Origin of the sequence: Staphylococcus sp. HMSC13A10 (genome assembly GCF_001808005.1) — a bacterium.
Classification (GTDB): domain Bacteria; phylum Bacillota; class Bacilli; order Staphylococcales; family Staphylococcaceae; genus Staphylococcus; species Staphylococcus pasteuri.
In genome coordinates, this window is sequence record NZ_KV791823.1 from 57,672 (window position 1) to 115,342 (window position 57,671).

The 57,671-nt window shown below is 30.3% G+C and carries 55 protein-coding genes and 1 pseudogene (2 of these 56 cut by a window edge); 14 read left to right on the plus strand and 42 right to left on the minus strand.

All coding sequences use genetic code 11. The features are described 5' to 3' along the window. Positions 1 to 263 carry the 3' portion of a prephenate dehydrogenase gene (locus tag HMPREF3125_RS00280; protein ID WP_070451230.1) on the plus strand. The gene continues 829 nt to the left of window position 1, outside the view, so 263 of the gene's 1,092 nt are visible here — the last part of the coding sequence; its start codon lies off the left edge, out of view; its stop codon occupies positions 261 to 263. Positions 264 to 364: 101 nt separating this feature from the next. On the opposite strand, the gene HMPREF3125_RS00285 is transcribed toward HMPREF3125_RS00280, so the two are convergent. After that, positions 365 to 1,627: a Y-family DNA polymerase gene (locus HMPREF3125_RS00285; RefSeq protein WP_070451232.1), complete on the minus strand. Its 1,263-nt coding sequence runs from the start codon at positions 1,625 to 1,627 to the stop codon at positions 365 to 367. A gap of 150 nt (positions 1,628 to 1,777) precedes the next feature. Here HMPREF3125_RS00285 and HMPREF3125_RS00290 point away from each other — a divergent pair, with 150 nt between their 5' ends. Next, positions 1,778 to 1,963, plus strand: coding sequence for a 2-hydroxymuconate tautomerase (locus tag HMPREF3125_RS00290; protein WP_017636418.1), 186 nt, complete (start codon positions 1,778 to 1,780; stop codon positions 1,961 to 1,963). A gap of 56 nt (positions 1,964 to 2,019) precedes the next feature. Here the strand turns inward: HMPREF3125_RS00290 and HMPREF3125_RS00295 are convergent, their stop codons facing one another. After that, complete coding sequence (locus HMPREF3125_RS00295; protein ID WP_017636419.1) at positions 2,020 to 3,024, minus strand: LCP family protein; 1,005 nt, start codon at positions 3,022 to 3,024, stop codon at positions 2,020 to 2,022. A 136-nt stretch (positions 3,025 to 3,160) separates the two neighbouring features. Between HMPREF3125_RS00295 and msrA the strand changes: the two genes are divergently transcribed. Continuing rightward, complete coding sequence (gene msrA / locus HMPREF3125_RS00300; RefSeq protein ID WP_029055389.1) at positions 3,161 to 3,667, plus strand: peptide-methionine (S)-S-oxide reductase MsrA; 507 nt, start codon at positions 3,161 to 3,163, stop codon at positions 3,665 to 3,667. An 83-nt stretch (positions 3,668 to 3,750) separates the two neighbouring features. Here the strand turns inward: msrA and mprF are convergent, their stop codons facing one another. The 6 genes from mprF to parE form a co-directional block, all read right to left on the minus strand. Continuing rightward, complete coding sequence (gene mprF / locus HMPREF3125_RS00305) at positions 3,751 to 6,273, minus strand: bifunctional lysylphosphatidylglycerol flippase/synthetase MprF (protein ID WP_070451233.1); 2,523 nt, start codon at positions 6,271 to 6,273, stop codon at positions 3,751 to 3,753. A 261-nt stretch (positions 6,274 to 6,534) separates the two neighbouring features. Next, entirely contained in the window at positions 6,535 to 7,743 is a 1,209-nt protein-coding gene (locus tag HMPREF3125_RS00310) for an AI-2E family transporter (protein ID WP_176745265.1), read from the minus strand. Between the two features lie 175 nt (positions 7,744 to 7,918). Further along, on the minus strand, positions 7,919 to 8,767 hold the full coding sequence (glcT, locus tag HMPREF3125_RS00315; RefSeq protein WP_017638431.1) for a glucose PTS transporter transcription antiterminator GlcT: 849 nt from the start codon (positions 8,765 to 8,767) through the stop codon (positions 7,919 to 7,921). A gap of 205 nt (positions 8,768 to 8,972) precedes the next feature. Next, a complete protein-coding gene (locus tag HMPREF3125_RS00320; protein WP_017638430.1) occupies positions 8,973 to 10,439 on the minus strand; it encodes a glutamine transporter AlsT in 1,467 nt (488 codons plus the stop codon). A gap of 203 nt (positions 10,440 to 10,642) precedes the next feature. After that, positions 10,643 to 13,048, minus strand: a complete 2,406-nt coding sequence (gene parC / locus HMPREF3125_RS00325; RefSeq protein ID WP_070451235.1) for a DNA topoisomerase IV subunit A — start codon at positions 13,046 to 13,048, stop codon at positions 10,643 to 10,645. Then, positions 13,045 to 15,039, minus strand: coding sequence for a DNA topoisomerase IV subunit B (parE, locus tag HMPREF3125_RS00330; protein WP_070451427.1), 1,995 nt, complete (start codon positions 15,037 to 15,039; stop codon positions 13,045 to 13,047). Before parE ends, parC begins: the two co-directional genes overlap by 4 nt. A 208-nt stretch (positions 15,040 to 15,247) precedes the next feature. Here parE and plsY point away from each other — a divergent pair, with 208 nt between their 5' ends. Continuing rightward, positions 15,248 to 15,856 carry a glycerol-3-phosphate 1-O-acyltransferase PlsY gene (gene plsY / locus HMPREF3125_RS00335; RefSeq protein ID WP_017638427.1) on the plus strand — a complete coding sequence of 203 codons (609 nt, stop codon included), beginning with the start codon at positions 15,248 to 15,250 and terminating at the stop codon, positions 15,854 to 15,856. 283 nt (positions 15,857 to 16,139) lie between these two features. Beyond that, a complete protein-coding gene (locus HMPREF3125_RS00340; protein WP_070451237.1) occupies positions 16,140 to 16,436 on the plus strand; it encodes a HesB/YadR/YfhF family protein in 297 nt (98 codons plus the stop codon). A gap of 72 nt (positions 16,437 to 16,508) precedes the next feature. Here the strand turns inward: HMPREF3125_RS00340 and menI are convergent, their stop codons facing one another. The 3 genes from menI to HMPREF3125_RS00355 form a co-directional block, all read right to left on the minus strand. After that, a complete protein-coding gene (gene menI, locus HMPREF3125_RS00345) occupies positions 16,509 to 16,976 on the minus strand; it encodes a 1,4-dihydroxy-2-naphthoyl-CoA hydrolase MenI (protein ID WP_070451240.1) in 468 nt (155 codons plus the stop codon). A gap of 92 nt (positions 16,977 to 17,068) precedes the next feature. Then, positions 17,069 to 19,774: an aconitate hydratase AcnA gene (gene acnA, locus HMPREF3125_RS00350; RefSeq protein WP_029055394.1), complete on the minus strand. Its 2,706-nt coding sequence runs from the start codon at positions 19,772 to 19,774 to the stop codon at positions 17,069 to 17,071. 298 nt (positions 19,775 to 20,072) lie between these two features. Then, positions 20,073 to 21,713 (minus strand): BCCT family transporter, encoded by a 1,641-nt coding sequence (locus tag HMPREF3125_RS00355; protein ID WP_029055395.1) that lies wholly within the window; start codon positions 21,711 to 21,713, stop codon positions 20,073 to 20,075. Between the two features lie 208 nt (positions 21,714 to 21,921). Here HMPREF3125_RS00355 and mscL point away from each other — a divergent pair, with 208 nt between their 5' ends. After that, positions 21,922 to 22,278: a large conductance mechanosensitive channel protein MscL gene (gene mscL / locus HMPREF3125_RS00360; protein ID WP_017638422.1), complete on the plus strand. Its 357-nt coding sequence runs from the start codon at positions 21,922 to 21,924 to the stop codon at positions 22,276 to 22,278. A gap of 75 nt (positions 22,279 to 22,353) precedes the next feature. On the opposite strand, the gene sbcC is transcribed toward mscL, so the two are convergent. From sbcC to sosA, 7 genes are all read right to left on the minus strand, one after another. Continuing rightward, a complete protein-coding gene (gene sbcC / locus HMPREF3125_RS00365; protein ID WP_070451241.1) occupies positions 22,354 to 25,383 on the minus strand; it encodes an exonuclease subunit SbcC in 3,030 nt (1,009 codons plus the stop codon). Between the two features lie 5 nt (positions 25,384 to 25,388). Further along, positions 25,389 to 26,513: an exonuclease subunit SbcD gene (sbcD, locus tag HMPREF3125_RS00370; protein ID WP_070451243.1), complete on the minus strand. Its 1,125-nt coding sequence runs from the start codon at positions 26,511 to 26,513 to the stop codon at positions 25,389 to 25,391. 106 nt (positions 26,514 to 26,619) lie between these two features. Further along, positions 26,620 to 27,087, minus strand: a complete 468-nt coding sequence (locus tag HMPREF3125_RS00375) for a CcdC family protein (RefSeq protein WP_029055398.1) — start codon at positions 27,085 to 27,087, stop codon at positions 26,620 to 26,622. A gap of 196 nt (positions 27,088 to 27,283) precedes the next feature. Next, positions 27,284 to 27,526 (minus strand): YneF family protein, encoded by a 243-nt coding sequence (locus tag HMPREF3125_RS00380; RefSeq protein WP_029055399.1) that lies wholly within the window; start codon positions 27,524 to 27,526, stop codon positions 27,284 to 27,286. 213 nt (positions 27,527 to 27,739) lie between these two features. Further along, positions 27,740 to 29,728, minus strand: a complete 1,989-nt coding sequence (gene tkt / locus HMPREF3125_RS00385) for a transketolase (protein ID WP_070451245.1) — start codon at positions 29,726 to 29,728, stop codon at positions 27,740 to 27,742. Positions 29,729 to 29,861: 133 nt separating this feature from the next. Next, entirely contained in the window at positions 29,862 to 30,095 is a 234-nt protein-coding gene (locus HMPREF3125_RS00390) for a DUF896 domain-containing protein (protein ID WP_029055401.1), read from the minus strand. A 178-nt stretch (positions 30,096 to 30,273) separates the two neighbouring features. After that, complete coding sequence (sosA, locus tag HMPREF3125_RS00395; protein WP_017637359.1) at positions 30,274 to 30,507, minus strand: DNA damage-induced cell division inhibitor SosA; 234 nt, start codon at positions 30,505 to 30,507, stop codon at positions 30,274 to 30,276. 143 nt (positions 30,508 to 30,650) lie between these two features. Here sosA and lexA point away from each other — a divergent pair, with 143 nt between their 5' ends. Then, positions 30,651 to 31,274: a transcriptional repressor LexA gene (gene lexA, locus HMPREF3125_RS00400; protein WP_017637358.1), complete on the plus strand. Its 624-nt coding sequence runs from the start codon at positions 30,651 to 30,653 to the stop codon at positions 31,272 to 31,274. 191 nt (positions 31,275 to 31,465) lie between these two features. Here the strand turns inward: lexA and HMPREF3125_RS00405 are convergent, their stop codons facing one another. From HMPREF3125_RS00405 to HMPREF3125_RS00420, 5 genes are all read right to left on the minus strand, one after another. After that, the gene (locus tag HMPREF3125_RS00405) at positions 31,466 to 32,491 is read right to left on the minus strand and encodes a CAP domain-containing protein (protein ID WP_096807799.1); all 1,026 of its coding nucleotides are present in this window, start codon (positions 32,489 to 32,491) and stop codon (positions 31,466 to 31,468) included. Between the two features lie 13 nt (positions 32,492 to 32,504). Next, positions 32,505 to 33,482 carry a GMP reductase gene (guaC, locus tag HMPREF3125_RS00410; protein WP_017637356.1) on the minus strand — a complete coding sequence of 326 codons (978 nt, stop codon included), beginning with the start codon at positions 33,480 to 33,482 and terminating at the stop codon, positions 32,505 to 32,507. 157 nt (positions 33,483 to 33,639) lie between these two features. Then, a complete protein-coding gene (rpsN, locus tag HMPREF3125_RS00415; RefSeq protein WP_017637355.1) occupies positions 33,640 to 33,909 on the minus strand; it encodes a 30S ribosomal protein S14 in 270 nt (89 codons plus the stop codon). A 198-nt stretch (positions 33,910 to 34,107) separates the two neighbouring features. Continuing rightward, complete coding sequence (gene rpmG, locus HMPREF3125_RS12355; protein ID WP_001831295.1) at positions 34,108 to 34,257, minus strand: 50S ribosomal protein L33; 150 nt, start codon at positions 34,255 to 34,257, stop codon at positions 34,108 to 34,110. 78 nt (positions 34,258 to 34,335) lie between these two features. Continuing rightward, positions 34,336 to 35,853 carry a catalase gene (locus HMPREF3125_RS00420; protein WP_017637354.1) on the minus strand — a complete coding sequence of 506 codons (1,518 nt, stop codon included), beginning with the start codon at positions 35,851 to 35,853 and terminating at the stop codon, positions 34,336 to 34,338. Between the two features lie 210 nt (positions 35,854 to 36,063). Here HMPREF3125_RS00420 and HMPREF3125_RS00425 point away from each other — a divergent pair, with 210 nt between their 5' ends. Together HMPREF3125_RS00425 and HMPREF3125_RS00430 are read left to right on the plus strand one after the other, a co-directional pair. Continuing rightward, the gene (locus HMPREF3125_RS00425) at positions 36,064 to 37,515 is read left to right on the plus strand and encodes an amino acid permease (protein WP_070451247.1); all 1,452 of its coding nucleotides are present in this window, start codon (positions 36,064 to 36,066) and stop codon (positions 37,513 to 37,515) included. A 197-nt stretch (positions 37,516 to 37,712) separates the two neighbouring features. After that, positions 37,713 to 38,027, plus strand: coding sequence for a hypothetical protein (locus HMPREF3125_RS00430; protein ID WP_017637352.1), 315 nt, complete (start codon positions 37,713 to 37,715; stop codon positions 38,025 to 38,027). Positions 38,028 to 38,138: 111 nt separating this feature from the next. Here HMPREF3125_RS00430 and HMPREF3125_RS00435 read toward each other — a convergent pair whose 3' ends face one another. Genes HMPREF3125_RS00435 through HMPREF3125_RS00450 form a run of 4 tightly spaced genes read right to left on the minus strand, consistent with a single transcriptional unit; the run spans position 38,139 to position 42,259 of the window. After that, positions 38,139 to 38,942: a Cof-type HAD-IIB family hydrolase gene (locus tag HMPREF3125_RS00435; RefSeq protein WP_046466637.1), complete on the minus strand. Its 804-nt coding sequence runs from the start codon at positions 38,940 to 38,942 to the stop codon at positions 38,139 to 38,141. A gap of 53 nt (positions 38,943 to 38,995) precedes the next feature. Beyond that, on the minus strand, positions 38,996 to 39,910 hold the full coding sequence (thrB, locus tag HMPREF3125_RS00440; protein ID WP_070451249.1) for a homoserine kinase: 915 nt from the start codon (positions 39,908 to 39,910) through the stop codon (positions 38,996 to 38,998). A gap of 1 nt (position 39,911) precedes the next feature. Continuing rightward, entirely contained in the window at positions 39,912 to 40,973 is a 1,062-nt protein-coding gene (thrC, locus tag HMPREF3125_RS00445; protein ID WP_070451251.1) for a threonine synthase, read from the minus strand. A 5-nt stretch (positions 40,974 to 40,978) separates the two neighbouring features. Continuing rightward, on the minus strand, positions 40,979 to 42,259 hold the full coding sequence (locus HMPREF3125_RS00450) for a homoserine dehydrogenase (RefSeq protein ID WP_046466634.1): 1,281 nt from the start codon (positions 42,257 to 42,259) through the stop codon (positions 40,979 to 40,981). Between the two features lie 188 nt (positions 42,260 to 42,447). Between HMPREF3125_RS00450 and HMPREF3125_RS00455 the strand changes: the two are divergent. Further along, a pseudogene (locus tag HMPREF3125_RS00455) lies at positions 42,448 to 43,813 on the plus strand (aspartate kinase). 60 nt (positions 43,814 to 43,873) lie between these two features. On the opposite strand, the gene HMPREF3125_RS00460 reads toward HMPREF3125_RS00455, so the two are convergent. Beyond that, a complete protein-coding gene (locus HMPREF3125_RS00460) occupies positions 43,874 to 44,467 on the minus strand; it encodes a hypothetical protein (protein ID WP_029055411.1) in 594 nt (197 codons plus the stop codon). 395 nt (positions 44,468 to 44,862) lie between these two features. Here HMPREF3125_RS00460 and HMPREF3125_RS00465 point away from each other — a divergent pair, with 395 nt between their 5' ends. Next, complete coding sequence (locus tag HMPREF3125_RS00465) at positions 44,863 to 45,723, plus strand: hypothetical protein (RefSeq protein WP_037555472.1); 861 nt, start codon at positions 44,863 to 44,865, stop codon at positions 45,721 to 45,723. Between the two features lie 74 nt (positions 45,724 to 45,797). Here the strand turns inward: HMPREF3125_RS00465 and HMPREF3125_RS00470 are convergent, their stop codons facing one another. Continuing rightward, entirely contained in the window at positions 45,798 to 46,328 is a 531-nt protein-coding gene (locus HMPREF3125_RS00470; RefSeq protein WP_017636439.1) for a thermonuclease NucI, read from the minus strand. Positions 46,329 to 46,461: 133 nt separating this feature from the next. Here HMPREF3125_RS00470 and HMPREF3125_RS00475 point away from each other — a divergent pair, with 133 nt between their 5' ends. Next, the gene (locus HMPREF3125_RS00475; RefSeq protein ID WP_017636440.1) at positions 46,462 to 46,644 is read left to right on the plus strand and encodes a hypothetical protein; all 183 of its coding nucleotides are present in this window, start codon (positions 46,462 to 46,464) and stop codon (positions 46,642 to 46,644) included. A gap of 203 nt (positions 46,645 to 46,847) precedes the next feature. After that, on the plus strand, positions 46,848 to 47,036 hold the full coding sequence (locus HMPREF3125_RS00480) for a hypothetical protein (protein WP_070451253.1): 189 nt from the start codon (positions 46,848 to 46,850) through the stop codon (positions 47,034 to 47,036). Here HMPREF3125_RS00480 and HMPREF3125_RS00485 read toward each other — a convergent pair. From HMPREF3125_RS00485 to HMPREF3125_RS00510, 6 genes are all read right to left on the minus strand, one after another. Continuing rightward, positions 47,014 to 47,616: a response regulator transcription factor gene (locus tag HMPREF3125_RS00485; RefSeq protein ID WP_017636442.1), complete on the minus strand. Its 603-nt coding sequence runs from the start codon at positions 47,614 to 47,616 to the stop codon at positions 47,014 to 47,016. The genes HMPREF3125_RS00480 and HMPREF3125_RS00485 overlap by 23 nt on opposite strands. After that, the gene (locus HMPREF3125_RS00490) at positions 47,613 to 48,713 is read right to left on the minus strand and encodes a sensor histidine kinase (RefSeq protein ID WP_070451255.1); all 1,101 of its coding nucleotides are present in this window, start codon (positions 48,711 to 48,713) and stop codon (positions 47,613 to 47,615) included. Before HMPREF3125_RS00490 ends, HMPREF3125_RS00485 begins: the two co-directional genes overlap by 4 nt. A 1-nt stretch (position 48,714) precedes the next feature. Beyond that, positions 48,715 to 49,446: an ABC transporter permease gene (locus tag HMPREF3125_RS00495; RefSeq protein ID WP_070451257.1), complete on the minus strand. Its 732-nt coding sequence runs from the start codon at positions 49,444 to 49,446 to the stop codon at positions 48,715 to 48,717. Beyond that, the gene (locus HMPREF3125_RS00500; protein ID WP_017637902.1) at positions 49,446 to 50,309 is read right to left on the minus strand and encodes an ABC transporter ATP-binding protein; all 864 of its coding nucleotides are present in this window, start codon (positions 50,307 to 50,309) and stop codon (positions 49,446 to 49,448) included. The genes HMPREF3125_RS00495 and HMPREF3125_RS00500 overlap by 1 nt, the downstream gene beginning before the upstream one ends. A 160-nt stretch (positions 50,310 to 50,469) precedes the next feature. Then, entirely contained in the window at positions 50,470 to 51,951 is a 1,482-nt protein-coding gene (gene cls / locus HMPREF3125_RS00505; protein ID WP_070451259.1) for a cardiolipin synthase, read from the minus strand. 30 nt (positions 51,952 to 51,981) lie between these two features. After that, positions 51,982 to 52,185: a hypothetical protein gene (locus tag HMPREF3125_RS00510; protein ID WP_029055415.1), complete on the minus strand. Its 204-nt coding sequence runs from the start codon at positions 52,183 to 52,185 to the stop codon at positions 51,982 to 51,984. Positions 52,186 to 52,414: 229 nt separating this feature from the next. Here HMPREF3125_RS00510 and HMPREF3125_RS00515 point away from each other — a divergent pair, with 229 nt between their 5' ends. Next, the gene (locus HMPREF3125_RS00515; RefSeq protein ID WP_070451261.1) at positions 52,415 to 53,440 is read left to right on the plus strand and encodes a threonine aldolase family protein; all 1,026 of its coding nucleotides are present in this window, start codon (positions 52,415 to 52,417) and stop codon (positions 53,438 to 53,440) included. Between the two features lie 367 nt (positions 53,441 to 53,807). On the opposite strand, the gene HMPREF3125_RS00520 is transcribed toward HMPREF3125_RS00515, so the two are convergent. From HMPREF3125_RS00520 to HMPREF3125_RS00540, 7 genes are all read right to left on the minus strand, one after another. After that, positions 53,808 to 54,005: a hypothetical protein gene (locus HMPREF3125_RS00520; protein ID WP_017637898.1), complete on the minus strand. Its 198-nt coding sequence runs from the start codon at positions 54,003 to 54,005 to the stop codon at positions 53,808 to 53,810. A gap of 176 nt (positions 54,006 to 54,181) precedes the next feature. Further along, complete coding sequence (locus HMPREF3125_RS00525) at positions 54,182 to 54,433, minus strand: hypothetical protein (protein ID WP_029055417.1); 252 nt, start codon at positions 54,431 to 54,433, stop codon at positions 54,182 to 54,184. Between the two features lie 54 nt (positions 54,434 to 54,487). Beyond that, a complete protein-coding gene (locus HMPREF3125_RS00530; RefSeq protein ID WP_029055418.1) occupies positions 54,488 to 54,736 on the minus strand; it encodes a hypothetical protein in 249 nt (82 codons plus the stop codon). A 69-nt stretch (positions 54,737 to 54,805) separates the two neighbouring features. After that, entirely contained in the window at positions 54,806 to 54,964 is a 159-nt protein-coding gene (locus HMPREF3125_RS12745; protein WP_155979877.1) for a hypothetical protein, read from the minus strand. A gap of 368 nt (positions 54,965 to 55,332) precedes the next feature. Continuing rightward, the gene (locus tag HMPREF3125_RS12595; RefSeq protein WP_072324149.1) at positions 55,333 to 55,470 is read right to left on the minus strand and encodes a hypothetical protein; all 138 of its coding nucleotides are present in this window, start codon (positions 55,468 to 55,470) and stop codon (positions 55,333 to 55,335) included. Next, positions 55,467 to 56,993: a minor capsid protein gene (locus HMPREF3125_RS00535; RefSeq protein WP_070451263.1), complete on the minus strand. Its 1,527-nt coding sequence runs from the start codon at positions 56,991 to 56,993 to the stop codon at positions 55,467 to 55,469. The genes HMPREF3125_RS12595 and HMPREF3125_RS00535 overlap by 4 nt, the downstream gene beginning before the upstream one ends. Continuing rightward, a protein-coding gene (locus HMPREF3125_RS00540; RefSeq protein ID WP_070451264.1) for a phage portal protein crosses the window boundary here: on the minus strand, positions 56,983 to 57,671 show its final stretch. It continues 760 nt past the right edge of the window; only the last 689 of its 1,449 coding nucleotides appear in the window; its start codon lies beyond the right edge, outside the window; its stop codon occupies positions 56,983 to 56,985. The genes HMPREF3125_RS00535 and HMPREF3125_RS00540 overlap by 11 nt, the downstream gene beginning before the upstream one ends.

Consider the following 57,671-nt stretch of genomic DNA (forward strand, 5'->3'; position numbering starts at 1 on the left):
AAGATTACAGAGATCAACTACCCGCTAAACAACGAGGTGCGCTATCTACGGCGTATGATCTATTTGTTGATATTCCGGATAAACCGGGTATGATTAGCAAAGTTACTCACATTCTAGGTTTACATAATATTTCTATAAGCAACCTTAAAATTTTAGAAGTCCGTGAAGATATTTATGGTGCCTTACAAATTAGTTTTAAAACTCCTGAAGATCGGGAAAGTGCTATTCAAGCACTAAGTCAATTTGATACTTATATTGAATAATATTTATGATTCAATGATTTTAACCTGAGACTTTAATTAATACGTCTCAGGTTAAAATATGCTTATTACGTTTTAAAAATAATATTTCTATTAGCGTTTTATTACATTTTATGACCTGCCATAAGTCCTAGTCGTCCATGTTTCGTACCAGCTTCTGTATATGATGTTGCCTTGGAAACAATACCTTTTCCATATTTCAAATGTAAATGGTCAATCGTTTTTGCTAATTTTTCGTCTCGTTTCCGTTCATATTCGTCAATAAACAAGTTCATTTGTCTTTCATTCTCATTTATAAATTGTGTTAGTGACACACTTAATGTCCGGTACAATGCTTGTTTATCACACAATTTGTTCGCAAAATAGTTAACTACCTTGAAAATATCTTTTTCTAAATTAGTTCCTTCTTCCAAGGTATATTGCTTATGTACGCCACCTTCATCACTATAACCAAATGAGAAGTGTATGGTACGTGCCAATTGTTTTCTTGCTCGAACCCTACTTGCTACATCCTCAATTAACTCTTGCATAACAACTTTGGCTTCTTCAAATTCATAATCTCTCATCAATATCTGACTTTTACATATTGATGGATTATTGACTTTATATTTTTCTCTCATTTTACTTTGATCAATACCATTAGCATGAAGATGCATATCCACACCTAATATCCCAAAATCCCTTTTTAAATATTGATACGGATATTGAGCTAAATCACCTATAGTAAAAATTCCTCTTTTATTTAATTTAGCTTCTGTCTTTCTATTTATTCCCCAAAATTCTCTTAATGGTTGAATTGGCCATAACTTTTCTGGTACATGCTGATAACGCCATTCAGCAATACCGTTTTTTGTATGCTTGGCTTCAATATCCATTGCTACCTTACTTAGTAACATATTGGAACCTATACCAATAGTACATCTAATACCTGTTTCTTCATGAATTTCTTTCTGTAATCTTTCACAAAATGCTTGAACGGTTGAATTAAATCTATGGTAACTATCAGTCACATCCATAAAAAATTCGTCAATACTATACTGATGTAAATCTTCTGGTGGCACATAACGTAAAGCAATCTTAGATATAGTTACTGAAACGTTAAGATACTTTCGCATACTTGGATTAATAATATATATATCGTTGCGATGTGGTATTTCAAATAACCTTGATCCCGTTTTAACACCTAGTTCTTTAAGTTTAGGTGTCGCAGCTAATACGACTGAGCCTTGTCTTTTAGTATCAGCAACTACTGCTAATTTTGTTGTTAAAGGATCCAATCCCTTTTCTATACATGACACACTTGCGAAAAAGCTCTTTTGATCAATACATAGTACATCTCTATCTTCTAATAAATGATAGTCATACATCATTACCCCTCCCTAATACATTTTCATTATATACGAACAAATGTTCTTATTCAAGTATATAACGAACAAATGTTCTAAAAGGAAAATGTTTTTTTATTAACTATTCATGCTATACTAAGAGTGTAATAAATATCATTGGAGGAATGACATATGCCAATCGTAAACGTTAAATTATTAGAAGGTCGTTCAGATGAACAACTTAAAGACTTAGTTACAGAAGTAACATCAGCGGTAGAAAGAACAACAGGTGCTAATAGAGAGGCTATCCATGTAGTCATTGAAGAAATGAAGAAAAATCATTATGGTGTTGCAGGAGTTAGAAAATCAGATCAATAAGTTGATAAATAAAATAAAGCCACGCACTTAACAACTTGTGCGTGGCTTTATTCGTATTATTTTTTATCATTTTTGTCATCAAAAAAGTCTTGAATTGCTTTTTTGTTTTTTGCTTTATCAATTTGCAATGCACTACCATCGTTATTAGTAGTAATATCTTGATAAGAATTTTTAATAGGAACAGTTAATGAATCAACATTTTTGTCTCCTCGAATACCAAAGCTTATTCCAGTTTGGAACATAGCTGAATCAGGCATATCTGTATTCACATATCCTCGAAGAATACCAGCTACTTTAGGTAGCTTAGCAACTGTACCAAAATTCACTAATTCAGATTTAAGTGTTTGCATCACCTGTTGCTGACGACGTACACGTCCGAAATCGCCTTCTGCATCATGACGAAATCTTGCGTAACCAAGTAACTCTTTACCATTTAAACGATGATGACCTTTTTTCAATGATACTCCAATATTTTCAGACATATCTTTTTCTACATCTATAGGAACACCATTAGGTTCTAATTCATCTATCATTTTTTCAAAACCAGTAAAATCAACCACTGCGTAATATTCAGGATTAATTCCTAAATTTTTATTTAATGTTTTTCTTAGTAATTCTGGACCACCAAGAGAATAAGCAGCATTAATTTTATATTTATCATATCCAGGTATGTCTGCATATATATCACGCATGACTGACATCATTTTCATTTTTTTATGAATGTAATCATATTGTACAACCATAATGGAGTCTGTACGTGATTTACCACCCTGAGCTTTATCTGCGCCTAAAACCAATACAGAAATTTTACCGTCGTTTTTCACTGGACCGTTAAATTGATGTACTTTAATGTCTTTAGCATGCTTTTCAGCATACTTCACACCACTATTATATCCATGAACAATATAAGCAATAATAATGATGAAGATAATTAAAATTAATAAAATAATAAAAGGTAATTTGCGCACTCTTTTTTTCTTTCGTCGCCTAGAAGGTGTAGTTGATGTACCTGCTTGTCGTTTATACTCAGTTTCTTCTCTGTTATCCTTCTCGTCTCTCATATTTACCTACCTTATACCTTTAAAATTATAATACTATCATCTATAATTAATATGTATTAACGTTATAGAAAAAATATTCAAAAAGCAAGGATTTTTTTAATAAATGGTACTAAGGTCCAATGAAAGGGTGTCATAAATGAATATAAATACTGCATATTTTGCGGGTGGGTGCTTTTGGTGTATGACGAAACCTTTTGATACATTTGATGGAATAGAAAAAGTTACATCAGGATATATGGGTGGAGACATTGCTAATCCTACATACGAGCAGGTTAAAAGTGGCACTACTGGACACTATGAAACTGTAAAAGTAGAATATGATGTCGCATTATTCTCATACAATAAATTATTAGAAATCTTTTTTTCTGTAATTGATCCTTTAGATGATGAAGGACAATTTCAAGATAGAGGTTCTCAATATCAAACGGCGATTTTCTATTCCAATGAACATCAAAAGAAACTAGCCGAAGACTATATCAAGGCAATGCAAAATACAATCAACGCTGATAAAGCGATTGCTACTAAAATTTTACCTGCAACGACGTTTTATGAAGCAGAAGCATATCATCAAGATTTTTATAAGAAACAACCTGAAAGATATGCTAAAGAAGAACAAGATCGTAAAAATTATAAAAAAGACTAACTGTTAATTCAGAGAAAGTTGTATAAACATACAAAAATAGCGATTGATGAAATCATTTATTTTCATCAATCGCTTTTATTATATTATTTGTGACGTATAACTCTCATTACTTTAATCATAGATTGCCATAACGAGGCATCTTTTCTATAAACTAAAAATCTTGGCTCCCATTGTGGACCATACTTTTCTTTATAACGTCTTAAACCTTGGAAACGATATAATCCATTAAAATGTTCAAATACTCTTCCAGCTAATCGTTCTCTAAGATATGAATAATGTAGTTGTCCTACATTAGATAGCGTCGCCATACCTAAGTTAAATGATTGATATCCTTTTTCTTTACTCCACGATAGCATGTGTAAATACAATCCATCCATTAATGGTAAATCTAATTCCGGCAACCAACGAATTAAATCAACCGAAATAGCATCATTAAAATATGTTGGCATTAGAGTACAGAACGCTATAATTTTTCCTTCTTCATTTCGCATAATACCAATCGGCGCTTTAGATAAATAATCTTCACTAAATTGACCTACTGAAAAATGCATTTCACTTCTACCTTCTAACCATTGATCACTCACATTTTTTAATGTTTCGAACATATCTTGTGAAAATGGCGGCTCAATTATTTCAAATTTGATATTTAAATCTTCAAATTTATTTAAAGTTGCTCTAAAACCACGACGCTTTTTACCAGAAGTAGTAAATGTAGTTAAATCAATAATTGCTTCTTCCCCAAGTTTAAAGAATTGATTACCAAAATTATGATAAAGTGGCATGAATCTATCACTTACTTGATAAAAAATAATATCATAGCCATAATATTCAGCGTATTCATAAAATGCTTCTAATAAAGATTCGAACGATGCAGTATCCCCAACTGGATCACCTAATACTACTAAAGCATTAGATTTATATCGATACATCAAAAAGGCTGATTCGTTTTCATGAATAAAATAATTTTTATCTCCACTATAAATAAGATGCGTTAAATAATTACCACCATATTGTTGAATAATTTGTTCACAAACAGCTAAATTTTTATTTTGACTTGATTTAATAAATCGATAATCAAATAGCCATGCAATAAGTGCAACAATAATAGTAATTAGAGCTATCGTTATCCAGAAATAATATCTAAGCACTGTCGTATCTACTTCAATATTATAAACATCGAGTGCATATAACGTGCTAGAGATAATAACATGATTAATATAAAGTACGATGATACTTATTAATATGAATAAGAAGGCATTTTTTAATCTTAATGGTCTCTTAAGTACTTTTGATCGACGATAAGCAATAAACAAGAGTACTAACATAACCAACAGCCATGTTAAAAGTATGAATGACGCATACGTATAAACTGTTGCCGCAAAAATTAATAAAATCGAAATAATAGCAAAAATAATTGCACGTCGACTTTGCTTAAATATTCCTTTTACATTTAACATTAATAATAAACAAGCACTTGTATGAATAGATAATGTTAAATAGTAAGCTAAATGATTATCATCATATAATCCGTCATATATGATTGTTAAATTATTAATAAAGAAAATAACACTTGTTAAAAATACTAAAATAGCTAATGAAAAAGATGGAATTTTAGATAAAATATCCTTTTGATATGACATCAAAAATGACGTAACATCTTTTGCAGGAACAAAGTATTTAGATTCTTCGATATATTTTTTAGCTGTATTACCAAATTCAAATGTAGATAATACTAATGCAATGGCTACAGGTACGAAATAATAAGCAAAACGATATAGTAATAAAGCTAATAAAATGTTTTCCTCATTTATACCAAGTGATTTAAGACCGAGTAGTACTACTAAATCAAATGCACCAAAGCCTCCTGGAATAAAACTAACTAATCCAGACAATGCTGCAATAATGAAAATACCAATAAAATTCATAAAGGAAATATCAATACCTACAATTAATGCAGAAAAATATAAAACAACTGCAGCAGCTAACCATTCAACACAAGAAACTAACGTACAATATACGCCCATATATCGGTTATTTGTATCCGCAGGTTTCACAATCGTATAAATAATAAATACTGGTAAAAATAAAGCAACAATATATAAAACCCAACGTACCCATGATATTTTATCTAACATATCAGATGCGTTAAACACATGAAGAACAACTAAAATCGATAACAAGCTCAAACCTGTTAACATCGAAATGAGTATGATAGATATATAGTGAACGAGTTTCTTATTATCTTGGGTATAATTTTTATAAATAAATGCTCTTAAACCTGCTCCGATAAACCCACCAAAGCCTACAATGGCATTTAAAGCATTAATAATATAACTCACTCTTAATACTTTTATTAAAGGAATTTTTAACTTAAGTGATTTAACAAGAATGACATCATATAAAGATAAAATTAATAAAGACGCTCCCCCGCTAATAAACAATAATACAATCCATAAACGATTGATTTTACCAAATTGCATTAAAGTATTTTTGAAATTAATGGAAGATAATTCTCGATATAACGTGAAAACTACAAACGTAAATAGTGCAGCAGCAAACACAAATTTTAATATAGATAATAATTTACTTTTATTTTCCTGGGTCATTTTTTCACTTCAATTCTATTTAATTCTTCTATCTAGAAAAATATATCATAAGAATAAGATAAATAGAATATAAATAAAGTCAATTATGCATAACATTATTGTCATACTCAATGTAATGTGCAAATCTTTTGTAGATAAAAAGATTGTATATCTTTAAAAACAAAAAAGGATATCTTAGAAATTAAGTATCCATGTGCCACAAATTGATGGCATAAAAGCTACTTGAAATAATTTCTAAAGATATCCTTGTACAAAGATAGATTATTCTTGTTCTTTATTTAACTTATAATTTCCTGCATCTTCTCCATAATATCTATTATATCTACGCTTGAATAATAAGAACATATGAGAAACTAAAACTTTCAACACTGCATAACCAGGAATACCTAATATAACCCCGACTATACCTAACAAATTACCTGCACTTAGTAAGATAAAGATAATTGTTAGCGGGTGAATTTGTAATGTTTTGCCCATGATATTTGGAGAAATGAAGTGTCCTTCAAAGAATTGAACTAAAGTCCATACAATCGCTAATTTGAGTAACATTATTGGAGACGTAATTAAAGCAATAATGATAGCTGGTGAAATCGCTATTGTAGGTCCTAAATAAGGTACCACACTTGTTACAGCAGCTATACAAGCTAATATTAAACTATATTTCAATCCAATAATAGAATAACCAATAAATAGTAAAACACCTATACAGAATGACACAATGATTTGTCCTTGTATGTAAGAACCTACTTGAACACTCATTTTTTCAAGTAAATCATGAAAATCTTTTCTAAATTTAGGTGGCATAATATTAGTAGTGAAATCTTTGAACTTATGACCATCTTTTAACATAAAGAATAAAACAAATGGTGTAGTCACAATGACTACTCCAACATTAGCTACTGCTTCAACGAATGATGCTAATTTTGAACCAAAGCCATCAAAATAATCTGAAAGCATAGATGGTATCTTTTTAGTTAATGAGTTCAATTGATCATTAATTTGATCATAATAACCAGCAAAAATTGAATTACTTGTTACTTTATTAATTGTATTAGTTAACTTTTTAAAATATTGAGGAGAGTTATTAATGAAACTTCCTAATTGTGAACTAATTAGAGGAATTAATAAATTAACAATCAACACGATTATGCCTACAATCGCAACATAAATAATCAAAACCCCTACTAATCTTGGAATTCGATAACGTTCCATCAAATTAACAAGAGGGTTAAATAAATAAAATATAATCAATGAAACTATAATTGGTGCAGCAATAGTATTGAATACTATAATAAATGGTTGAAACACGTATGATACTTTATCAAAGATAAATATAACTATCCCTAAAAGCACAAGTGCTAACAAAGCATAAATTAAATCATTGCCGCCTAAAAATTTCATGAATCTTGTTTCAGACATACTGAAAATCGTTTTAAACTTTCTAGATGTCTTCTTTTCGGAAGATTTCATTTCATTCGACATTCGACATCACCATACTTTCATGTTACCTCGCTTTATAAAAATCATAAAAATGAGTTACTAAAAATTTCTAACACTAATCATAACATAATTTTACAAAACTAAGGAATATTAAAAACTAGTCTATATAAAAATTAAAAGTACTTATGAGAGCGCATAAGTACTTTTAATCCAACTTCATTTGGGCTTCAAAATGATGGATATGTAATGTTAAATAAATGATTTCAACATCATTAACAGTAATATCAAATTCCATCTGAATCATTTTTAATATTTTAAAAGCTGTAGAATAGCAACTAGGATATTGATTTTTAACCATATCAACAAAATCATTTTGAGCATGTAATGTTTCATTATTTCTTAAACGACGAATGAGAAATTGTACATGTCTAATAAAACGTTGATATTGTATTGAGGATTGATCAACTTGATGTTGTAAATCCGTTTCAATAATAGTGATACTTTTATTGATTAATTGATTAATTAACGCCATTTCTCTCATAGATAATTCTTCAGAGTTCGAAGCAATATGTAATGCGATAAAACCAATTTCATCTTCTGGAAAATCAACATCTAACTGTTCATTTAGTCTATCAATTACTTTTTCAGCTATTTGATAAGCATCTCGATATAAGTATTTTGTTTCCATGGCAAAAGGGTTGCTAATTATTTGATTTTGTTTTAAACGTTTATACGCAAAAATAATATGATCTGTTAGCGCAACAACTAGATTTTCATCATTAACATCTAGAGTCGTATTTGTAATTAAATTAACAGCTTCAATCACTGCTTGTAGAACATGGTCATCAGCCATCTCAACTAATGTCTTATAGTGTTCTTTATGCTTATCTAGATCAAGTTTATAAACTTTTTCAATGGAAGCTGATTCATCTAACGTATAGCCTTGCTTTTTATTAAAACCTATACCTTTTCCAATTAAAACAACTTCCTGGTTTTTATTCGTGCATATGATAACGTTATTATTGAGAATTTTACTAATTTTATACTTCCCCATCATTATCACCTTTCTTACTCCATTATTAAAATTATAAGGCTTAATGATATAAATGAAAAGAAAATAACTTATTAAATACTTTCATGAGTAAAATTAATTTTTAGTATATTAAACAATTTTCTACCTCTTTATAATAAATAATAGATATAATTATAAATTTCAAATTAAAAAGCTTGAGTATCCTTACGACACTCAAGCTAATCATTTATTTTAAATCTTTATTTGATTTGTTTGCATTAATTCCCCAAGATTCAATACCAAATAAATTAATTTCAAGATTCTCTGGTTTGAATACAGGCTTTTTACCTGCTTTACGTTGTACTTGGTAATCTTTCATTACTGCAAATGCAATATTGGAAAGTCCAATAATGGAGACAATATTCACTATGGCCATTAAGCCCATGAATAAATCGGCTGTACTCCAAACTGTTTCAGTTTTAGCAACCGCACCAATAAATACAAGCACAACTACTAAACATCTAAAGATGAAAATAATTGTTTTGTTATTAGATAAATACTCAATGTTAGATTGTCCATAATAGTAGTTACCTACAACTGAAGAAAATGCGAATAATGTTATTGCCACTGTTAAGAAAATACCACCAGCTGAACCTAAATGTTCATTTAAAGCTGATTGAGTAACTGCAACACCTTGAGGAGCGTTTTCTCCAAATTTTAAACCTGAATATAATAAAATCATTATTGCTGTAGCTGTACATACTAGCATTGTATCAAAGAAAACACCTAATGATTGAATTAAACCTTGTTTTACTGGATGAGGGACTGCTGCTGTTGCAGCTGCGTTAGGTGCTGAACCCATACCTGCTTCGTTTGAGAATAAACCACGTTTAATCCCTTGTAAAATAGCAGCACCAACTGCACCACCAGTTACTTGTTCAAAACCAAAAGCACTTTTAATAATTGTACCAATCATTGGAACAATTTGGTCTAAGTTTAATAACAAGATAACTAAAACCATACCAATATATATGATAGCCATAATTGGAACAATTAATGATGATAAAGTAGCAATACTTCTAACCCCACCAAAAATAATAATGGCTGTTACAACTGCTAATACTATTCCTGTAATCACTGGACTAATATGATATTGAGTATTTAATGATTCCGCAATCGTATTAGATTGCACTGTATTAAATACAAATGCGAAGGTAACTGTAATTAATATCGCAAACACAATACCAAGCCATTTTTGGTTTAAACCTTTAGTTATGTAATAAGCTGGTCCACCACGGAAACCACCATCTTTATCATGAACTTTATAAACCTGAGCTAAAGTAGCTTCCATAAAAGCACTTGCCGCACCTATAAATGCAATAATCCACATCCAAAATACCGCACCAGGACCACCAAGTACAATTGCTGTAGCAACACCGGCAATATTTCCAGTACCTACTCTTGAACCTGCACTAATCGCAAATGCTTGGAACGGTGAAATACCTTTTTTACCACTTTCTAATGTTTCTGGTTTCTCGACCAACGCTCTAAACATTTCTGGTAACATTCGTAGTTGTACAAACTTAGAACTGATAGTGAAAAAGAATCCTGCTGTAAGTAACAATCCAATTAGATACTGAGACCAAATTAAGTCGTTACCTACTTGTACAAAATCTTTAAACCAACCAGGAATTAAACTATCAAAATCTTTCAAATAAATCCCTCTCATCTATAAATAAAATTCATATCTTAAAAATATCAAGAGATTCATATTGGCATATGAAAGTCTAATTAAGCAATGTATCAAATAACAAATACTAAAATAGACAGTTCAATTGAGAATATAAACCTCTTGAATGATTTAATTGTGATTATTATATTTTATTTTATCATCTTATGCATGTGTTGCATATACTTTTATTGTAAGTACATTCCTTCAACTTCTCCGAAATCATCTACATCTACTATAAATGAACCATTAGTATATTGTTCTGATTTATGAATTGAAGCAATATCTCCTGTTTCTTGGTCTTTAGCTGAATATAAAGTATATGTTGTATTGTCAGAACGAACAACATCTGCTGCCACGATACGATGTGGTGCTTTTTTCAATTCTTTAAGTAAGGTAATACCTCGTTGTGCTCGTTTCGCTTCTTGTAATACTTTAAATCCAATATGTTTAACAGCACCACGTTGTGTAGCCATAAGGATAGATTCTTTATTAGTGATTGTTTGCGTCATAATAACGTAGTCTTCATCTTTTAAGTTAATAGATTTCACACCAGCCGCACGTAAGCCTGTATCAGATAATTCGTTTGTAGAGTATGTTAATGACATTCCTTTATGTGTAATAACAGTAATAAGTTGATCTTCTTCAACACGTAATACATTAATTACCTCATCTTGATCTTTTACTTTCATGGCAATTAATGGTTTATTATATCGTGTTGTTTTAAACAACGGTACAGTACTTTTCTTAATCATACCGTTACGAGTAGCCATAATATAGAATGCTTGTTGTTCTTTGAAGTCTTTTTCATTAAATACGTCAATAACTAGTTCATCTTCATCAATAGAAACAATTTGAGATACGTGTTGACCTAATTCTTTCCATCGGATATCAGCTAGTTTATGAACTGGAATAAACAAGTATCTACCTTTATTCGTAAATACAAGCGCTGTATCTTGTGTATTTACATCAAGGTATTTTAATAAACTATCGCCATCTTTCAAACCGACTTCAGAAACGCCGCTAGCATTAAAGCTACGTGTAGATGTACGTTTAATATAACCATGTCTAGTTAAACTTAATACTACATCTTCACTAGGCACCATCACTTCTTTATCAATTTTAATTTCAGAAATTTCCGCTTCAATTGTTGATAAACGATCAGTTTTAAAATTCTTTCTAATTTCTGTTAATTCATTTTTGATAACATTCAATAATGCATCGTGATCATCTAAAATATGACGTAAATCTTTAATTAAATTAGATAACTCATCGTGCTCTTGTTCTAAAGCAACGATATCTGTGTTAGTTAAACGATAAAGTTGTAACATAACGATGGCTTCTGCCTGAGCTTCAGTAAAGTCATATTCAGCAACTAAATTATCTTTAGCATCTTTTTTATTTTTAGAATTACGAATTAAGGCAATCACTTCATCTAAAATAGATAAAGCTTTCATTAAACCTTCAACGATATGCATACGTTTTTCAGCATGTTCTAAATCAAACTTAGTTCTGTTAGCCACGACTTCTATTTGATGGTTAATATAACTATCAATGATTTGTTTAATACCCATTAATTTAGGTCTACCATCACTGATTGCAACCATATTAAAGTTATAAGATATTTGAAGGTCTGAATTTTTGAATAGGAAATTTTTAATTGCTTCACTATTCACGTCTTTTTTAAGTTCTATTGCAATACGTAAACCAGTTCTATCAGTCTCATCTCTAACTTCAACAATACCATCAACTTTTTTATCAGCACGTAATTCATCAATACGTTTAACGAGATTACTTTTATTCACCTCATATGGTATTTCAGTCACGATAAGTTCTTTACGTCCATTACGTAATGTTTCTTCATCTACTTTGGAACGTACAACAACTTTACCTTTACCAGTTTCGTATGCTTTTTTAATACCATCAATACCTTGAATAATACCACCTGTTGGGAAGTCTGGACCCTTCATGTATTTCATCAATTGACTCACAGTAATATCTGGATTATCAATATATTTTAATGTTGCTTGAATCACTTCACCTAAATTATGTGGTGGGATATCAGTAGCATAACCTGCTGAAATACCTGTAGAACCATTAATTAATAAATTAGGAAATCTTGCAGGTAATACCATAGGTTCAAGTGTTGTATCATCATAGTTTGGTATAAAAGAAACTGTTTCTTTATTAATATCTCTTAATAGTTCTTCAGATAATTGACTTAATTTTGCTTCTGTATAACGCATTGCTGCAGGAGGGTCATTATCGATACTACCGTTATTACCATGCATTTCTATTAAAACATGTCTTAATTTCCAATCTTGGCTTAAACGAACCATGGCATCATATACTGAAGAATCACCATGAGGATGATACTGTCCGATGACATCCCCGACAGTTTTGGCACTTTTACGGAAATTTTTATCGAATGTATTACCACTTGAATACATCGCATATAAAATACGACGCTGTACTGGTTTTAGTCCGTCTCGAACGTCAGGCAAAGCACGTTCCTGGATAATATATTTACTATATCTTCCAAAACGGTCTCCAATTACATCTTCAAGTGATAGATCTTGAATTATCTCACTCAAATCGTTTCATCCTCCTCATAGTTTTCACTTTCTAATATCTGAACTTCTGTATTATCTAAAATGCTTGAATCTTCCTGCATACCAAACTCAACATGACTTTCAATCCATTCTCTACGTGGTGCTACTTTATCACCCATTAACGTTGTAACACGTTTTGAAGAACGCACTTCATCTTCAACTTGAACACGTATTAAAGTACGAGTATCAGGATTCATAGTTGTTTCCCATAATTGTTCAGGATTCATTTCACCTAAACCTTTATATCTTTGTAATGTGAAACCTTTACCAAGTTGCTTTTGTAATTTATCTAATTCATCATCTGTCCAAGCATATTCCACTTTTTTAGATTTACCTTTACCTTTTTCTAATTTGTAAAGTGGTGGTAATGCGATAAATACTCGACCTGCTTGTACTAATGGTTTCATATATTTAAAGAAGAAAGTTAGTAACAGTACTTGAATATGTGCACCATCTGTATCAGCATCGGTCATAATAATAATTCGACTATAATTACTGTCTTCAATTTTAAATTCATTACCGACACCTGCACCTATAGTATGAATAATCGTATTAATTTCTTCGTTTTTGAAAATGTCTTCTAAACGAGCCTTTTCAGTATTAATAACTTTACCTCGTAATGGCAGAATCGCTTGGAACTTACGATCACGTCCAAGTTTAGCTGAACCACCTGCTGAATCACCCTCAACAAGATAAAGTTCATTTTTTTCTGTGTTTTTACTTTGAGCAGGTGTTAATTTACCAGATAAAAGTGTATCTTTTCGTTTATTCTTTTTACCAGAACGTGCATCTTCTCGTGCTTTACGAGCTGCTTCTCTAGCCTGTTGTGCTTTAATTGCTTTTTTAACAAGTGACTTAGATAATTGACCTTTTTCTTCAAGGTAAAATGGTAATTTCTCGGATACAACTGAATCTACAGCACTTCTAGCTTCTGACGTTCCTAATTTAGATTTAGTTTGACCTTCAAACTGTAGTAACTCTTCAGGAATTCTTACAGATACTATAGCTGTTAATCCTTCACGTATGTCATTACCGTCTAAGTTTTTATCTTTTTCTTTTAATTCATTAATGCGTCTAGCGTAATCATTGAACACACGTGTCATCGCTGTTTTAAAACCAACTTCATGTGTACCACCATCTTTAGTACGTACATTATTTACAAAACTTAATATACTTTCTGAATATTGGTCATTATATTGAAATGCAACATCTACTTCTATACCGTTAGATGTTCCTGTAAAAGTCGTAACATCATGAAGTACTTCTTTACCTTCATTGACATAACTTACAAATTCTTTAATCCCTTCTTCATAGTGGTAAAATTCTTCTCTTTCTTTACCACGACGTAAATCGATTAATTTAATCTTTAAGTTCTTTAATAGAAAAGCAGATTCTTGTAATCGCTCACTTAGAACATCAAAATTAAATGATGTTGTTGCTTTGAAAATTTCAGGATCTGGTTTAAATGTAACCTTAGTACCTGTTTTCTTTGTCTTTCCTTCTTTTAGTAAACCTGTTGCTGGCACGCCGCCATCTTTAAATCTTTGTTTATAAATATTTCCGTCTCTATGAATCTCAACTTCTAACCATTCACTAAGTGCATTTACTACTGAGGCACCAACACCATGTAATCCACCAGATGTTTTATAGCCACCTTGGCCGAACTTACCTCCAGCATGTAAAATCGTAAAAATAACTTGCACAGTTGGTTTTCCTGATGCATGGATACCAGTAGGCATTCCACGACCGTTATCTTCTATAGAAATACTATCATCTTGGTTAAGGATAACTGTTATTTCATCCCCATAACCATTTAATACTTCATCGACGGAGTTATCGACAACTTCATATACTAGATGATGCAATCCACGTTTATCAGTTGATCCTATATACATCCCCGGTCTTTTTCTAACTGCTTCAAGACCTTCTAAAACTTGAATAGAATCATCTGAATAATGATTTTGTTTATTCATTGCCAATGATTTCGCCCTCCTACAAACGTACGTTCGTTTTTAAAACTATACAATAGTTATTCTTATATAAATCAGAATAAATTGCAAGTGTCATCTTGATAAAACAGTTTATTTTACTGATTATTCATATTCAAAATGTAATTTTTATTGTTCTAATATGAGATGGATATGGTAAAATAGTGCTAAGTTATTAAAGGATGTGTATTTTATGATGATTGTCGTCATGTTAATACTAAGTTATCTTATAGGAGCTTTTCCAAGTGGTTTAGTTATTGGAAAGTTATTCTTTAAAAAGGATATAAGACAATTTGGTAGTGGCAACACTGGAGCAACAAACAGTTTCAGAGTATTAGGAAGACCAGCAGGTTTTGTAGTTACATTCTTAGATATCTTTAAAGGATTCATAACTGTTTTCTTCCCTATATGGTTACCTGTACATGCAGATGGACCTATAAGTACATTCTTTACCCATGGCCTGATCGTAGGATTATTTGCTATTGTGGGTCATGTATATCCAATTTATTTAGGATTCAAAGGTGGTAAAGCTGTTGCAACAAGTGCTGGGGTAGTTTTAGGCGTTAATCCTATTCTTTTATTAATTTTAGCAGTTATTTTCTTCGCTGTATTAAAATTATTTAAATATGTGTCCTTATCAAGCATCATAGCAGCTATTTGTTGTGTTATTGGTTCGCTCATTATTCAGGACTATATATTACTAGCAGTAGGCGCAATCGTTGCCATTATATTAATCATACGTCATAAAACAAATATTGTTAGAATCTTTAAAGGTGAAGAACCTAAGATAACGTGGATGTAAATAAAAAATCTAAAACTTAATAATCAATACAAAGCATTTAGTATGATATATGAAATTTATATCACACTGAGTGCTTTTTATTTTGTTAAATGTTTTGATTTATGATGATGTTATTGGTGAGTTTTATATAGTTTGATATACCTTTAGTCTTTGATAGTGGCTTATAACTCATTAAGTTAAAATAATTATATTAGGATATTAAGCTATGCTATAATTCTACTATCAATAAAATTCACAATTTAACCCCTAAAAAATATGGATAATTAATATGGAGGAACTATTTATGAAAATCGAGCTTACCCAACCAGCAGTTCAGTGGTTTAAAGATGAGTTTGACTTACCTCAAGATGACAAAGTATTACACTTTTTTGTACGTTATGGTGGAGAATTCCAATTAAAACAAGGGTTTAGCCCTGCATTTAATGTTGAAAATAAAGCCGATGTAGAAGTGGCATATGAAGAAGAATTTGACGGACTCACTTTAGTCATCGCTGAGAAAGATTTATGGTATTTTGAAGATGATCATATTGTAGTAGATGCAGTTGATCATGAAGATGAAATTTATTACAGTAAAAAGTAATTTAAAAACAGCCTAACAATGCCACTAAAGTGAGCAATGTTAGGCTATTTTCATTTTCTGATGCTAATTTAATTACAAATGATCGATACCATTTGTTACTTCTTCATCTATACCTTCTTTATTTAAATCTTCAACTTTACTATATACTTCGTGCCAATCAGCAAAATAACGATCCAATCTAATAGGTTTAAATGTATCAGCTTTCATACAAATCAATTCAGTGTAACCTGTTGTAGCTAGTTCACCTTGTTCGTTAAATAATTCATAACGATATATTGAACGTAACCTTGAGTACTTTTCTACCCATGTCTTAATCGTTACTTTTTCAGGATAAAAAATAGATTTTTTATATTTAATATTTAAGTCGGTAACTGGAGAAATGATTCCTTGCTTTTCCATATCAGCATAATTAAATCCTAATTTCCCAATATAATCTGTACGGGCAACTTCAAACCATGTTGCGTAATTACCGTGATAAATCACACCCATTTTATCTGTTTCTTGATATCTTGGTTCAATTTCAGTCAAACTATAAATCATTGAATTCCAATCCTTCCTTAACTTATACATTACATATGTATTTTAGCATAAAAAAACTGTGCTAACCTAAACGTTAGCACAGTTGATTTTTATTATTGAGCTAATTTATTTCTTAATACCATTTGTAAGATACCACCATGACGATAGTAGTCTAATTCAACTAATGAATCAAAACGAACCATTGCTTCGAAATCAACAACTTCTCCGTTTTCTTTTTTAGCATGAACTGTAACTAAATCATGAGGTTTTACATTTTCATCGATATCTACTGAAATTTCTTCTTTACCTTCTAAACCAAGAGAATCAGCTGATTCACCTTGTTTAAATTGTAATGGAAGTACACCCATCATAACTAAGTTTGAACGGTGAATACGTTCATAACTTTGCGCGATAACTGTTTTAACTCCTAATAAGTTTGTACCTTTAGCAGCCCAGTCACGTGAAGATCCCATACCATAGTCGTTACCAGCTAATACAGCTAAGCCAGTGCCATTTTCTTTATATTTCATAGCAGCATCATAAATAGGCATAACTTCGTCTGTAGGCCAATAAGTTGTAAAGCCACCTTCAGTACCTGGAGCTAATTGGTTTTTAATACGGATATTAGCGAATGTACCACGTACCATTACTTCGTGGTTACCACGTCTAGAACCGTATGAGTTGAATTCTCTAATTGGAACATTGTGGTCAATTAAATACTTACCTGCTGGTGTATCTTTACCGATTGCACCTGCTGGAGAAATATGGTCAGTTGTTACTGAATCTCCAAATTTACCCATAATACGTAAGTCTTTTAATGGTTCAATTGTTCCTGGTTCTTTAGATAATCCTTGGAAGAATGATGGATTTTGAATATATGTTGAATTTGGATCGAAATCATATAGTGGTGCATCTGTTACATCGATTTCATTCCACATTTCATTATTTTCATAAACATTTGCATATTCTTCTAAGAATAATTCTGGTGTTACTACACTATCAACTGTGTCAGCAACTTCTTTAATACTTGGCCAGATATCTTTAAGGTAAACATCTTCGCCATCTTTACCTTTACCAATAGCTTCATTTTCTAAGTCAATATCTACAGTTCCAGCTAAAGCATAAGCAACAACCAATTGTGGTGAAGCTAAGTAGTTAGCTTTAACTAATGGATGGATACGACCTTCAAAGTTACGGTTACCTGAAAGTACAGATGTTACTAATAAATCTTCGTCAGCAACAGCTTTTTCGATTTCTGGTAATAATGGACCAGAGTTACCGATACATGTTGTACAACCATAACCAACTAAGTTGAAACCTAAATCATCAAGATATTCTTGTAATCCAGAATCTCTTAAATAACCTGTAACAACTTTAGAACCTGGAGCTAATGATGTTTTAACATATTCAGGTACTTTTAAGCCTTTTTCGATAGCTTTTTTAGCTACAAGACCTGCACCTAACATAACGTAAGGGTTTGAAGTGTTTGTACATGAAGTGATAGCTGCAATTGCTATATCACCAGTTTTCATAGTAGCTGTTCTACCATCGTTGAAACTGATATTAGCTTGTTTATCAAATTCACTTTCATCTAGACCATGACCTTGGTTGCCAGCTGGTGCTGTAACTGATTTTTCAAATTCAGTTTTCATGTCACTTAAGAAAATTAAATCTTGTGGACGTTTTGGACCAGATAATGAAGCTTGTACTGTAGATAAGTCTAAGTCAATTACTTCAGTATATTCTGGGTCTTCATTTTCAACTTGGAAGAACATATTATTTTGTTGTAAATATTCTTTAACAAGTTCAATATGATCAGCTTTACGGCCAGTTAATTTCATATATTTAAGTGATTCTTCGTCAACTGGGAAGAAACCACATGTTGCACCGTATTCTGGCGCCATGTTAGCGATTGTAGCACGGTCAGCTAATGGTAAGTTTGTTACACCAGGACCGAAGAACTCTACGAATTTACCTACTACACCGCGTTTACGCAACTCTTCAGTTACACGTAAAGCTAAGTCAGTTGCAGTAGAACCTTGAGGTAATTCATTACTTAATCTAACACCAATTACTTCTGGAATTGGGAAGTAAGAAGGTTGTCCTAACATACCTGCTTCGGCTTCAATACCGCCGACACCCCAACCTAATACACCAATACCGTTAATCATTGTTGTATGAGAGTCAGTACCAACTAATGTATCAGGGAAAGCAGTTTGTTCACCTTCAACGTCACGGACATGAACAACATTTGCTAAATATTCTAAGTTTACTTGGTGAACGATACCAGTTGCAGGTGGTACAGCATTATAATTGTCAAATGCTTTAGTTGCCCAGTTTAAGAATTGATAACGTTCATAGTTTCTTTCGAATTCTAATTTCATATTACGTTCTAATGCGTCTGGGTTAGCGTAGCTATCTACTTGTACAGAGTGGTCAATAACTAAATCTACTGGTACTTCTGGGTTGATTTTGTTAATATCTCCACCAACATCATTCATTGCTTTACGTAAAGACGCTAAGTCAACTACTGCTGGTACACCAGTGAAGTCTTGTAAAATAACACGAGATGGTTTGAAAGGTACTTCACCTTCATTATCTTTTTTACCGAATTCTGCTAACTTTTTAATGTGATCGTCAGTGATTACAAAATCATCTTCCTGACGTAATACAGATTCTAATAATACACGAATTGAATAAGGTAATTTAGAAATTTTAGTTAAACCTTGTTCTTCTAATGATTTCAAATCATAGTATGTGTATGATTGGCCATTTAAATCAAATTGTTTCTTTGCTGTTTCTTTAAAATTAGAAGCCATTTGATATCCCCCTTGAAAATCTTTATATTTTATATGCCTTATTTAAATTGTATTATTATATGTTTTCGAAAACAACTATATAAGAGTAGAAAGACGTCGATTTTCATTTCGCATTTTTAATCAGGTAGTATAATCAAAACTTATCATAAGACGTTAGTGCAATAAGTAAATTTTATTAATTGAGAATGGTTATCAATCGCAAGTATTAGTTTTCATTTTTTATAGATAAAAAAATACTACCAGCCCTATATAGAGCCGGTAGTATCTTCACTCATTTCTAAAAGAATTAATTATTGAATTATTCTTCTCTTTCACGGTTTCTTCTTGATTCACGTTTTTCTAAAATATCAGATTCATAATCTTCTTGTTGATATTTAACGTACTCTTCTAATCTGTGTTTATTAGGCGTTAATGTTAAGCCTAAGAATTTACGTTCTTTGTTGGCATCTTTGTAAAAGCTTATCATCATCAGTATGACGACAAAGGAGAATGGGAACGCACTAATAATGGCGGCACTCTGAATCGCGTTGAGTGCTTTTGTTCCATCTCCGCCACCAGCTAATAATAGAACGAATGCAATAAGTGCTTGAGCAATTCCCCAAGTTACTTTAACTGCACTGTTTGGATTTAATGAACCAAATGTTGTCTGCATACCTAAAACGAATGTTGCAGAGTCAGCTGATGTGATAAAGAATGAAGCAATTAAAATAAGTGCTATGAATGATAACACTATACCTAACGGAACGTGGTGGAATACACCAAATAATTGTGTTTCTGGAGTCATATCAAATAATTTTGGATGTTTTTTACCTGTTTCAATACCAAGAACACCGAATACACTAAACCAGATGAAACTTACAATTGCTGGTACTAATAGTACACCTGAAATAAATTCTCTGATTGAGCGTCCTTTTGAAACTCTGGCAATAAATACACCAACGAATGGGCTCCAACTTAACCACCAGCCCCAATAGTATAATGTCCATGTTGACATCCATTCACGTTTTTGACCATTTAATGCTGCAGTGTCAAAGCTATTGAATAAGAATGTATTTAACAAGCTACCTGTTGAACTTGTCATCATATTAAGGATTAATACAGTTGGTCCAATGATTAATGTAATAATCATTAATATGGCACCTAAACCAATATTTAAATTACTTAAATACTGAATACCTTTACTTAAACCTGACCAAGCACTAGCGATAAATAATATCGTTACAACAACGATAATAATTGCTTGAACCCAAGTTGTATTTGGAATTCCGAATAAGTAACTTAAACCACCATTAATTTGTAATGCACCCATACCTAGTGATACAGCTACACCTACTAAAGTAGCAAATACAGATAAAACATCAATAAATGTTCCAATAGGTCCTTCTACTTTATCTCCTAAAAGTGGTCTTAGCGTTCTTGAAAGTAAACCAGGTTCACCTTTACGGAATTGAGAATATGCAAGTGCTAATGCTACTACACCATATACTGCCCATGCGTGGAATCCCCAATGGAAGAATGTAGAACGTAACGCTTCTGTATATGCTTCAGTAGTCTTTGGATCAGCATCAGGTGGTGAAGCAAAGTGTGACATAGGTTCAGCTGCACCATAGAAAACTAAACCAATACCCATTCCTGCACTGAATAACATTGCAAACCAAGAAATTGTATTAAATTCTGGTTTATCATTTGGTTTACCTAACTTAAGTTTCCCTATAGGGCTAAAGATTAGGAAAATACAGAAGAAAACAATAACTGTAGTTAATATTAGGTAATACCAACCTAGTTTATCAGTAATCCACATTTTGACTTCATTAGTAACCGTGTCAAATTGAGATGGGAAAATGGCACCAATTAACACAACAATTGCTGCGACAATGGCACTGTAGATAAACACCGGAGAAATCTTCTTACCATTTTTTTCTTCAGAAGAAGAATTCATAATTAATTACTCCCTTCTTATTATTAAATTTTCAAACTAGTAAAATTAAATTATTATTTTTTTATCTTAAAACAATTAACTTTACTAAAACACTACTATAGGATAACAAAGCTCCATATTAGAATCAAATTTGATTAAAATTAATATTTTCTAAATTAATTATATGATGTATAATGACGATTATATTGTTATGAAAGGATTTTTTTATATGCTTAAAGAGTTTAAAGAGTTTGCATTAAAAGGCAATGTATTAGATTTAGCTGTAGCTGTAGTTATGGGCGCTGCATTTAATAAAATAATCACTGCATTAGTCCAATACATTATTATGCCATTAATTGGTAAAATATTTGGTTCTGTCAATTTCGCAGAGGACTGGGCTTTCTGGGGAATTAAATATGGTTTATTCATACAATCAATAATTGATTTTATAATCATAGCTTTTGCATTATTTATCTTTGTGAAAATCGCAAATACATTAATGAGAAAAGAAGAACCAGAAGAAGAATTAGAAGCAAACACTGTTCTTTTAACAGAAATCAGAGATTTATTACGAGAAAAAAATTAATAATTATTAATTAAAACGATTTATCAACCTAATTTATAGAAGTTGATAAATCGTTTTTTTATAATTTTATGATTATTAATTCCATTTAAATTGTGTTGTGCTTTGGTATTGATTAGATGTCACTTCTAAAATGAGTGGTATTCGTTGTTTCAATTCACTTACATGAGATATGATTCCTACCATTCTACCTGTAGATTTCAAATTAACTAATGTATCTAGTGCTGTTTCAAGTGTTTCTTGATCTAAAGTACCGAATCCTTCATCAATAAACATAGATTGTAATGAAATTCCTCCAGATTCTTGTTGTACAATCTCACTTAAACCTAATGCTAAAGCTAATGACGCTTGGAACGTTTCCCCTCCTGATAACGAACTTATATGTCTAGATTTATTTGAGTAAAAATCAAATACGTCAATTTCAAGACCACTAAACCCTTGTGATAAAGCTGCTCTTCTTTGTAACTGATATCTTTGACCGCTCATAGTTGCAAGACGAATATTAGCTTGAGCGATGATTTTTTCTAAATAATATACAAGAACGTAATTTTCTAAGGTTAACTTTTGACTATTTTTACCTGACAAAATTTCAGACAGATTAAAGATATCTTGTTGTTCTTTTAACTCTTTATTCAAGTAATTTATATTAGATTCAACTTCATTTCCTTTTTGTTCATTTAATTTGATTTGATACTCTAGCGTTGCTATCTCATTATTTAATTGATTCAATTGTTCTTTTGTCTTTGATAGATTTTCTTGTTTTTTATCGATATCTTCCAAATTTCTATCTGAAACTAGCTTCGTTAGCCTATTTATTTCTACTTCATACATATGCAATTGTTTATTAAAATCATTAATTTCTTTCTCGATTGATTCCTTTTCATTAACGATTTCTATAATGCTTTGGATTTGTTCTATTGAAGATAAACTTAATCTATTCATTTCATTTTCAATTTCTTTTTGAGTTCGTTTAAGTTCATCTTGGCTTTCATTTAATGAAGTGGTATGATGCTTAACATTGTTTTCTTCAATACTTAGTTTTTGAGAAGTATCACTCATGGCATGTTTATACTTCTCGGTTAGTTGTTCATATTCAGTAACATTATTTTTTAATTGTTCATAGTACAATTTAAACTCTTTAATGTTAGTAAATTGAGATGTCGTTTCAAAATCATTAATTCTAATTTCACATTGTTCAATTTTTGCATTTGTATCTTTTATTTCATTTTCTATTTCATATATTTCTTGTTTTTTTTGTTCAATTTTTTTATTTGTTGATAAGATACGGTCATTTTCTTTTTGATGTCTTACTTTTTCTTCCTGTTTTTCTCTAAGTTGAGTATTAAGTTTATCTATATTGAGAATTGATTTTTCATCTACATTAATATTTTTTAATTGTTCAGTAAGGTGATTAATTGAATTTTCAAATTTAGCTTTGTTTATTTTATGCTCATTTAATTCTTCTTGTAACGACTTTAATAACCTTTGCTTTTCATTAATGCTTTCGAAGTCAATATGTTGATCTAAAGAAGTGATTTCATTACCACAAACTGGGCAAGTATCTCCTATTGAAACAACTTGCTGTAATTGTTCTACTAACGTTTCTTTATTGTTTAAATTAATTTCATTTTGATTGATATCAGCTATCGCATTGGTTAATTTTTCAATTTCATTGTCCGTTTTCTCATTAGAATCTTTTATTTCATTAATTCTGGAATTTAGATTTTCTTTGGTTTTTACTTCTTCCAATTGCTTTTCAGTTGTTTGAATATTTTTTTCTATTTTGAAAATATCTTGAGATAATTGTTCAACTACATCGTAGTCAACGTCTTTCGAATCAATAGAATCTTTTAATTGATAGAATTCTTTTTCAACTTGCTCTTTCTTTTCTTTTAATTTTTCCAATTTAGATGAAAGTTTTTCCTTATCTTTATAACTTGAATCATATTTAGATAAATTAACATAGAAAGTATGTGTTTTTTCTAAATATGCTTTTTCTTTGTTTATTGATGCTTCACTTTCAGTTAATTTTTTTAATTGGTATTGATAGTCCTCTTGTTCTTGATTTAACTGTTTAATTGATTGTTTAGATGTTTCAACAGAATTTTCTATTTGTTTTAATTTTTTGTTTGTTTCATTTTTTCTATCAAGCAATTGTGATAAAGGTTTAATTTCGTTGATTTTATTTAGCTTTTCCTTTTGTTTATTGATGCTTTCTTCTTGTTCTTTTAATTGATTAAATTGATTTTTGTTTTTCTCTAATTCTTTTAAATTTGATTCCAGCTCTTTATTTTCATTCAAATTATGTTCAATCTTTGAAATCTTGTTCTCTAAAATATTTTTATCTTCATATTTACTTTGAGCCAATTTTTTACCGAATTCATTGAATTTTGGCAATGCATCTATTAATTTTTCAGTTTGCTGAACATTAATCGTTTTTAATTCTTCAAGGCTTTCACTGTCAAAGGTGTTGATATCATTCCATAATCTTTCAATATTCTTATATCTATCTTCAATTTGTTTTTTTTCATTTTTAACATCTTCACTCAAAGCTTTTTCAATTTGTTCAAATCTTTCACTATTAAAAAGAGTTCTTAATATACCTTGCTTTTCTTTACTATTAGATAATAAGAATTTTTTAAATTCACCTTGTGGTAATATAAATAATTGTCTAAATTGTTCAGCGTTAACGCCAATTAAATCAATAATAAATTGATTTCCAGCACTCACCATACTTTCACGTAAATCAAATTCATTATCATTGTATTCAAAAACATTTAGCTTTGCTGGTGTTTTAGTTGTATTTCCTTCTTTAATATAAGGTCCAGTTCGAACTATTTTAAAGATTTTGTTATTTAGTTCAAATTCAAAAGTAACTTGCATGGCTGAATTACCATCAGCAAAATGACTTCTTAAATCACTTTCTTTTCTATTTTTAGTTGAAGCTTCCCCATATAACGCATATACTATGGCATCAAATATCATTGTTTTACCAGAACCGGTCTTACCACTTATCAAAAATAATTGATTTTGATCTATTTTATGAAAATCTATTGTTTCATTTAAGAAAGGTCCAAAATTAGTTAAAGTTAACTTAGCAGGTTTCAATTTAATTAATCTTCCTTTCTCATCAAATTATTAATAATTTGATTAATTTTCTTTTCTTGAATATCACTCAGTTGTTCATTGGTTATGTTTTCATAAAATTTATTTATAATCGAAATATCACTTTCCTGTTTTATTTCAATTTGGTCGATTGCATCATAATATTCAAATGTCTCATTAGTTAATGCCAGTGTATTGGGATAAATTTGTTTCAAATTGATAATTGGATCTGATATATGAGACATATTTTTCAATCTAAAATGTATGTAATTATTTTTATTAGTAATATCTACCTTTTCTTGAATAACATCTTCGTAATCTCCAACTACTATTTCTAACTTTCTCATTGGTTCTATTGGAACGAAATAATCATTTATATTTTCTTTATTATTAAATTTAACAACACGATAACCTTTAGGTTGTCCAACTTCAGAAAATGAATATTGCAAAAGTGAACCACTGTATTTAATTCTATCTTCATTAATACTAAATGGATGATGTAGGTGACCTAATAGTACAAAATCAAATATATCAAACGATCTTTTTTCCACTGTCTCTACAGTTCCAATAGTTAATGGTCTTTCAGAATCTGATGTTTTGCCACCTTGGACAGTTAAATGACCAATTAAAACATTAATGCTACTCTTATCTAGCGTTTTTGACATATACATTATACATTTATCAAGTGCTTGTTGATGTGTTTGAATTGTTTCATCTTTAAAAAAGTGTTGCACTTCTGTTACTGTCGCAAATGGTAATGTATAAAAATTAACTCCTTTAATATTTATAGGCTCAATCATACTTTCTAATTTTGTTCTAATATATAAGTTACTATGTTCAAACCAATTTGCCCCGTAATTCAAACGTTCTTTTCCATCATGGTTTCCACTTATCATAAATACTGGTATTTTCATTTCAATATTAAGTTGTGAAATTGTTTCTTCAAATAGTTTTATCGTTTCTTTACCTGGATAAGTAGTATCATATAAATCTCCTGCAATAACGATGACATCAGGTTCTTCATCTTTCATTTTCTTTATAAACTGTTCTAATACATACCTTTGGTCCTCTAACAATTGCTTACCATTCAAAATTCGCCCTAAATGCCAATCTGCTGTATGAATTATTTTCATTTTTTACCTCCAAATAGAACGTTTGTTCGTAACTATTTTATAATTTTTTAATCTATATATCAAGTAAAAAACCACTCATCTCTAAAGATAAGTGGCTATAATATATTTAATGAACAATTGATTTTTTTACTTTTTTATACTGATAATACATTGCTAATCTCCATGGTACTATCATACAAAATGCTAATAAGAAAAACATACCCGCTATCTCACCTGGATCGATTTCGTTACTAATAAAGATTTTTAGAACAGTACGGATAACTAATAGAGAAATTAAGATAATCGGAAACGCTTTTGAACGTTTCATATAAATTTCACTACCTTTAACTTCAAATCTAGATGTCCAAATTAACACTGTTGAGAAAAGTACACCTAAAATAAGGGACTCTAAAATCTCGGTACCAGTCAATCTAAAATATGGTACTACATACATTAGAGCACCTGTTGCCATAAAAAATGGAGGCAATATAATTTTCTTTTCATTAACTGGGAATTTTTGTGCCTTCATTCGAATCACAATAACAATTGCACCCATAAAGAATGCAACTACTATAGAAAATACTAAATATGCCACGCTTACACCTTCTCATATATTCTAAACTTTAATACTCTTTTTAATCACGTGTTAGTATATCATTAAATCAAGTCATTTTCATAGTTTTTAAATTAATAAATTCTGGCTATTTTATAAATTAACTTATTTTCTTTTATTCCATAAAAAAGGGATTAAATCAACGTTAACATTGACTTAATCCCCACTTATATTTATCTTATTTCTTTTGACCTTTCATGCCTTGGTCCATATTTTTGTTCATCATAGTCATCATTTGATTGATTTTCTTTTGAGAAGGTTTTTGACCCATTTGCATCATCATCATACGTAGCATTTCTTCATTAATAGGTGGGTTTTTTTTCAAATAATCCATCATATATTTTCTTGCTAAGAAGAAACCACCAGCTAAACCTGCGATTAATGCTATTATAATTAAAATAATTGCTAACCAAATTGCCATTGTTTCACCCACTTTCTTTATCCTAATGAATTTTACTAGATTCAAATATTTATTTCAAGACAAATTTGTATATTAAAATAACGCACATCAAAAATAATAACAAATTTTCAATATATATTAAATGTACTTTTGAATATTAAAGTTAACATTTAAAAACTGCTAGTTTCGCATAAGCTTAACTAGCAGTTTATTTGAGTTTAAATTATTGATTAACTAAAATTCACGAATTTGGTTTAAAACATTTTCTTTAGTAAATCCATATTTTTCAACTACTAAATCGCCAGGAGCACTTGCACCGAAGCCATCGATACCAATAACTTTACCTTGTGTTCCAACGTATTTATGCCAACCAAGTGGTGAAGCCATTTCAATAGCAACACGTTTAGTAATATTTGAAGGAATAACAGACTCTTTATATTCTTCAGATTGTTGTTCGAAAGCGAACCAGTTTGGCATAGAAACAACTCTAACACCTTTACCTTGAGCATCTAAGTCTTTTGCAGCCTCTACTGCTAAGCTTACTTCAGAACCAGTTGCTAATAATAGATATTCAGGAGTTTCTTTAGATTCATATACAATATATGCACCTTTACGTACACCTTCTTCGACAGTTTCTTCAGAAACATCTAAAGTAGGTAAATTTTGACGTGTAAGTACTAATGATGTTGGCGTGCCTTCTGATTCTAAAGCAACTTCCCAAGCAACTCTAGTTTCATTACCATCAGCAGGACGAATCACATTCATATTTGGAATTGCACGTAATCCAGCTAATTGTTCAATTGGTTCGTGTGTTGGACCATCTTCACCAACTGCGATGGAATCATGTGTAAATACAAATGTTGAATTTAATCCCATAATTGCAGATAAACGTAAAGCTGGTTTTAGGTAGTCACTGAATACGAAGAATGTTGCACCATATGGATGTAAACCTCCATGTGCAGCCATACCATTAACAGCAGCGCCCATTCCAAATTCACGAACACCAAACCAAATGTTTTTACCGTCACGATTATTTTTATCATAATCTTTAGCTTCTTTAACATTTGATTTATTTGAACTAGCTAAGTCAGCTGAACCACCAAAGAATGAAGGTACATGTTTACTTAACGCTTGAATAACTTCACCAGAATCTGCACGTGAAGCTGCATTATGATCTGCATCAAATTTAGGTAAAGCTTCTCTGTAATCTTGAGGTAATTTACCACTTACAGCTAATTTAAATTCTTCCGCTAATTCAGGATAAGCTTTACTATACTCTTCAACTTTATTTTTCCAATTTTCTTCATTTTCATTAGCACGTTTTAACATTGTTGAATTGAAAATGTCGTAAACTTCTTGTGGTACATTAAATCTCTTTTCAGGGTCTAATCCATAAGCTTCTAAAGTTAATTTACGTTCTTCGTCGCCTAGAGGAGCACCATGAACGCCATTTGTACCTGATTTATTAGGCGCGCCATAACCAATTACAGTTTTAACTTCAATGATTGTTGGACCTTGCTGAGATTTAGCTTTATTAATTGCATTATCAATTTCTTCTAAATCATTACCATCTTTAACAAAAATGTAGTTCCAACCATATGATTCGAAACGAGATTTAGTATTTTCAGAGAATGCTTTATCTAAATCTCCATCTAATGAAATATCATTTGAATCATATAATACGATTAATTTATCTAATTGATTATGACCTGCAAATGATGCAGCCTCATGAGAAATACCTTCCATTAAATCCCCATCAGAAGCTAGAACATAAGTATAATGATCTACAACATTATAGTTATCTTTGTTAAATTTACCAGCTAAATGACTTTCAGCTAAAGCCATTCCGACTGACATTGCAAATCCTTGACCAAGAGGTCCTGTTGTCACTTCTACACCATCAGTGTGTCTGAATTCAGGGTGACCTGGAGTTTTAGAATCCCATTGTCTAAATTGTTTTAGTTCATCCATTTCTAAACTACCAGAAACGTGTAATAAACTATATAATAAAGCAGAACCATGACCTGCAGATAATACAAATCTGTCTCTATTGAAATAGTCTTTAGATTGTGGGTTGAAATTTAGGTGTCTTGTCCATAGTGTGTAAGCCATTGGTGCTGCTCCCATTGGTAAACCTGGGTGACCTGAATTGGCCTTTTCTATTGTATCGATACTTAATGCACGAATTGTATCGATTGCTAATTGATCTTCTTTATTGAACATTATATATTCTTCCCTTCTAATAATAATACTTAATGCCAATTATAACTTATTTTAATATAAATTCATAAAGAAAAATCTGAAAAATTTTTAATTTTCCATATTAATCTATATTTAAAATTCAGTAATTAGCATTCTATTTTTCTTTATTTTGTCGTTGAATTTGTTTTAATTTCTCAGGAGTAACATCATTTCCCTCAGGATCAATGACCTTAGTACTTTCAAGTTGTTGTTTGAACCCTTTTCTAAATGAATCAAGATACTGTTTTCTTAATTTAGATTGTTCTTTTGCTTCTTCATTGGTCAAACCTTTTTCTTTTTTCTTTTTAGCTAATTCATTAATTCTATCAATATTTAAATTATTAGACATTTTAGCTCCTACTTTCGTTTGTTAATCGTTTAAATTGATAATTTGTTAGAAAATAACCTACTACATATTATTTCAATAAGTAAAATGGATTTATTCTGTGTATATACCTTTTGTAAAATATAACAAAAAAAGGAGCGTAACCAAATCGTTACGCTCACATAAACTATTAAATGTGATATTAGTTAATTGATGCGAACACTGATCCTGAATTTTGTTCGCTATCATCTTGTTTATTTAAAGATTGATTAGTATTATGATTAACGTTTTGATGTATTTCATGGTCTGTCATTTCGTACGTTTGTTCTGAATGCTCATTTTGGTTAACGCTTAAGAAAAATACTAGAAAAATAAGACAAGATATTAAAAATACTGATATATAAGTTAAAAATGTTTTTGTTTGTTTTGTTAACATTGCATCTCACTCCTAGAACGTTTGTTTGTATTATTAATTTAACAGAACAGATGTTCCATGTCAACACTTTAACGAACAAACGTTTGTTTTTTGTTTATGTAGATGCTATAATATAATCAAATAAAATTAGGGAGTGCCTATATATGAGAGAGTTAACGAAAAGACAAAGTGAAATATATGATTACATTAAACATATTGTTCAATCAAAAGGGTATCCACCGAGTGTTCGAGAAATCGGAGAGGCTGTAGGATTAGCTTCGAGTTCGACTGTTCATGGTCATTTATCAAGATTAGAAGAAAAAGGTTACATTAGACGAGACCCTACTAAACCAAGAGCAATTGAAATTGTTAGCGAACAATTAGGCGACAATATTAATATGGAAGAAACGATTCACGTTCCTGTTATAGGTAAAGTAACGGCCGGAATTCCAATTACAGCAGTCGAAAATATTGAAGAGTATTTCCCACTACCCGAACATTTAACATCTACACATAACAGTGATATTTTCATATTAAATGTTGTAGGTGATAGTATGATTGAAGCAGGTATTCTAGATGGAGATAAAGTAATTGTTCGTAGTCAAACAATTGCTGAAAATGGAGATATTATTGTTGCTATGACAGAAGATGATGAGGCTACAGTTAAACGATTCTACAAAGAAAAAAATCGTTATAGATTGCAACCTGAAAATAGCACAATGGATCCAATTTATTTAGACAATGTCATAGTAGTTGGTAAAGTTATCGGTTTATATAGAGAAATGTAATCATATTTTATGCTCATAACCCCCTATAAATAATAAAAGGATTAGGCGATTGCCTAATCCTTTTTATTTTGATTCTTTTTTAAAACTTCTTTTACTTTATCTAAGATATCAGGTTGTTGTTTTGATTTAGTTGACATTCTATCTACTTCCTTACAACTAATTATTACCCAAAGATGATTAACTCTAAACGATTAACCAGTATAATTTTCTGTCCAATACGGTTGTCGACGATCATTAAAATCAACACCTACGCCTAAAGTAGAAAAGCTATCATTTAAAATATTTTTTCGATGACCTAATGAATTCATTAATCCTTCATGTGCAAATATACTACTTTGTTGTCCATACGCTAAATTTTCACCAGCAGAACTAAAATCATGATGATCATCTTTCAAACGATCAAAAGGTGATTTTCCTTTTAAATCTGTATGATCAAAGTAGTTATTGTCCGCCATATCTTGACTATGCTTTCTAGCAGTATTAGAAACTGAAGCTGAATATTTTAAAGTTGGTAATTGATGTTGTTTACGTTCAGCATTTACGATGTCAAAATTTTGTAATTCAAAACTCTTTTCTAATGATTTGGAAGGTGCACCATATTGTTCTTGTAATCTATTTTCCATAGCTTCACTCACTTGATATAAAGCTGTTACGCCATTTTTTTCATGTTTATCGTAAAATACTGTTGTGTAAATGTGATTTTTATGGAAAATATCGTACTCGTCATTTTTAACTTCAAAACGTTTGTTACCTTTACTTATTTCTTCTATAGGTTTACCTAAACGATCTCGAACTGCCTTTTTAGGTGTAGCATATTTAATTTTAGACTGTGAAGATATTAAATTTTGATTCGTATACATGCCATTGACACGATTTTTAATATAACTAATCATTATGAATTGATTATAATCATTATCATAATACGTATACCAATGTGTACCGTATTCATTGGAAGTTATGCGTTTTTCTTTACCTAATTTATCCTCAACGTCTTTTTTTGTCATATTCATTTGAATATTATTAATCGCAAATTCTTGTTTGTCAGGAACATCTAAGCTTAAGTCTTCTTCATTTGAATTACCATATGCCCATTGATCAACTTGCTCTCTAACTTCTTGTTGTAAATGCTCTGTAAATTTGAACTCATTTAATGGTAAGAAAATAACGAGACACAAGAAGAATATAAAAAATACTAGAAATCTTTTAATTTTAGCCACCTACCGTATGATATTAATCTCTATCCCCATTAAAAATTGAATTTCTAACAATGACATAATCCACTGTTCGAAGAGATTTCAAATCTTTGCCACCTGCATAAGAAATAGAACTTTGTAAATCTTGTTGCATCTCTTTTAAAGTGTCTTTTAATGAACCTTTATGTTCAACAAACATTTTTTTACCTTCAACATTTTTATGTTCACCTTTTTGGAATTCTGACGCACTACCAAAATATTCTTTATATCGCTTACCTTCTAATTCAACAGTTTCTCCAGGAGATTCTTCATGTGCTGCAAATAGTGATCCTATCATTACCATAGAAGCACCAAATCGAATAGACTTAGCGATATCACCGTGTGTACGTAATCCGCCATCTGCTATGATAGGTTTTCTAGCTGCTTTACTACATAAATTAAGTGCAGATAATTGCCAACCACCTGTACCAAATCCAGTTTTTATTTTTGTAATACATACACGTCCCGGACCGATACCAACTTTTGTAGCATCAGCACCAGCATTTTCTAATTCTCTTACGCCTTCAGGTGTTCCTACGTTTCCTGCTATAACAAAAGAATTAGGTAGGTTCGTTTTGATGTGTTTAATCATATTAATTACCGAATCTGAATGACCATGAGCGATATCAATAGTAATATACTCGGGTGTTAAATTTTCATTTGATAATTGCTCAATAAAGTCAAATTCTGATTTCTTTACGCCAACTGATATGGATGCAAATAGATTATTTTGTTGCATTTTATTGATAAACGGAATTCTAGCTGCTTCATTAAAACGGTGCATGATATAAAAATAATCATTTTCAGCAAACCATTGAGCTAATTCTTCATTCATTACTGTTTGCATATTAGCTGGTACTACTGGAAGTTTAAAGGTACGAGGACCAAATTTTATCGATGTATCGCATTCTGATCTACTTTCAACAATACATTTGTTTGGTATTAGTTGTATGTCTTCATAATCAAATATTTTCATATTAATTAAATAGCCCCTTTTTAAAAAGAATAATATTAGGATAAATAGCTAAAATCCGAATAATCATAGTTTTATCAGTTGTTTTATTCAAAAATTCATTATCCTTATTAACTGTACATTGTTTTATTGTTCTTGTAAATGGACTTTAGGACTAGTTTTACCAACTAGATTTTTTAACACCTGGTATTTGACCTTTATGTGCGTGTTCTCTAAAAGCAATTCGTGACATTTCAAATTTACGTAATACGCCTCTTGGTCTTCCTGTCACTTTACATCTGCGAGTTAAACGTGTTGGTGAAGAATCACGTGGTAATTTTTTTAATGCTTCATAATCACCTTTAGCTTTCAATTCTTTTCTTAATTCAAAATATTTATCTACTAGTTCTTGTCTTTTTTGTTCTTTTGCAATCTTAGATTTTTTAGCCATTTCCATTACCTCTCTTTTTATAAATCGTAATAATTACGTTTTATATATTAACACGATTATCTCAATTTGCAAATCTAGAAGTTCTATAACAAACATATTTCTGTTTAAAAATGACATTTACTCGTAAAAAAAGAGACCTTTTCCTAAAGAAAAAGGTCCCTTAAGCCATTTCAAATTGTCGTATTTGAAAGATAAGATTTATTTAGTTTCACGATGTAACGTATATTTATTTAATCTAGGGCAGTATTTTTTCATTTCAATACGCTCAGGATTATTTCTTTTATTTTTTGTAGTGATATAGTTACGATCGCCACACTCTGTGCATGCTAATGTGATATTTACGCGCACGTTAAACACCCTTTCTAATTAGGAATACTTACGATTTAAAATTTTATCATAACTTTGTTTTGTGCGCAATCTTCAATTTTATTTATTAAAATTTTCGTAAGTTTCGTCTTGTTCGCCTTCTAAATCAACTGTATTTATATCAATGCCTAATGCTTTCGCTACACCTTTACCATAATCAGGGTCAGCTTTATAACAATGACGGATATGACGACGTTTCACATCTTCAGTTACACCATCCATAGCGTTCGCTGTATTTGTAAAGATACGCTCTTTCGCTTCATCAGATTGTAATCTAAATAATTTACCAGGTTGTTCGAAGTAATTATCATCATCTTGTCTTTGATTATATTCATAACCATCACCGTCTACAGGGAAAGCAGGCTTTTTGAATTCTGGTTGAGAATCATATACGCCTTGATTATTTGGATAGTAGTGAGGTCCACCACCTTGGTTATCGTCTAAGATACGCATTTGACCGTCACGACTAAATGGACATAAGTTTTCAATGCCTACACCTTTAGGTTGGTTAACAGGAATTTGCCAATGGTTTACGCCTAATCTATAGCGTTGAGCATCTCCATAAGAGAATAAACGTCCTTGTAACATTTTATCTGGCGAGAAGTCTAAACCAGGTACAATGTTAGTTGGCGCAAATGCAGCTTGTTCTACATCTTGGAAATAGTTATTAGGATTACGGTTAAGTTCAAATTCTCCAACTTCGATTAAAGGATAATCGCCGTGGTACCAAACTTTAGTTAAATCGAATGGATTATCTTTATGATTTTTAGCTTGTTCTTCAGTCATCACTTGGATATACATTTTCCATTTAGGATAGTCTCCATTTTCAATGGCATTAAATAAATCACGTTGAGATGAATCACGATCTGTAGCAATTATGTTAGCCGCTTCATCATCAGATAAGTTTTCAATACCTTGTTGACTTCTGAAGTGATATTTAACCCATACACGTTCGCCTTTATCGTTATACATTGAATAAGTATGAGAACCGAAACCATGCATATGACGTAAATCTTTTGGAATACCTCTATCAGACATTAAAATTGTAACTTGATGTAATGATTCAGGTAATCCTGTCCAAAAGTCCCAGTTATTTTGTGCACTTCTCATATTTGTTCTAGGATCTCTTTTAACTGCTCTGTTTAAACTTACAAATAATTTAGGATCTCTAAAGAAGAATACAGGTGTATTGTTCCCTACTAGATCCCAGTTACCTTCTTCAGTGTAGAATTTTAAAGCAAATCCACGAATATCACGTTCAGCATCTGCTGCGCCTCTTTCTCCTGAAACTGTAGAAAATCTTGCGAACATTTCAGTTTGTTTACCTACTTCTGAGAAGATTTTAGCACTTGTGTATTTAGTAATATCATTCGTTACAGTAAAAGTACCAAATGCGCCTGATCCTTTTGCATGCATACGTCTTTCTGGAATAACTTCACGATCAAAGTGAGACATTTGTTCTAAAAAGTATATATCTTGCATCATTAATGGTCCACGTGGGCCAGCTGTCATGCTATTTTCTCTATCTGATACAGGTGCTCCAAATAAACCTGTTAATTTTCCATCTTGTTTGGACATGTGTATATCCCCTCCACATAAATTAGAATAATTATAATTTAATATCTATTATAAAGTATTCCCTCAAAAAAAGAAACTAAAACTACTCATTTTATTTAGAATTATCAGAAAATTTGTTGTTTTTTCACTTTAAAGTGCTAATTAGTATTGAATACTAGGTTCAAAAGACTTAAAATGATGGATATATTTAAAATAGATGGGAGACAGTATATGGAAGATAATAATATGAAAAGAGGTTTAACCTCCAGACACATAACCATGATTGCTATCGGTGGCGCCATTGGAACAGGATTATTCGTCGCTACTGGTAGTGTCATTTCTGAAGCAGGACCTGGTGGTGCTATACTAGCCTACTTATTAATTGGGATTATGCTTTATTTCTTAATGTCATCAATTGGAGAATTAGCTACCTTCTACCCGGTATCTGGTTCTTTTAGTTCTTATTCATCTAGATTTATTGATCCGTCACTAGGTTTTACCATGGGATGGTTATACTGGGGAATGTGGACACTCGTAACTAGTGTAGATGTTATTGTAGCTTCTAATGTTTTAAAATTTTGGGATGTTTTCAATTTCTTTAGCCCATTAACTTGGAGCCTAATTTTTATAACGCTACTCTTACTTTTAAATATCTTTTCAGTAAAAGCTTTTGGTGAAACTGAATTTTGGTTATCTCTCATCAAAGTAGTTACTATTATTGTATTTATTATATTGGGATTATTAATGATTTTTGGTATTTTAGGTGGCCATACATATGGCTTTGAAAATTATACTAAAGGACAAGCACCTTTTGTTGGTGGTATTTCTGGTATTTTATGTGTTTTATTAGTTGCTGGCTTTTCTGTTGGTGGGACTGAAGTGGTCGCAGTTACTGCTGGAGAATCTAGTGATCCTAGTAAATCCATGCCTAAAGCAATTAAGCAAGTATTTTGGAGAATTTTATTATTCTATGTATTATCTATAGCAGTTATTGCCGCTATAATCCCATATACTGATCCATTGCTATTAAACGAAAGCCAATCTGTAACACAAAGTCCATTTACGATTGTATTTGATAAAATTGGTATCGCCTTTGCAGCTTCAGTTATTAATGCTGTAATACTAACGTCACTACTATCAGCAGCAAATTCAGGTATTTATACTACAAGTCGAATGCTTTATTCGTTAAGTGTAGATAAACAAGCACCTCAATTCTTTAAAACATTAAATAAAACAACGAAATTACCAATTAGAGCCATTTTAACTACTTATATTTTAGTTGTAGCAGTAGTTATATATGCTAATTTTAATTCGAATGCGGTATTCAATTTATTAAATATTATTGGCTCAATGGTCATCGTCGTTTGGGGATCAAGTATCTGGGCACAAATTAGAGTACGCAGTGCAATTAAAAAGCAAGGTAAAAACATTAATGAGTTGTTACCTTATAAAGCTCCATTTTATCCATTTGGCCCAATTATAGTTATAGCAACTTTACTATTTTTATTATTTGGTAGTTCATTTGGAAGTATTGTTTCAGGAGATTGGGTAAGTGTTATTCGAAACTTTACACCACTCATTATTTTGGCAATTATTTTCATTGTCCATAAACTCATTAAGAAAACTAAATTTGTAAAACTTGAAAATATGGATTTAAGTTCTCATATCTTTAAAAATGAATAGTTAATATATCTATAGTTTAAATATTTTATACCTTTCAATTCAAGCCGATTTATAGGTTTTTAATTGGAAGGTATATTTATTTAAGTTTTCTATACAATAATCAATAAATTACAATTAATTCCTAGTTAATCTTTATTTTCTGAGCGCTCGTAATCATGTATAATAAAATTAAGAAATAAGGCTTAGAGGTGGTTAAAATGATTGGTCAAACAAATTTGTTCGATGATGTGATTAAAAGTGATGAACGTTTCGTAATTGTTGTTCAAGCTTTAGAGGAAAAGAATGGTCAATTAGTAAAAAATACATTAAGAGAATATCCAAGTTTAAATCATGACCAAATGAGTAACTTGTTCACTCATCTTAAAGAAGTATATTTAGAGGAAAAATTTCAAGATAACCAATCAGCTTTTACTATAACTGTATATACTAACCTTGACTATGCAGCAGATCAAGTTTATGCACATGTTAAGCGCTATAGAGGAAAAAAAGATTGGACTCACACAGCTAAATAAATTCAATAGACAAAAATAGACTTAGGTATCTTTACTTGGAATAGGTTGATAGCATTCATTATTTAATGCTATTTAATTATCCTTAAAAATACCTAAGTCTATTTATTTACATTATAATAGTTTTTTTAGAGTATGTGGTATACCATTCGAATCATTATCTAATGTGACTTCATCCGCTTTTTCTTTTAACTCGTCACTTGCATTACCCATTGCAACAGCATATCCTACAACATCTAACATAGATTGGTCATTTAAACTGTCGCCAAATGCGATAACTTCCTCAAGTGATATATTTAATTTTTCACATAAAGCAGTAATTGCGTTCCCTTTTGAAACGTCTCTTGCCATAAATTCTAAGAAGAATGGTTTACTAGTTGTAACGTCAATTTCTTCATTAAAATAACCATTTAAATCAATACGTGCTTCAGTAATATTACCAACATAATCAACACCCATTACTTTTGGTACACCATGTGTAATGTATGATTTAATATCATCAACACGTTTCATAGGCAGTCCAGTAAGTTCAGATTCAATATTCATATATTCATGTTCACCATCATAAATAATATGTCCATCATCATAAGTTAATACTAAAAACCCTTTTTCTCTACAGTAATCGACAATTTCATCGAAGTTCTCTTTCGAAACGGTTTTACTTACTTCTACCTTTTCAGAAATCATGTTAATTGTTTTACCGCCATTATAACTAATAATATAACTTTCATGTTCATTTAATTTTAAAGTTCTCGCAACGGGAATCATACCTTCTGTTGGTCGTCCGGAAGCTAATACAACTTTGTAACCTTTGTCTTGAATGTCGATAAGATAAGATTGTGTTTCTGGAGATACCTTATTCTCACTATTCATTAGTGTGTCATCCATATCCATAACAACTACTTTATATTTGCTCATATTATTCCGAATCTCCTTTCAATGACTTATCTATATTTTACATCAAAACGAGCTTATTGGTACACTACTTCTTCAATTACACCAACCTCATTTATCGTTACTAATTCTGAAATACAATGCGACATTTCATTCTTTAACGTTCTTACTATTTCACCACTATGTTCCCTAGGGCTCAAAGTTAGTACAGTCGGTCCAGCTCCACTTATTACGGTTGCATATGCATGGTGTGCTTTAGAAATATTTCTAATCTTTTCAAATTCTGGAATTAAATGCTGTCTATATGGTTCATGAAAACCATCTTGTTCCATCATTTTTCCAGCTAATTCATATTTATGTTGTATCAATGCACAAATCATTGTATTACTTATCGCGCTATTTTTGACAGCATTAGCATGGGAAAATGTATCTGGTAATGCCTTACGTGATTCTTCAGTTTTAAGTTCATAAGGAGGAATCGTTAATATATCATCTACCTTAGGTACATCTATTCGAGCAACATCAGTTACTTTTGATTCTGAGTTGTAATAACCAGATATTAAACCTCCATAAATTGTAGGCGCAACATTATCAGGATGACCTTCTATTTCAGTCGCTAATTGAAGTAATTCATATTGTGATAGTTGAATATTACCAAAATGATTAGCAATATATAGCGCACCTACTAATGCTGAAGCTGAAGAACCTAAACCTCTTGCTAAAGGTATATCACTTCTCATATCAATATTTAAAGCTGGCAATTCAACTTGATATTTTTTAGCAACTAATTGTGCAACTTTATAGATGTAATTTGAATTATCTTTAGGTAAAGTCTCTAATTCTTCATTAAAGTAGTTAAATTCCCATTGATCACCTTGAATCTCTTTTATATCCATATACAGATACTTATCTAAAGCCATACCAATTGAGTCAAAACCAACGCCTAAATTTGCTGTTGAAGCGGGAATTTTCAACTTTAATATTGCTTCCATTTTAAAGTGCCCCTTTAATATATTTAATGATACTTTCTTTATCGTTTGGAAGTGTTTGAATAGGATTATCTAATAAAGAAATGGCAGTATCAGGATCTTTTAATCCATTTCCAGTTAGAACAGCGACTACTTTTTTACCTTTAGGCAAACGTCCTGCACGGTGAAGTTTAATAAGTCCAGCTATAGATGCATTACTTGCTGGTTCACTAAACACACCTTCTTTAGAAGTCATCATTTGATATGCCTCTAATATCTCTTCATCTGTAACGCTGTCAATTAAACCTTGAGATTCTTGTAATGCATTTGTTGCTTTATCCCAACTAGCAGGGTTACCGATACGAATGGCAGTCGCTACTGTTTCTGGATTTTTAATCACTTTATTCTGAACAATTGGTGATGCACCTTCAGCTTGGAAACCAAATAATTGTGGAAGTTGACTGCCCTTTTTATCATGATATTCTTTGAAACCTTTCCAATAAGCTGTAATATTTCCTGCATTCCCTACTGGAATGGCTAAAATATCTGGTGCTTGACCGTCTAATTGTTCTACTAATTCAAAGGCACCTGTTTTTTGACCTTCAATTCTGAATGGATTCACAGAATTAACTAGTTCAATATCTCCATTTTTAGCGATTTCTTTAACAATTTCTAAGGCTTCATCAAAGTTGCATTCTATAGAAACAATTTCTGCACCATACATAACAGCTTGAGATAATTTCCCTAAAGCAATTTTACCTTCTGGAATTACAACAATTGCTTTTAAACCAGCTCTTGCTGCATAAGCCGCTGCAGATGCAGATGTATTACCTGTTGAAGCACAAATCACGATTTTTTTACCTTGTTCTTTGGCTTTAGTTACAGCCATTACCATTCCTCTATCTTTAAAAGAACCAGTAGGATTTGCACCTTCATATTTTACATATAATTCTATACCTAACATTTCAGACATGTTTTCACAATAAATTAAAGGTGTGTTTCCTTCGTTCAATGTTAAATGAGGTGTGTTTTCATTTACCGGTAAATACGTATCGAATTCTTTAACTAATCCTTGCCATCTTTTCATAAAAATTAAACCCCTTCTACAGGATAAATTTTACTTACTTCAAATCCTGCGTCATTTAATAGTTGTTCTGGTGATTGATCTAACCCTATAATAACCGTTGCAAATGTATCTCCGTCTCTTTTAGTTATTTTCAATGATTTATGGAACGGTAAATGTGCTTTGAGTTCATTTTCTAATTTTTCTTCAGAATTGTGTTGTGCTTTAAGAACAACATAGAAGTTAAGTTTTTCTTGTTTTAACACTGCTTTGTCATTATCCATCATTTCTCTAGTTTCTTCTGTTTTCAATTCAAAATGAGGCGGTAGTGTATGTAAATTCGACTCAAAGAATAATGCTACATTTAGTAAATCACTAACAACTGCGCTACCTGTAGCTAAACTTCCAGCACCTTTACCATAAAACATTGTGTCCCCTACAGCATCACCGATAACGTATATTGCATTATATTCATTTTCAACTGCAGCAAGTTGATGATTTTCATCGATTAACGTCGGTTCGACTGATGCATTAACCTTTCCATTACTATATGTACCTTTACCAATTAATTTGATTTTATATCCTAAAGATTTAGCTGCATTAATATCAGATAATGTTGTTTCTCTAATACCTTTTAATTTAACCTCATTTAACTTAATTACCTGATTAAATGATAAATAAGATGTAATAACAACTTTTCTAGCGGCATCAATACCATCAACGTCATCAGTAGGATCCGCTTCTGCAAAACCGAGACGCTTTGCTTCTTCAAGAGCATCTTCAAATGATGTTTGGTCTTGAGTCATTTTTGAAAGAATAAAGTTTGATGTTCCATTCAGAATACCCATAAATTTTGAAATGTTATTAGCATTTAATCCATTATTGATTGCATTCACAATCGGAATTCCACCTGCTACACTTGCTTCGAATTTTAATGCAACGCCATTAGTTTCGGCTAAATCTTCCAACAATTTTAAATGTACAGCCAATAAATCTTTATTTGCCGTAATAACATGCTTCTTATTTTTCAATGCAGTACGAAGCCAATCAACTGTTGGTTCGATACCACCCATTACTTCAACGACAATATCAATAGAATCATCTTCTAAAATTTCATTAACATCATCAGTTAAGTGATATTGGCTTATATTTAACGGTCGCTTTTTTGACTTATCCCTAACAAGTATATGTTTGATAACAATATCTTTATTAAGTGTATCCTTAATTTGTTGCCTATTCTCTTCGATAATTTTAACAACACCTGATCCGACCGTACCTAAACCAAGTAATGCTATATTTAATTCTTTCATTTAACTGTACCTCCTTGTTCACTTGAGAAAAACAAATGTATCGTTGAAAAATACTATATGATGGTATAGTATAGAATTATTCTTAATTTTTGTAAAGTTCGCAATAATAGAAATATAATTTTATATTACCATTCTCTAGACAAAAACTGAATGAAATTTTCTGATTTTTTAGAAAGGTTGTTTTATTTATGAAAGTAGCTAAATTTGGAGGCAGTTCTGTTTCCAATGCCAAACAAATAAAAAAAGTATTAAAGATAGTTAATGAAGATCCGGAAAGAAAAATTATTATCGTTTCTGCACCAGGTAAAAGATCAAAAGACGATATTAAAACAACAGATTTATTAATTCGTTTGTATGAAAAAGCGATAAATAACATTGATTATCAACATAAAAAACAAGAAATCATTCAAAGATACGCTGATATCGTTGATGAGCTCGATATGGATCGTGATATTCTCGATACAATCGATCATACTCTTGAACATTATATTCATGAACTTAAAGATAAACCCTCTCGACTATACGATGCGATTGTGTCATGTGGTGAAGACTTTAACGCTCAACTCATTGCCACATATAATAATAGTCAAGGTATCCCAACAAGGTATATTTCACCTAAAGAAGCAGGTATTTGGGTAACAGATTTACCAAAACAAGCTCAAATATTGGATTCTTCATATGAACAGATTTATAAATTAAATGACTATAAGGAAAAATTAATTATTCCTGGCTTCTTTGGCGTTTCAAAACATAATTTTATAGTTACTTTCCCAAGAGGTGGTTCAGACATAACTGGCGCTATTATTGCTCGTGGTGTTAGAGCCTCACTTTATGAGAACTTTACTGATGTTTCTGGTATTTATAAAGCTAATCCAAATATCATCAAAGATCCTGAAATTATTGAAGAAATTACTTATAGAGAAATGCGTGAGTTATCTTATGCTGGTTTCAGTGTATTTCACGATGAAGCGCTTCAACCATTACATAAAGACCGTATTCCTGTAGTTATTAAAAATACTAATCGACCAGAAGATAAAGGGACATATATTACATGACCGAGAAATTAATTCTAAAAATGTCATTAGTGGTATTAGTTGTGATAAAGACTTTACTGTAATCAATATCAAAAAATATTTAATGAATAGACAAGTAGGTTTTACTAGAAAGGTTCTAGGTGTATTTGAAGACTACAATATTTCATTCGATCATATGCCATCTGGAATTGATAATATCAGTATAGTAATGCGTTCTAATCAAATTAAAAATATTGAAAGTCGGGTATTAAACGATATTCAAAAACATTGTGATGTCGATGAATTAAGTATCGACCATGATCTAGCTATCCTTATGATTGTTGGAGAGGGTATGAACAGAGTTGTAGGTACAGCTAGCAAGATTACACATGCTCTAGCTGAATCTAATATTAATTTAAAAATGATAAACCAAGGTGCTTCAGAAATATCTATGATGTTTGGAATTAAAGTGGAAGATGCAGAAAAAGCGGTTAGATCAACTTATGAATTCTGTTACCATGGCGTGTGTATTAAAGAATAGCTAAAAATAAAGCAACTTTCTATTATGGAATGGATAAGATTCCAAATAGAAAGTTGCTTTTTATGATTCTAATATCTTTTTATTATTAATAATTGCCTCTTTTATCCTTTTCTCGCCTACTACAAGTTTGAGAATAAAGAATTGGTAATAACTTAATGAATCAATCACTCGTTTATAGTTTGAAAATTGATGATAATTTTGATTGTCTAATAAATCATACATTAGAACAATTTCGGGTTTAATATAATCCACACCATTATTTAATGAGTGGAAATATATATTATCCTTTGGTAAACGAATTTTATTATCTAATCTAAATACCCATTCATCATTTACAACATCATAAACAAAAATTTCCATGATATGTTGTTGGTCATCATATACATTTACATGGGTAATATCCTTTAAAGCTATGTTACGATTTTTAAAACATTCCCCTGCTTTATTATATAAACAAACTGTGAATGTCTTAGGAATTGCTTTTACAATTTCTATTAATTTTTTACGTTCTACACAAATATCTACTTTTGAAGGTAGTTCAAAATCATCACTTAAAAACAATTGCATGGCAACTACACCATGAAATTTGAATGATTGAGATGAAGTTTGAATTAATTCTTCAACTAATGTTTTAGTGTTTAAATGTTCTTCCATGTATAAGCACACCACCTTCTTAGTAAACGCTTTCATAAGATTGATTATACCTATATACTTAAAATTTTTCAATTGGTTATTTGTGAACAATTAGTAAAATCTATATTTAATGCTATAAAATTTTATTATATCCACAGTTTTAATTGAGTGTCGTAAAATATTACACCCATCATATTAAATTATAGGAAGTTTTAGATTAAAAGTTCATACAATATTCTTAATTTCACCTGCTATAGATTGAACATCATTAACCGGAAGTTTATAATTTATATTGTGTTATCAAGTGTGTAATTACGATAATATTTATGTTTGCGTTACTTTAAAATTAAATATATTTATCGTAATCATTCATTTGTATTTTTTATTAAAAAATTAAAGAGATTCGGGTGAAAATTATGTCAACATTATCGATAATTCTAATAATTATCATCATTGTTTTGATTATTGTATTTTTCTTGAATCAACAGTATTTAAAAAGTAGAGTTGAAACAGAAGAATACGCTAAAAATCAAATCGTTGCAAAAAATTCAGCTTTAAGTGAAGAAAATCTTTCTTTAAAAAATCAAATGCTTAGTACTAACAAAGACATTAGTCCTCACGCTTTAAAAAATGCTAAACGTGATTTAAGAGGTATTTTGGACAAATTTATCGAGGATGATCAACTAAAATTCTATAACATCATTACTACAAGTAATTTGGCAACAAAACATCCTTTATTTGAATATGTGAGATCTTTCGATTTCATTATTGTAACAGACGTTGGTTTAATCAATGTCGATGTTAAACATTGGAACCAAAAAACGTTCTATCATTTCGATGTTCCAGATAAACATATCGATAAGGATCAACAACCTTTAGATAGAGACAAAATAGTAGGTCATTACATTAGTGAACAATATCATGAACAATTTAATACAACTCGTGAAGGCGTATATACATTTATCGAAACCCTTCAAGATAACCGTGTTATTTTTGAATTTTATGATTATGATCCATATCAACAAGCTGCTAATAACGCTAAAGCGCTTAAAGACCAAATTGAAGGACAATTTAACTTTAAGATTCAAAGTATTGGTGTCATCTACTTTAACGATGGATCAGTAAATATTATCGAGGGTTCTGGAGAAAGCGATAAATACGTAGACACTGTATCAACAAAATCTTCTTTAGAAAAAGTAATCAAAGATGCAGTTCATTTATCAAAACATCCATTGACCGAAGATCAAGTGAATCAAATTACCGAACAATTCAATTAAAGTGGACATACCAAAAGACCAGTTCAAAACATTTAATCATTTTGAACTGGTCTTTTATTTATTATTTTATCTATTTAACTCCAAAGATTAACTTTCTTTTTCTTAGCTTCATTTTGAGCTTTAATAAACATATCTCTATACTTACCATTCGGTGCAAAGTATTTCTCTCTTGCTAATCCTTTATCAACTAACTCCTTGTTAAACATATGGTCTTTATCTAACCATACGTATGCTAAGGTTCTACCGTATCTATCATTCTTTTCTTTATCATATTCTAGATACACATCTTTATCAGATAATGTTTTCTTACTATAATTAGACGCTTCTTTTCCATAAGGTTGAACTGGCGTATTAGGTTTGACAGTTTCAGGTGTATCTACACCGATTAATCTCACTTTAATACTTTTATTACCTTGTTTGGCGACAAAGGTATCTCCGTCAACGACTCTTTCTACATGAACTTTTTCTTTTCCTTTTAAATCCGTACTAGAAACTTCAGATTGATTACCACTAAATGGTCCTGAATGATTAATATATTGAAACAATAATACAAAGATAGCTATAATTACCAACGCGAGTGTTGATAGAGATTTTTTTGATTTCATTGATGTCACCCATTCTTACTTTTTTATCCCGACTAATCATAATGAAAAATAAACATAGCGTCAATATTAATTATGAATTTTTAATTAATGATTACCGTGATATAATACTGTATGTTAGGAGTGAATAACCCGTATGTCTAGTGAAAATAGAGTTACACTTATAGCTGTTATTGTAGCAGTGATTGTAGGTATTGTGATGCAAGTTGCATTTAAATTTCCAACTATTGTATCTGCAGTAGTTTCAATCTTTTTAGGTATCTTTGTAGGGTTTATTGTTTATTTAATAACTAATTTTATGAACAAAAGAAAAAGATAACCTAATAGTAATGAAAGAACCTTATAACACACGTATTTTAAAGCAGACAATTGATGTTTAATTCAATTGTCTGTTTTTAATTTATTTAACTGTACAAATTTAATATTTAAATAAAGAATTAGTGAATAATTTTAAATTTTAGTGGTATATATACATTAATAAACCGCTTAATTCCAATTCTTAAGACTTTAAAAGGAGGAAAAATGGAAATTATTGATTGTATCATTGATAGCCACCAAGTAACCTATCGCGTTAAAACTGTTCAAAACCACACCTTTGAACATACTTTAAGTATTGAAACACCCACTTACAGAGCCATTGAAATATTAAAATTGCTATCTACACACGTAGATAAGAAAAATGAATCATCTAAAGCCATCCTTTACTCGTAGCAATTTTCCATGCATCAAATCTATTTTCAGCAGAAAGTTTATCAATAATTATAGAAGTATAATTCCTAATAGTTCCATTAGATAAATAGAGTTTATTGGCAATATCTTTACTACTTAGCCCGTTCCCTATTTCTCTTAAAACCACTTGTTCTTTATGAGTTAATGGATTAGTAGAAGTAATTAATGACGTCATTAAACTTGAGCTATATATTTTCTCTCCATTAACTACTTTATGTGCTGTTTCCATTAATTCATCAATAGAACGCTCTTTTAAAACGTAAGCATCAACATCATTAGCGACAGCTTTTTCAAAATATCCTGGTCTTTTAAATGTTGTGACTATAATGATTTTGGTTTTAAATTTTAAATTTTTAACTTCAGATAATACTTCAATTCCTGTCATACCAGGCATTTCTATATCTAAAATTGCAACATCAGGTTCATATAGTTTAATTAAATCTAAAGCATCTTTTCCATTACCTACATCACCTAGTATATTTACATCGTCATTTAATTCTATTAGTTGTACCATTGCTTTTCTAAGCATTTGTTGGTCTTCTGCAATAATTATTGAAATCATTCAATTTCACCTCGAGGTACATAAATTTCTAGTTCAGTTCCCTTTTTATTATAAACATTTAGTTTGCCATTTAAATACGCTACCCTACTTTTAATACTATGCAATTGATCGATATCAACATCTTTAATACCAATACCATTGTCATGAATAGATAAAATTATACCTCCATCATGATTTCTCAAGTTAATATTCACTTCAGATGCCTTAGAATATTTAATTACATTATTAATTGCTTCTTTTAAGACCATAGATAGCAAAGATTGCTTAGGCAAATTTAAAGATTCTGCTAATTGTATATTAGAAAAGCTGAAGTGTATTTCTGTATCTTTTAATATTGAAGAAACATTATTTACTTCTTCTTGAAATGATAATGTTTGAAGATTTTCAATAATATTTCTAACTTTCTTTAAAGTATCTTGTGACAATTCATTAATTGATTCAATTTCTTTTTTGGCTGTCTCGGGTTGTTGATCTATAAGTTTTAATGCTAATTCAGATTTTAATGTTAAACTTGCAAATACATGACCTAAAGTATCATGTAAATCTTGACCGATGCGTGACCGTTCTTGTTCAGCAATTAATATGTTAATATATTTATTTTGTTCAGTAAGCTTTTCTCTCAACTTGCGTTCTTCTAATGAATAAATATTACCTACGCACATAAGTAATATCACTACAAAATATATTATTAACAGGGTTACTGCATCTCTGTCTATTACTAATGTTAGGATAATTGTAATCATCATAGATACCACAAAGGTCATAAAGAATTTTGATTTAAACCCTTTACCTAACATGAATGGAATTGCGAATGCACTAAAAAAATAAAATAAAGAATTCATTGGTTGGTTACAAAACACAAAATAATCAATCAAAATATAATGCACAATGAAAAGTGCATATAACATTTCTTCATTTAAGCGATTGTAATAAAATATAATACATACATAATCAATAGTAAAAATGATGACAACAAGTATATATTCCAAAAATGGACGATCAATATTGTAATTGAAAATATTAATAATAGGAAATACTAAATAAATAAGTGGTGCTATTCGACTACCTATTTTTACCCAAATTGATGAATTTGTCATGTTATTCAACATCTTTCTTTTTATTAATCTGTAAAGCTATAAACAAAAATATCATACTGTAAATGACCATAATAATTAAAGAACCATAATCCAATCCCTGTCCCTTACTTAAACTATAAGCTATATTTTTCAGGTGATATGTAGGTGTTAATTTAGAAATTTTTTGTAACCAATCAGGAAATGTATGAGTAGGAAACCATAATCCACCTAATATTGCTAATCCTAAATTAATTAAATTGGCAATACTACTAGCTTTTTGAGCATCATTAGATTGCGCTATGACAAGCCCCAATGTTAAAAACAGACTTGCTCCAAGCCATAATATGAACGCAGATGTAATCCACTCTGTAAAATGCATGTTCACTGTATTATAAAAATGTGCAACTGTAAATATAATAATAATTGATAATAAAAATTGTATTATTGTTCGTGCTAATTTAACTAAATAATAATTTAATGGATTTAGAGGCGTCGTCATGAGATGTTTAAACCAGCCATTGTTTCTCTCCTCAATCATATCTATTGGAAATGAAATTAAACAAAAATTCATACAACTAAATACTACCATACTGTACATATATTCTTTATAAAATACTTCTTTTGCATGTTCTGGTAAATCTAAAATTGAAGTAAATAGTAAATAAAAAAATAAAGGTAACAATATCGATACCATTAAATATAATTTTTTTCTAAGTAAAATTATGATTTCGGTTTTAAAATAAGTAAGTAACATTAGTATACCCCCTCATTGTCTTCTGAATTTGAAAATAAAATTTCTAATAAGGATACTTTATGTATCTCAACTTCATTTAAATCAAGTCCTCTTTTTACTAATTTCATGATGGTATCATTAACATGTTCAGTTTTAATCACAAATTTATGTTCTAATTTAGTACAGTTATCTAAATCTGACACGATGTTTTTATATTTTGTCGGTATCAATATACTAGAACTTTTCTCTGTTGATTTAATGTTATTTAAATCGCCAGTCATTCTAATAGACCCATCATCTAAAATTGCAATATTGTCAGCCATTCTTTCAACTTCTTCAATATAATGTGTAGTATATAAAATAGTTAAACCTTTATGCTTAAAATTAGTTATGATTCTCCAAAAGTGTTCTCTAGTTTCAATATCCATGGCAGATGTCGGTTCATCTAAAATTAAAAACTTAGGTTTTCCTATTACTGTTAAAGCAAAATCCAATATTCTTTGCTGTCCACCTGATAGCTTAGATGCATATTGGTTTAATTGATTTTCTTGAAAATTAGTTACATTCATAAATTCTTCTTTAGTTAAATGATCATCATATATAGCACAATATAAATCAAACAACTCTTTTACTTTAATCATTTTAGGAAATTGAGATTTTTGAAATAATACGGCCATGTCTTTTTTATTTATTAAATTATAATGATCTATGATTTCACCAGACTTGTAATTTTTATTACCAATAATAATATCTATTAATGTTGATTTTCCAGCTCCATTTTTACCTATAAGTGCGGTACATTTTGCTTCTTCAATTGTTAAACTGACATCATTAAGTGCCATTGTCTCATGGAAGTACTTTACAATATGTTCAGCTTCAATCATTGTTTTCACCTCTCTCAATTAATAAATTAAGATTAACAATTAAATAATTATATAAATAGTGGTTAATGTCACTACTTTATATGACATTTGTCATCAAGTTTACATAATATTAATACCGTAAAATAAAAAAATCTGCCACTTTATGTGACAGATTCTAAGGTTATAATATTGGTGAAATTAATTTCGCCAAATCTTCTTTAATCTTAATTTTTAGAGAACGATTTTTATATCCTTCTAGTGTAAGTTCATTTGACTTTTTAATGTCTTCTTTATATGCATGCTTGATCTTTTTAGCCATTTTTTCATCATAAACAAATGCATTAACTTCAAAGTTAAGTTCGAAACTTCTATAGTCCATATTAGCAGACCCTACAGAAACAACTTCATCATCAATTAAACATACTTTAGAATGTAAGAATCCATTTTCGTAAGTGTAGATATGTACTCCACTTTCTAATAACTGTGCTGCATTAGCAAATGTAGCCCAGTATACGAATGGATGGTCAGGCTTACTAGGAATCATCATATGTACTTCGATACCAGTAGCTGCAGCCATTTTGATGGCATTAATATAAGAATTATCTGGTATAAAATAAGGTGTTTGAATATAAATAGATTTCTTAGCACTCATAATCATTTTAGTATAACCAAATTCAATTTGATGCCAATCTTCCGCTGGACTACTTGCCACAATTTGCATTGGTACATGTCCATCTTGTACTTGTTTCTTCGGAAAATACTTATCATTATATTCAAATTGAGGTCTATGTGCTTGAGAATTCCAATCCATCATAAATCGTGTTTGCAATCCATCTACAGCATTCCCTTTAATTCTAAAATGAGTATCTCTCCAGTAACCTAATTTACCTAAACCTAAATAGTCATCACCTACATTAAACCCACCAATATAACCAACTTGGCCATCGATAACAACAATTTTACGGTGATTACGGTTATTCATTCTAAAGTTAATGATAGGTAATTTAGAGGCAAAGAATGCTTCCACTTCTCCACCTAGCTCATTGAAATGTTTAAAGTTAGCTCTACTAATCTTTTTAGATCCAACATCGTCATATAGTAACTTAACTTCTAATCCTTCTTTAAGTTTTTCTTCCAAGGCTTTGATGATACGTTTTCCTAAACCATCTAACTCAAATCCAAAATATTCTAAATGTATGTAATCTTTCGCATTGCGAATATCTTCAAGCATTTGATCATAAAGTTCATGTCCATCAGTAAATAAATCTAGATGGTTATTTTCAGTAATAAAACCATCTTGGTTCATTAATAACATTCGAACTAAATCATGATGTTTCTTTACTAATTGATTGTCGGTATCATAAGTTTTTTCATCAAATTCTTTGATTTGTTTATCTATAAGTTCATTAAATGCATCTAATTCATTACCGTTATTTTTATCTAATTTTCTTTTAGACACTGTGCGTCCGAAAAATAAATATAGAATAAAACCAATTAATGGTAATACAAATAATACAAATAGCCATGCCCAAGTTGAACTAGCACTACGACGATTTCTTTCTAAAAATATAATTATAAACGCTAAAATAATATTAATTACAAAACCTATAACTAATAATATTGTAAATAGCATACCCAAATCATGAGAAAACCTTAGTTCCATAAACATAATCTCCTAACAACATTTTATCTTTTAATTTTTATCATTTTTAACTAAAGTCACAACCGCATTAAAATCTTCTTCAATATTCGGAAATCTGTGTTCTTCAGTCTCTTTAATCGTAATATTTAATAACTTATAACTTGCACCTTCATCTGATTGTAAATATTGATTCACACTATTTTCTAATTTATCTAAGCTACTTTCTGTAAAAGTTTTAAATTTAATTTGCTCCATTTTCAATTCCCCTTTTCACTTTGATGATTAAATGATAAGTCTTTTTCATTAATAATTCAATTAATATTGAAGTTTAACCATGTCAATACGATTTGCATTAAAATTATATTGTTCGGAATATATTTTAAATAAATTTAAAATAAGATATAATATATTCATTCGTGTAAGTAATAAGAAAAATATCGCTTATTTGAAAAAGTATTTCACTGATTTATTGGAGGGAAAGTAAATGCTATCTTTTGAAAATGATTATTTAGAAGGTGCACATGAAAAAGTATTAAATCGTTTAGTAGAAACAAATAGAGTCCAAGCAGCAGGATATGGATTCGATCATTTTACAGAACAAGCTATCCAACAAATTAAAAATAGAATCAATTGTCCTAAAGCGACCGTTCGATTTCTTGTCGGTGGGACACAAACAAATCAAGTTGTCATTAATTCAGTACTAGAAAGTTATGAAGGTGTAATTTCAGCGGACACAGGACATGTTGCTGTACATGAAGGTGGCGCTATCGAATATAGTGGGCATAAATTTTTAGCAATACCTTCGTCTGAAGGAAAAATAACTGCAAAAGGTGTTGAGGACTATTTAGACACTTTCAATAGTGATTTCAAACGTGATCACATGGTATTTCCAGGAATGGTCTATATTTCACATCCAACCGAGTATGGTACTTTATATACAAAACCAGAATTAGAATCTTTATCTAAAGTATGTCAAAAACACAATCTCCCTCTATTTATGGATGGCGCAAGATTAGGATATGGATTAATGAGCGATCAATCAGACTTAACTATTGAAGACGTAGCTAAGTATTGCGATATATTTTATATTGGTGGTACAAAAATTGGTGCACTTTGCGGAGAAGCAATAGTATTTACAAAACAAAATGAACCAAAACAATTTACAACACGTATTAAGCATCACGGTGCTTTATTAGCTAAAGGAAGATTAACAGGAATTCAATTTCTTGAGTTATTTAATGATGATTTGTATTTCAAAATTAGCCGTCATGCAATTGAAATGGCAAATAAAATGAAAGCCGGATTCCTAGAAAAAGGTTATCAATTATATTTTGATTCACCTACAAATCAACAATTCTTTATATTAAGTAATGAGAAAATTTCAGAACTAGAGCAAAAAGTGAAATTCGCAATTTGGGAAAAATACGATGATCAACATCGAGTTGTAAGATTTGCGACAAGCTGGGCAACAACTGAAGAAAATGTAGATCAATTGTTAGCGTTGATATAGTAGATACATATAGGTATTAAAGAGGGCATCATTCTATTGTGGAGTGATGCTTTTTTATTTGAATTAATGGTTAGGAAGTTTAGTAAGTATATATGTTTGAGAAAGTTGATATCTATTTTGTATTTTATTGTCATCAGTATGTTTTGGGTAATAAAAAATAACCTTTACATTGGAAAGTTAAAAGAATATATAAATAGCATCACTTTCTCTTTATCTATGCTGAAAGGATGCTACTAATCTTTTGATTTTTTGTTTTTCTAATTCTATCGCTTTCTTATATTCTTTTTCCAATAATTCTTGCGACTATTTATTGGTTATTTCACCATCTAACTGTGCAAAATGCATAATAACCACTTCCTAATAAAATTTACTTTTCTATAATTTCAATTTGTTTTATATCGGATTCATCAATAGAGTATGTACACAAATCTGTCTTAAGATCCATATCATAATTGCCAGTGTCTGTTTCTAATGGGTTTTCATAATCAATTACTCTACCTTTTAATTCATCTCCATTTGTTAAAATTACCTTTACATTATGACCATAAGCATCTCTTATATGCAATATTCTCACCTACATTTTTATAAGAATATAAATCATATCTTAATTCTGATTGTTGTTACTATTCATTTTCTTCATTTAATTTTTTCAAATCCTCTTGCAAGTCTTCTATTAAATCCTCTATAGGTATATTACCATCTAATTGTAGTATTACCATTTATATCACCCACATATATATTTTAATACCAAGCAACAGTATATTTTTCTGGAAAATAACCATTCATATTAAATTTTTTAATAGCATGATACACATGATTTCTATATATCAAAATATCATTATCTATTTCTAATTTCGACAAAGTATAACTATCAACTCTATTATTATTTTTATTTACTATTACTTGGCCATATCCATTGCTTATTTTATTTTCAGGCAAATATTTATATTCAATTTGATTGTCACTTTCTTTGACTTTGTATAATTCTACCATAATTTTTACTCCTTTAAATAATTAAAAAATAAGCTAAATCACTGTATAAGTGTTTTATCCCCATGCTACAAGTTCAGAATCAGGAAATAATCGCTTATTAGTATTCGTGTGTATTCTATCAATTGCATGTATGAAATAATTATCTATTGTATTATTCTCAATACCAGATTTTTTGGCATTGAGAATTTGAAGACTATCTATATCCATTTGAATAACACCAGGTTTAATATTTTCATCATCATTTGGATAATATTTATATGTAACACTTTTATCATTTATTTCTTTAATTTTTAAAGTTAGCAATCACTTTCACCTCTGATCAACAAAACTAATAACATTACCTATTAACCTACTATTAATTTTAAAAATTACTCATTCATCTATAGTTTTAATTGAGTCTTCATCAGTCAATTCTTTCATTTCGTTTTCTTGTTTCTTTTCGACCGAATATTCTTCGATATCTATATTTAAAAAATCAAATAGTTCTTCTTTTGTCATCTCACCATCTAACCTTAATATAGGCTTCTTCATATAATCAGCTCATTTTGAATTTTGTTTTGAAAATCATTGTTCTTTTTCTTTCTCTTTTTTTATCTATCTTAATTTCGTTGTCCAAAATTTCACGTAATTCTTTCATTATTATATTTCCATCTAGTTATGTAAAAACTATTTAAACACCTTTGAATACTGAAAATTTTATAAAAATATTATATTATAAATATATAATAACTACAATAGTTATTTTTTTAGTTGTGGTATTCAATTACAATTTCTAAAGTTAATTGGATACTAAAATGTCATCAGCACGTTTTGGACAATAAAAAATAACCTTCACATTGGAAGGTTAAAATAATATATAAAAATAGCACCACTTTCTATATATTTGTGTAGAAAGGATGCTATTTATCTTTTGAATTTGAATTCTTATTCGCTTTTTCTATACGTTCAAATTCTTCAACTAACTCTTTAAAAGATTCACTCAATTCTTTTGCAGTTACATTTCCATCTAATTGTGAATCTAACATAATTAAAATCATCTCACTTTATATTTAATCATATTTATACTATAAAGTTTTTTCAATAATTTTTCAATATGGCTATCATTAATAATATTAATTTGCATAAAATATTTAGCACAAAATTTACTCACTATTTTACCTTGAAACCTATCTGACTTGGTAATAAATTTTACTTGTCCCTTATTAGTAACGATTGTCATTGATTTTATTGATGGATGCTTAAAAAATGTAAATAAATCATATTCTGAAAATCCTGACTGTCCAGGATGGTTATGTAACATAACAATTGAATTTGGTTTACTGTTAAATAATAATTCGGTTGCTTTTTCCCCTGGTACAAAGGATACACTATTTTGATTTCCATATACTTTTGTAACTTTACCATCTTTTAATAAGTATGCTACTTCATTACTATCATTATTTTCTTTGGCATCTTTAAGTAATTTTTTATGTTGTTCTTGTATAAATTGATTTTCTTCTTTGGTATGTGTTGGAATATCAACATATCTGACTTTATCAATTGCTTGATCAGTAATATATATTTTCTTTCCTAATACTTTAGCTTGTTGTAATTCATCATTGGTTGTGTCATCTTCTACCTGATATTTACCTTCACGCTCTTTAAAGAACTTGTCTCGCCAACTGCCGACATGTGGCACTGTTGTACTTCTACACCAAGGATGCATAGGTGGCGCATTCACACCTGGAACCATATCTTTAACTTTAAATGTTTTACCATTGAGTGAATGACATAATTTAGATGTTTTACTATCTATTTTGGCAACATATTTATATTCGCCAGCTTCACCTAAATCTTTAAGATAAGCTATCTTTTGTGATTCTGTTTGTACACGTGCTGATTCAGTTACTAACAATCTACTGGCGTTATAAGTAGTAGAATTGGTTTGCTTTTTAAACTCAGAAACAAATTCATTAGGGTGTCGACCTCGAATTACGATATGACTTGTTACCCTTTCAACTTCCTTTTGAACAAGTTCCATATCATTCCATAATCTAGTAGACCACATAGCACCTTTGAAATTACTATTAACAACTGCTTTAACTTCAGTGTCATCAATTTGAACATGTTCACCTAGTATATGTGCTTGTCTCTTTACTTCTCTATTAACTGCGTCACTTAGCTTATCCTCAATTTTATTTTGAAGATTTAAACTAAAATCTTTCACAATCAAATCTAGCTGCTGCTTTAATAGTTTTTCTCTAGAAACTTTCATCGTTAAGTTGTATTGTTTGAGCGATTGATTTGCCTCATCACTGAAATCTTTGCGCTCAACAAATTGTTTCGCTTTATTACTGAATGCTAGTACATCAAATGAATCAGCCATTTTCTTAACTTCTTGAATACTCAGTCCAGTATCTTTGGCATATTTTGCATAAAAGGCTAATAATTCTTTTGTAATTTCGGCATACATCAATAAAATGATACGTTCAATTTCAATGATTACTTGTGCATCAACTAATGATTCAGCGTCCATGACGTTTTTAGCACGTTCTAGCCAATATTTTAAATTATCTGACATTTATATCAGTCATTTCATTTTCGCGGCTAAATGGTGTCTTAAATGATGAATTATAGCTATTTTCTTTTACTTTATTTTGTTCGTCTTCCATTTTCTTGATTTCTTCAAGTGGATTATCAATAATAGGTAACAATTTCAATCTAGTTTGTTCAGATACTCCACCATTTAAAGAATTGAATGCATCAATTGATTCATTTAAAGACTTAGGTAAATTAGGTGTAAAGGTAATATCAATGGTTGAATAATCATACTTATGTACACCTGTTAAATTAAGAATATTAAATAACAGTTTATATCTCTTCATTAACCCTTTTTTAAATAAACGTTCTTTAATAGCTCTAACCTGCTCTAGACCAAACAATTTATATTTCATTGATTCACCAGATTGAACACCACTGAAATTCTCATCGCTTAGATCAGGTGTATTGGTATATTTGTGAATATCTTTTTGTAATCTGGTTTTATAAGCTTCTGAGCCATTAACATCATATTGTTTATAAATGTACTTAACATCTGCATTACCTTCTGACCCATTCACATTGATACTTGGTTTAACATGAACTATATTAGCTTGTCGAAATTTTTTAGCTTCATCACCATCTATTTCAATGTTTCCAACAATTGCTAACATGGCATCATTTAAATCGGTCATATAATTAGCAGTATCTGATTGTGCTT

Excerpts from the sequence above, each read along its gene's own strand:
- HMPREF3125_RS00285 (WP_070451232.1), bottom strand. The coding sequence starts at position 1,627 with ATGTATGACTATCATTTATTAGAAGATAGAGATGTACTATGTATTGAT.
- HMPREF3125_RS00290 (WP_017636418.1), top strand. The coding sequence starts at position 1,778 with ATGCCAATCGTAAACGTTAAATTATTAGAAGGTCGTTCAGATGAACAA.
- HMPREF3125_RS00295 (WP_017636419.1), bottom strand. The coding sequence starts at position 3,024 with ATGAGAGACGAGAAGGATAACAGAGAAGAAACTGAGTATAAACGACAA.
- msrA (WP_029055389.1), top strand. The coding sequence starts at position 3,161 with ATGAATATAAATACTGCATATTTTGCGGGTGGGTGCTTTTGGTGTATG.
- mprF (WP_070451233.1), bottom strand. The coding sequence starts at position 6,273 with ATGACCCAGGAAAATAAAAGTAAATTATTATCTATATTAAAATTTGTG.
- HMPREF3125_RS00310 (WP_176745265.1), bottom strand. The coding sequence starts at position 7,743 with ATGAAATCTTCCGAAAAGAAGACATCTAGAAAGTTTAAAACGATTTTC.
- glcT (WP_017638431.1), bottom strand. The coding sequence starts at position 8,767 with ATGGGGAAGTATAAAATTAGTAAAATTCTCAATAATAACGTTATCATA.
- parE (WP_070451427.1), bottom strand. The coding sequence starts at position 15,039 with ATGAATAAACAAAATCATTATTCAGATGATTCTATTCAAGTTTTAGAA.
- plsY (WP_017638427.1), top strand. The coding sequence starts at position 15,248 with ATGATGATTGTCGTCATGTTAATACTAAGTTATCTTATAGGAGCTTTT.
- HMPREF3125_RS00340 (WP_070451237.1), top strand. The coding sequence starts at position 16,140 with ATGAAAATCGAGCTTACCCAACCAGCAGTTCAGTGGTTTAAAGATGAG.
- menI (WP_070451240.1), bottom strand. The coding sequence starts at position 16,976 with ATGATTTATAGTTTGACTGAAATTGAACCAAGATATCAAGAAACAGAT.
- acnA (WP_029055394.1), bottom strand. The coding sequence starts at position 19,774 with ATGGCTTCTAATTTTAAAGAAACAGCAAAGAAACAATTTGATTTAAAT.
- HMPREF3125_RS00355 (WP_029055395.1), bottom strand. The coding sequence starts at position 21,713 with ATGAATTCTTCTTCTGAAGAAAAAAATGGTAAGAAGATTTCTCCGGTG.
- mscL (WP_017638422.1), top strand. The coding sequence starts at position 21,922 with ATGCTTAAAGAGTTTAAAGAGTTTGCATTAAAAGGCAATGTATTAGAT.
- sbcD (WP_070451243.1), bottom strand. The coding sequence starts at position 26,513 with ATGAAAATAATTCATACAGCAGATTGGCATTTAGGGCGAATTTTGAAT.
- HMPREF3125_RS00380 (WP_029055399.1), bottom strand. The coding sequence starts at position 27,526 with ATGGCAATTTGGTTAGCAATTATTTTAATTATAATAGCATTAATCGCA.
- tkt (WP_070451245.1), bottom strand. The coding sequence starts at position 29,728 with ATGTTCAATAAAGAAGATCAATTAGCAATCGATACAATTCGTGCATTA.
- HMPREF3125_RS00390 (WP_029055401.1), bottom strand. The coding sequence starts at position 30,095 with ATGTCTAATAATTTAAATATTGATAGAATTAATGAATTAGCTAAAAAG.
- sosA (WP_017637359.1), bottom strand. The coding sequence starts at position 30,507 with ATGTTAACAAAACAAACAAAAACATTTTTAACTTATATATCAGTATTT.
- lexA (WP_017637358.1), top strand. The coding sequence starts at position 30,651 with ATGAGAGAGTTAACGAAAAGACAAAGTGAAATATATGATTACATTAAA.
- guaC (WP_017637356.1), bottom strand. The coding sequence starts at position 33,482 with ATGAAAATATTTGATTATGAAGACATACAACTAATACCAAACAAATGT.
- rpsN (WP_017637355.1), bottom strand. The coding sequence starts at position 33,909 with ATGGCTAAAAAATCTAAGATTGCAAAAGAACAAAAAAGACAAGAACTA.
- HMPREF3125_RS00420 (WP_017637354.1), bottom strand. The coding sequence starts at position 35,853 with ATGTCCAAACAAGATGGAAAATTAACAGGTTTATTTGGAGCACCTGTA.
- HMPREF3125_RS00425 (WP_070451247.1), top strand. The coding sequence starts at position 36,064 with ATGGAAGATAATAATATGAAAAGAGGTTTAACCTCCAGACACATAACC.
- HMPREF3125_RS00430 (WP_017637352.1), top strand. The coding sequence starts at position 37,713 with ATGATTGGTCAAACAAATTTGTTCGATGATGTGATTAAAAGTGATGAA.
- HMPREF3125_RS00435 (WP_046466637.1), bottom strand. The coding sequence starts at position 38,942 with ATGAGCAAATATAAAGTAGTTGTTATGGATATGGATGACACACTAATG.
- thrB (WP_070451249.1), bottom strand. The coding sequence starts at position 39,910 with ATGGAAGCAATATTAAAGTTGAAAATTCCCGCTTCAACAGCAAATTTA.
- thrC (WP_070451251.1), bottom strand. The coding sequence starts at position 40,973 with ATGAAAAGATGGCAAGGATTAGTTAAAGAATTCGATACGTATTTACCG.
- HMPREF3125_RS00450 (WP_046466634.1), bottom strand. The coding sequence starts at position 42,259 with ATGAAAGAATTAAATATAGCATTACTTGGTTTAGGTACGGTCGGATCA.
- HMPREF3125_RS00460 (WP_029055411.1), bottom strand. The coding sequence starts at position 44,467 with ATGGAAGAACATTTAAACACTAAAACATTAGTTGAAGAATTAATTCAA.
- HMPREF3125_RS00465 (WP_037555472.1), top strand. The coding sequence starts at position 44,863 with ATGTCAACATTATCGATAATTCTAATAATTATCATCATTGTTTTGATT.
- HMPREF3125_RS00470 (WP_017636439.1), bottom strand. The coding sequence starts at position 46,328 with ATGAAATCAAAAAAATCTCTATCAACACTCGCGTTGGTAATTATAGCT.
- HMPREF3125_RS00475 (WP_017636440.1), top strand. The coding sequence starts at position 46,462 with ATGTCTAGTGAAAATAGAGTTACACTTATAGCTGTTATTGTAGCAGTG.
- HMPREF3125_RS00480 (WP_070451253.1), top strand. The coding sequence starts at position 46,848 with ATGGAAATTATTGATTGTATCATTGATAGCCACCAAGTAACCTATCGC.
- HMPREF3125_RS00485 (WP_017636442.1), bottom strand. The coding sequence starts at position 47,616 with ATGATTTCAATAATTATTGCAGAAGACCAACAAATGCTTAGAAAAGCA.
- HMPREF3125_RS00490 (WP_070451255.1), bottom strand. The coding sequence starts at position 48,713 with ATGACAAATTCATCAATTTGGGTAAAAATAGGTAGTCGAATAGCACCA.
- HMPREF3125_RS00495 (WP_070451257.1), bottom strand. The coding sequence starts at position 49,446 with ATGTTACTTACTTATTTTAAAACCGAAATCATAATTTTACTTAGAAAA.
- HMPREF3125_RS00500 (WP_017637902.1), bottom strand. The coding sequence starts at position 50,309 with ATGATTGAAGCTGAACATATTGTAAAGTACTTCCATGAGACAATGGCA.
- cls (WP_070451259.1), bottom strand. The coding sequence starts at position 51,951 with ATGGAACTAAGGTTTTCTCATGATTTGGGTATGCTATTTACAATATTA.
- HMPREF3125_RS00510 (WP_029055415.1), bottom strand. The coding sequence starts at position 52,185 with ATGGAGCAAATTAAATTTAAAACTTTTACAGAAAGTAGCTTAGATAAA.
- HMPREF3125_RS00515 (WP_070451261.1), top strand. The coding sequence starts at position 52,415 with ATGCTATCTTTTGAAAATGATTATTTAGAAGGTGCACATGAAAAAGTA.
- HMPREF3125_RS00525 (WP_029055417.1), bottom strand. The coding sequence starts at position 54,433 with ATGGTAGAATTATACAAAGTCAAAGAAAGTGACAATCAAATTGAATAT.
- HMPREF3125_RS12745 (WP_155979877.1), bottom strand. The coding sequence starts at position 54,964 with ATGAAGAAGCCTATATTAAGGTTAGATGGTGAGATGACAAAAGAAGAA.
- HMPREF3125_RS12595 (WP_072324149.1), bottom strand. The coding sequence starts at position 55,470 with ATGATTTTAATTATGTTAGATTCACAATTAGATGGAAATGTAACTGCA.
- HMPREF3125_RS00535 (WP_070451263.1), bottom strand. The coding sequence starts at position 56,993 with ATGTCAGATAATTTAAAATATTGGCTAGAACGTGCTAAAAACGTCATG.